This window comes from Lelliottia sp. GFLA7, from assembly GCF_056490165.1.
This window is the reverse complement of sequence record NZ_JBWLAQ010000006.1, coordinates 114,228-171,654: the sequence shown is the minus strand read 5'-3', so window position 1 is coordinate 171,654 and position 57,427 is coordinate 114,228. Positions and strand designations below refer to the sequence as shown.

Genomic DNA, 57,427 nt, shown 5'->3' with positions numbered 1-57,427 from the left:
TTTATCAGTAAGATATCCATATCCGTTTGTCCCTCCCGGCAATGGGCTACCCGCTAGCGTTAATTCGAGCACTGAACTCGTAGCGGACATACTTCCAGGGCAACTACAGTTGGCCTCCATTTCCATCCCTCCGCCGACGAGATGTTCTTGAATGTCCACATCGTGATTAACGGTATTTTCGCTGGCGTTTAACTCGCGGTCATAGTTGATGTTGTATTCTTGTGGCGCGCCAAAGCAGTCATGCAAGATGGTTACTGCTTGCGCTGAAGCCGAAAAGACGAGACTAAGCACCGCACCTATGAAGGCGCGAGAAAGGGTTTTCATATCAGTTAACATGTTTCATTTCCTGCTGACAAATTGCGCGGACGGAGCGAATGCCTGTTGGATTTATCGCATTTTTCGATGAATCCAATGACGCGTTGGCCGTGCATTGCTGGTTTGGGGAATTACCCCATTTAACATCGAGCTGCACGCTGTCCGATACGCCGGCAAGATAGAGTGTGCCTGTCTCGTCAACGATACCGCTGATAACCGGTGACCGTGCAGTGGCGATTGCGCCAAATGGAACTGTTTTGCCATCGTTGCGGGTTAAGGTAATCAACGTGCGGTAACCGACGTGAGCATCAAAACGGGCGACGACACCGGCATTGCGCGAAGGAATGACGGTGACCGCTGTATCTGAGGTATCAACATCCTCAGGCAGGCTGGTAGTATCAATGCGGATACGGTTTTCCTGATATGGGCTCAGCGAAGTAATGATGGCATTTCCCTGCCAGTCCGTCTGAATGCCACGCTGGTTCTGGAAACGGACACCAGATGCATGGTTCGCATTGACAATAGCGAATTGGCTTCCTAATGGCTGGGCAAGTGTCACCCCCAGAGGATGCGCCACCACTGCGCCGCTCACGCCATAGCTGAGTTGCTGGGAATTATCTGAAGAGTAGTAATAGCCTGCGTTGAGATTGGCATACTGCGAGCGATAACTGCCGTAAACACTGCTGGTATCATCCCCATCGTGGTTTGAGTGGCTCTGCTGAAGTGAATAGCTTAAGCGCTCGTCTTCAAGCAACGTGCCATTCACTCCCACATTTTGTCGTGTGTCACCATGTTTACTGTTGCTTATGTTATAGCTGCTCCAGGCGCGTGGGAGCCATTGACTAAGCGGCATACTGAGGCCGAAAGAAACCATCTGGTCACTTTCATTGTCGTTGGTTTCACTGTAGGTGTACGCCAGATGGTAACTGATGCTTCTTACAACGGTATTCAGTCCGGCAGAAATGCTGCGTTCAGTCTGCGAGGTTTGCCAGTAATCCTGTTGGTAGCCATTCAGATAGAGGCTGACGTCGTAAATTTTCTGACTGATACTCGCCTGGATGCGGTTACGCTTGTTATAGCGAAACAGGTCATCCTCTTCATGCTGATCATATTTTTGTGTGGCATCAGCAAAACTGTAGTAACCACTGGTTGAGTAGCGATAACTGGCCAGGGTGAAGTTAGTATCTGTGGCATCCACTTTGCCGGAGTAAAGCAGGCGATATGACTGGCCGGTGCTTTTCTCATCATTATCGAGCTTCGCTTTAGCGAGCGTGACATCTGCAGAAATTGACCCCAAAGTGCCGAGCGCGATACCACTACCGGCATTAGCCGCTTGATAATCCTGCGATGTGGTCACGCCACCGAAGACGGTGAAGTAGTTATTCACACCATAGATGAGACTGCCCTGAGCGAAGACCGGCTCATTTTGATCGCTGCCACTATCAGCACGGTAGCGTGCTGCGGTGAATTCATACTTCATTTGATGGGGGCGTTGCATAACGGCGACGCTGGAATAGGGTTGGGTGAAGCGATGTTCAGTACCGTCAGCTTCTTTTACTGTGACTTCGAGATCGCCGCTGTTGGTCGTAGAGTAAAGGTCATCAATGGCAAAGGCTCCCGGCGCGACATTTTGCTGGTAAATAAGATAGCCGTTCTGGCGCACCGAAACTTCTGCATTTGAACTCGCAATTCCGCGGATCGTGGGCGCATAGCCGCGCTGGCTATACGGCAGCATCTCTTCATCAGAAGCAATATTAATACCGCGATACTGCAGGCTGTCAAAAACCTCTCCGCGCGTACTGCTCTCACCGCCGGTAAACTGTGCTTTCCATGCGTCGATGTCATGTTGCAGATAGGTATTAATGGTATCCCAACTGTTGGCATCGTCAGTTTTGCTCCAGGTGGAATAGTTACGCACGCGCCAGCCTCCGAGATTCGCGCCGTTGCGTATATTCAGATACTGATTGGTTGTCCTACTGCGCGAGTTATCCTCACTTTGTGATCCGGAAAAGCTGTAGTCGACAAAGGCCACCGGTGCACCGTCGTCCCAACGTGAGGGATCGATGTAATCTTTGCCATGACTGCTTATCGCCGCTTGTGGAATGCTGAGGTTCAGCGTCATCACAGAAAAATCGAGCTTCGCTGCCGCCTGAGGAATGTAATCACCCAGTGATTTTTCCAGAGGGCTGGTGGCCGCCTGGGATGCAAGCGGGGGATATTTATCAACATCGACCCCCCATTTGCGCAGCATTTCAGGTGTCAGTTGTGGAACGAGAGCGCCACTTTTATCGCTGAGATAAGTGATGTCGACAGTATCTATTTGGCTGTCGTTAATTTTGACCTTTGAGGAGTAGACCCCAGGTAATTGAGCATTGGATTTTGAAAACAACGACAGATCGATATCCTGCTGCATCAGCATGTCGCCCTCCAGTGAAGAAGGGGAGAAACGATATTCTCTGGCATGAGTCACAGCCGAAGCCATCATCAAAAAACCGCCTAAATAACGGACAATCGGATTAAAGCGCAGGCGGCGCTGGCTAAGCGGGGAACAGAGTCCACGGGTCATTTTGTTTCGTCCTAAGCCAGTGTAAATGAGAATTGCGTTGAGGCATTACCGTAATCCGTGATGCAACGCCAACTGACGTTTGTTCCGGTAACACCTTCGGGAATAAGGATGCTGACGCTTGACTGAGGACTGACCTGATCGGCTTTATCAATCTTCGTGTTACCCACCTTGAGGTTATCGAAGATGCTGTAGTAATCGCCGTTATTCACTACGGTCAACATGTTGCCACTGCGCGTAAAACGAAGTTGTTTACAGGTATCACTGGGAGTGCCTTTCAGGCCAGCGGGGCGCCAGAAGAGTTTCAGTCGTGTTTTGTAAATTAAGCGCAGGACGTTTTTATCATCGTCTTCCTTTGCTGTTGCCGGGATGGTGCGAATGTTCATGTAGAATAGCGATTCTTTATTTTCAGGCAGCGCGGCACCGTTCCAGGCAATACGAAGGCTCTGCTCCTTTTCCGGGTCCAGACGAAATAAAGGGGGCGTGACAATGAAGGGACCACGTGTTTTTCCATCACCCGTATCAGTCCAGGATTGCACCAGCCATGGCAGCGAATGATCTTTATTCACAAGCGGGAGAGCGATCTCTTTTTTACCCGCTTCATAAATGATGCGCGTGCGCCCAATCTGTATACCTGCAGCATGACTTATAGTGCTCGTAATAACCGGAATGCATAATAATAAAAGCGACGAAATACGCATCAAAACTCCCTTTTAATGAATTTGTATCTCAAGGGAAACGATAGTCCGAATAAGCTTTCGGACTATCGACATAACTATCCCCTAAAGAAGTGCTACTAAAATGTATGTTTTATGAATAAGGGGAGGGTATTAACGATAAAGAATATTCACTGTCAGGTCACCATCGGCTGGGCCCGCAGTCACTTTTTCTGCGAATGATTTATATCGTGCATTAAAGTCAGATTTAATGGTGTCTCCTTTTATGGTCGGAAGATCAATGTAGACCTGTTCCTCTTTGCCATCCATAGAGATAAGCTGTGTGTCTTTACCATCAGGGCTGATAGCGATCCCAACTCCAGTCGCTGCAGTATCCCCTACAGTGGTGATTTTGCTCACATCTAATAACGTAGCTGAGCCAGTGAGCGCAGAAGGGCCATTAAATGTTAATTGAACTTTTGCTAAGCCATCACTAGTAAGTGGGCAATCTGCGAGAGTGATTGAAAAGGGTACCAATGTGGATTCGACACCGGTAGCGGTGAATAAGCTAGTGGTATAGGTTCCGAGAGGGACTGTGCTATCCGTGCCATCATCACCTTGAATAGTACAGCTTGGTTCTATAATTTGGCCGGTAAAATGGATAGTTCCGGCATTTGTTTCTGCCGCACAGGCGCTGCCGGAAATAATCGCCAGCATAGTGGCGGCAATGACATTTTTCCTTAAATTCATAAGCTGAAGCTCCGTGCGATTTATATCCAGTAGTTGAATGTGTTCGTTGGGATTTATATAAACTTATTTCACCCCAGACCTCAGTATACAACTTTGTTTATTTCTGGAAAGGGGGTGGTTAATAACTGGAAGTTTTAATGGGTTATTTAAAAGTGGTTGTAATATAACCTTTTAGGGCTTTGGCATTACTCTGTGTTATTAATTTTGCATGGGGCATAGTTAATAAGTATAAATCGAGAGGTTGTTTTTTTTATTTGTTGATTTAACTTAGGGGTGATGTTGCTTTAATGTTTAAAATCGTTAGTGAAACAGTTCATTTCTTTTATGCGTTCTAAGCAGTTAAAGGAAGTAATAATAACTATCGCTCCAAATTTGGAGTGTATAGATCGTTCCGACCGTCATCTTTGCTTCGTTAAACGGGACAAAAAGGACAAGTTATATGAGCTTTTCCCGCCATTGGTCAGCCGAGGCTCTGGCATGATAAGCCTGACGAAATGGGCAGCGAGCAAGACAGTGGCAGACGATAGCGACGACAAAACAGAAGCCCCTACACCCCACCGACTAGACAAAGCGCGTGAGGATGGGCAAGTCCCCCGATCCCGAGAGCTGACATCCCTGCTGATTTTAATCGTAGGAGTATGCATCATCTGGTTCGGCGGCGGCGCGTTTGCCAACCGGCTGGCGGGTATGCTCTCGGCCGGGCTACGCTTCGATCACAGTATCGTCAATGACCAAAATTTGATCCTCAGCCAGATAATCCTGTTGATTAAAAACGCGATGATAGCGTTGTTACCCTTGATCAGCGGAGTCGTGCTGGTGGCACTGGTATCGCCAATAATGCTGGGTGGTCTGATATTCAGCGGGAAATCGCTGCAACCCAAATTCTCCAAACTTAACCCGTTCCCGGGCATTGCAAAGATGTTTTCAGCGCAAACGGGTGCGGAGTTGCTTAAGGCGATCCTTAAGTCAACGCTGATGGGCAGCACTGCTGGGTTTTACCTTTGGCACCATTGGCCAGATATGATGCGCCTTCTCAGTGAATCCCCGCTAACCGCCATGCGTAATGCGATGGATTTAGTGGGTTTCTGCGCGGTACTGGTGGTACTCAGTATTATCCCCATGGTTGGATTTGATGTGTTCTTCCAGATCTATAGCCATATCAAAAAGCTGCGTATGTCACGCCAGGATTTGCGCGACGAATATAAACAGATGGAAGGCGATCCGCATGTTAAAGGGCGTATCCGCCAGATGCAGCGCGCCGCCGCGCGCCGCCGCATGATGGAAGATGTGCCGAAGGCTGACGTTATCGTCACTAACCCGACGCACTATTCTGTCGCTTTAAAATACGACGAAAACAAAATGAGCGCGCCAAAAGTGGTCGCGAAAGGGGCGGGGCTTATCGCGCTGCGCATCCGAGAAATTGGAAGTGAGAACCGCGTGCCGGTACTTGAAGCACCGCCTTTAGCGCGTGCGCTTTATCGTCACGCTGAAATTGGTCAGCAAATTCCGGGGCAGCTCTATGCTGCCGTAGCGGAAGTGCTGGCATGGGTATGGCAATTGAAACGCTGGCGTTTAGCAGGCGGTCAACGACCTGAAAAACCTGGCAATCTTCCGGTGCCTGCAGCACTGGATTTTTTGAACGAAAAGGACACTGATGGCTAATTTGGTGGCGATGTTGCGCCTGCCCAGCAACCTGAAATCGGTACAATGGCAGATCCTTGCCGGGCCGATTCTCATCCTGCTAATTCTGTCGATGATGGTGCTGCCGTTGCCAGCATTTATCCTCGATCTGCTTTTCACCTTCAACATTGCTCTGTCCATCATGGTGCTGTTGGTGGCGATGTTTACCCAGCGTACGCTGGAGTTTGCTGCGTTCCCAACCATTCTGCTGTTCACAACGTTACTGCGCCTTGCGCTGAACGTCGCGTCCACACGTATCATTCTGATGGATGGACATACCGGCGGTGCGGCAGCGGGTAAAGTGGTTGAAGCATTTGGCCACTTCCTCGTGGGCGGGAACTTTGCCATCGGTATCGTGGTGTTCGTGATCCTCGTTATCATCAACTTTATGGTTATTACCAAAGGTGCGGGACGTATCGCGGAAGTTGGCGCGCGTTTTGTACTGGACGGGATGCCAGGCAAACAGATGGCTATCGATGCCGATCTAAACGCCGGGTTGATTGGTGAAGATGAAGCGAAGAAACGCCGTTCTGATGTGACTCAGGAAGCTGACTTCTACGGTTCCATGGACGGTGCGAGTAAATTCGTTCGTGGTGATGCCATCGCCGGCATCCTGATCATGGTGATCAACGTGGTGGGCGGTTTGCTGGTCGGCGTGCTGCAACACGGTATGGATATGGGCCATGCAGCGGAAAGCTATACGCTGCTAACGATCGGTGACGGCCTTGTGGCGCAGATTCCGGCCCTCGTCATCTCCACTGCGGCAGGTGTTATTGTTACCCGCGTAAGCACCGATGAAGATGTCGGTCAGCAGATGGTGACGCAGTTGTTCAGCAACCCGAATGTGCTGATGCTCTCTGCTGCTGTGCTCGGCCTGCTGGGTATGGTGCCTGGCATGCCAAACTTCGTCTTCTTGCTTTTCACCGCAGCACTGCTAGGCCTGGCCTGGTGGTTACGTGGGCGTGAAAGCAAGCCTGCCGCCGAAGTCACTCCTGTCAAAATGCCGGAAAACACCCAGGCGGTTGAAGCAACCTGGAACGACGTCCAGCTTGAGGATTCCCTTGGGATGGAAGTGGGCTATCGTTTGATTCCGATGGTTGATTTCCAGCAGGACGGCGAACTGCTCGGGCGCATTCGCAGTATCCGTAAAAAATTCGCTCAGGATATGGGTTTCCTGCCGCCGGTGGTGCACATCCGTGACAACATGGATCTGCCGCCAGCACGCTACCGTATTCTGATGAAAGGTGTTGAAATTGGCAGCGGTGACGCCTATCCAGGGCGCTGGCTGGCCATCAACCCTGGCACTGCGGCAGGAACGCTGCCCGGTGAACAAACTATCGACCCGGCATTTGGCCTGGCGGCGATCTGGATTGAAAGTGCACTCAAAGAACAGGCGCAGATCCAGGGCTACACGGTTGTTGAAGCCAGCACCGTGGTTGCGACACACCTTAACCATCTTATTGGTCAGTTCTCGGCGGAACTCTTTGGACGCCAGGAAGCGCAACAGTTGCTCGACCGCGTCACGCAAGAGATGCCAAAACTGACTGAAGATTTGGTGCCTGGTGTGGTGACATTAACCACGCTGCACAAAGTGCTGCAAAACCTGCTGGAAGAAAAAGTCCCGATCCGCGATATGCGAACCATTCTGGAAACGCTGGCGGAGCATGCTCCACTGCAAAGCGATCCGCACGAACTGACCGCTGTAGTACGTGTCGCGTTAGGGCGCGCAATCACTCAGCAGTGGTTCCCGGGGACGGGAGAAGTGCAGGTTATCGGTCTTGATACACCGCTTGAGCGTTTGCTTCTGCAGGCATTGCAGGGCGGAGGTGGCCTCGAGCCTGGCCTTGCCGACCGACTGCTGGCCCAAACGCAGGAAGCGCTTTCGCGTCAGGAAATGCTCGGCGCACCGCCGGTACTGCTGGTGAACCACGCGCTTCGTCCGCTGCTTTCACGCTTCCTGCGCCGCAGTTTGACGCAACTGGTGGTGCTCTCGAATATGGAACTGTCGGATAACCGCCATATCCGTATGACGGCGACAATCGGAGGAAAATAATGCGCAAATGGCTTTTGATTTTACTTTTCCCGCTGGTGGCGCAGGCCGCCGGAGAGGGGTCATGGGAGGCGAGCAGCATTGGGATCACGCTCAGTAACCGTGGCGTCTCGGCATCATCGCGACCGCTTTCGGCACCGGAGCCGGTTTCAGGGCTGATGACGCTGGTGGCCTGGCGCTATCAACTTATTGGCCCCACTCCCGCAGGGCTTCAGGTTCGTTTATGTTCTCAGACGCGCTGCACTGAACTGGACGGAGAAAGTGGTACAACGCGCGGACTGGATGGCGTTCCCGCCATCGAACCGCTGCGTTTCGTCTGGGAAGTTCCGGGCGGGGGACGTTTGATTCCTGCACTCAAAGTTCAAAGTAACCAGGTGATCGTTAACTACCGCTAGTTGCCTGCCTTTTCACCAGCCGTTGGAAGAATCTGACGGCTGGCTCGCAAAAAATGACCCAACCTTTTGATGCAAAAGAAACGCTGTTTTATAAATCAGTGACACGCGTACTTAATCTCTTTGCATTATTGCCATTTGTTTCAGTGCGATGGCAGAAACAGAAAGGTATCCCCTTGGCGATACTTCTACTGTAGCCGTGTAAAAACTCCCGGATGAGGTTTGCTTCCCAGGGAGTCTCCCAAAACTGAAAGGGTTAACGGCAATGAAAACACGCAAAATAGGACTCTCAAATTATCTCGCTTATGGTTCAGGCGACTTTCTTGGCGCAGGCACGACCGCGCTGACGGCTGCCTGGCTTTTGTATTTTTACACGACCTTCTGTGGACTCTCGCCGATTGAGGCGACTTTCATCTTTGCTGCGGCAAGGGTTCTGGATGCCGTTGTCAGTCCGCTGATGGGCTTTTTGACGGATAACTTCGGTACCACCTGGCTCGGCAAACGGTTTGGTCGCCGCAAATTCTTTATCCTGCTGGGTATTCCCTGCGTATTTAGCTACTCACTGATGTGGGTAGGCGATATGGGATTCTGGTACTACCTGCTGACCTATCTGGTCTTTGATATCGTCTACACCATGATTCTGGTGCCATATGAAACACTGGTGCCGGAAATGACCGACGATTTCAAACAGAAGACCAAATTCTCTGGCGCACGTATCTCCATGGCGCAGATGTCGGCGATTCTGGCCTCTTTCCTGCCGGGTATTTTGCTGACGCATTTTGGCAAAGACAACGCCGTCTCTTTCTTCTACGCAAGCCTGGTGTTCTCCGTACTCTGCGCCGTCATGCTGACTTTCGTTTGGTTCTTTACCTGGGAACGTCCGCGAGAAGAGTGGTCTGAAGCGGCGCTCAGAGCGGAAGAAGAGAAGAAACAGCTCAACCTTGGGCAAAGCCTTAACCGTCTGTTTGTTGAGTTAAGCTCTACGCTGCGCGTGAAGATTTTCCGCCAGCATCTGGGCATGTATCTCGGTGGGTACATTGCGCAGGACGTGTTTAACGCGGTGTTCACCTATTACGTCGTTTTCGTGCTGATGCAGGAAGCGTCGATGGCGTCTAACCTGCTGGGCACAATGGCGATCTTCCAGTTCATCGCTGTTATCGCGATGATCCCGCTGTGCATCCGCTTTGGACCAGCGCCGTCATACCGCATGGTTGTGGTCCTGTTTGGTCTGGCGTCAATCTCCTACGCAGTGCTGTATTACGCAGGACTCAGCGATGTGTACGCACTGTTGCTGCTGGTCTCTGCCGTTGCGGGCCTGGGACGCGGCGGAATCAACTATGTTCCATGGAACGTGTACACCTACATCGCGGACGTCGATGAAGTGATCACCGGTCAGCGTCGCGAAGGGATTTTTGCCGGCATCATGACCCTGACGCGCAAAGCCTCGCAGGCGGGTGCCATCATGCTGGTCGGTATTGTGATGCAGATGTCTGGCTTTGTGAGCGGCCAGAAAACGCAGCCAGCAGAGGTCAGCCACACCATTCTGATGATTCTGAGTGTGGGCACCATTCTGGTCCTGATCTGCGGTTTCCTCGTTTCGTTGCGCTTCAAGCTCAACCTGCAAACGCACAGCACGCTGCGCGAAGAGACCGCCAAAATGCGGGAGTCCGGCCGGGCTATGCCTGAGACCGCCACGCCGCAGGCCCGCGCGACCGTCGAAATGCTGGCGGGAATGCCGTTCGAATCGCTGTGGGGTAACAACAATATCGGTTACCTGAATCGCAATAAACCTGCTGCAACTGCGCTGAAGGATCGCGCGGTACTGAACTCGACCTATCACAGAGGATAAGAAAATGAAGGTTTGGCCTGTCAAACATAGCCCGTTACTGCGTCAGCCTGAGCATTTTATTGCCAGGGATGAGCTGAAATCGCTGATTCAAAAGGTGACGCACAACCTGGTGAATATTAATGATAAAAACGGCGAGTTTTTACTGCGGCTGGACGATGGGCGCGTCATTGACACCAAAGGTTGGGCGGGGTGGGAGTGGACCCACGGCGTGGGGCTTTACGGAATCTGGCAGTATTACTGCCAGACCGGTGACGAGGAAATGCGTCAAATCATCGACACCTGGTTTGCCGATCGCTTTGCTGAAGGCGCCACCACCAAAAACGTCAACACGATGGCACCCTTTCTGACGCTGGCGTACCGTTACGAAGAAACGCAAAACCCAACGTATCTGCCGTGGCTGCAAACCTGGGCGGAATGGGCGATGAATGACATGCCGCGTACAGACCACGGAGGGATGCAACACATCACTCTGGCAGAAGAAAATCATCAGCAGATGTGGGATGACACGCTGATGATGACGGTGCTGCCGCTGGCGAAAATCGGCAAATTGTTGAATCGTCCCGATTACGTGGAAGAGTCGGTTTATCAGTTTTTGCTCCATGTCCAGAACCTAATGGACAGGGAAACCGGTCTGTGGTTTCACGGCTGGAACTACGACGGACAGCACAACTTTGCCAAGGCGCGCTGGGCGCGTGGGAACAGCTGGTTAACGATCGTGATTCCCGATTTCCTTGAGCTGGTTGATTTGCCGGAAAACAATGCCGTACGGCGTTATCTGGTACAGGTTTTAGATGCCCAAATTGCGGCGCTGGCGACGTGTCAGGATGACAGTGGGCTGTGGCACACCCTGCTCGACGATCCGAATTCGTATCTGGAGTCATCGGCGACGGCAGGCTTTGCGTACGGAATACTGAAAGCCGTGCGTAAGCGTTATGTGAGTGCGGAATACGCCAACGTGGCGGAAAGAGCGATTCGCGGGATAGTGAAAAACATCTCACCGGAGGGCGAGCTGCTACAAACGTCGTTTGGGACGGGGATGGGAAGCAATCTGGAGTTTTACCGTCAGATCCCGAGGACATCAATGCCTTATGGACAGGCGATGGCGATTCTGTGCCTTACGGAATATTTGCGAAAATATTTCTGATAATAAAAAACCCGGTATGTGCCGGGTTTTTTGTTTCTGCGTTACATACGCTCGACGGTTTCGATACCCAGGGTATCCAGGCCTAACTTCAGCGTTTTGGCCGTCAGCTGCGCCAGCTTGAGGCGGCTGTTGCGCGCTTCTTCATTATCGGCAGACAGGATAGGGCAGTGCTCGTAGAAGCCTGAGAACAGACCTGCGAGATCGTACAGATAAGAACACATCACGTGCGGGGTGCCTTCGCGGGCAACCACGGTCAGCGTTTCTTCGAACTGCAACAGGCGGGCAGCCAGCTGCGCTTCGCGATCTTCGGTGATGACGACGGCGGCGTTTGCCAGCGCGCTTTCATCGATATTGGCTTTACGGAAGACGGACAGCACGCGGGTGTAGGCATACTGCATGTACGGCGCAGTGTTGCCCTCGAAAGCCAGCATGTTATCCCAGTCGAAAATATAATCAGTGGTACGGTTCTTGGACAGATCCGCATATTTCACAGCGCCAATGCCCACTGCATTTGCCAGTTTTTCCAGCTCTTCGGCAGGCATGTCTGGGTTCTTCTCAGCCACCAGACGGCGTGCGCGTTCCAGCGCTTCGTCCAGCAGGTCGGACAGTTTTACCGTGCCACCCGCGCGGGTTTTGAACGGCTTGCCGTCTTTACCCAGCATCATGCCAAACATGTGGTGTTCCAGCGGAACGGATTCCGGCACATAACCGGCTTTACGCACGATAGTCCAGGCCTGCATCAGGTGCTGATGCTGACGGGAATCGATGTAATACAGCACGCGATCGGCATGCAGCGTTTCGTAACGGTATTTCGCACAGGCGATATCCGTGGTGGTGTACAGATAGCCGCCATCCTTTTTCTGGATGATCACGCCCATCGGTTCGCCTTCCTTGTTTTTATACTCATCAAGGAAAACAACCGTTGCCCCTTCGCTCTCTACCGCCAGTTTTTTGGCTTTCAGATCGGCCACGATACCCGGTAGCATTGGGTTATAAAGACTTTCACCCATCACGTCGTCACGGGTCAGCGTAACGTTCAGACGGTTATACGCGAGTTGGTTCTGGGACATGGTGATGTCAACCAGCTTGCGCCACATTTCGCGGAAGTATTCGTCGCCGCCCTGCAGTTTTACAACGTAGCTGCGCGCGCGTTCGGCGAAAGCTGCGTCTTCGTCGTAATGTTTTTTCGCTTCGCGGTAAAAACCTTCTAGGTCAGCCAGCGCCATTTCACCGGCATTTTCCTGCTGCTGTTTCTCAAGGAACGCGATCAGCATGCCGAACTGCGTTCCCCAGTCACCCACGTGGTTAGCACGAATCACTTTATGGCCGAGGAATTCCAGCGTACGGACAGCGGCATCACCGATAATAGTGGAACGAAGGTGACCGACGTGCATCTCTTTCGCCACGTTGGGGGCCGAGTAATCAACCACAATCGTTTCGGCCTTCGGCTGAGCAACGCCCAGACGTTCGGACTTCAGCGCAGCGTCAACGTGGCTTGCCAGGAAGGCAGGATCCAGGAAAATGTTGATGAAGCCAGGGCCTGCAATCTCAACCTTATTAGAGATGCCATTGAGATCCAGATGAGTCAGCACCAGCTCAGCGAGTTGTCGCGGCGGCATGCCCAGTTTTTTAGCCACTGCCATCACGCCATTGGCCTGATAGTCGCCAAACTGTACTTTTGCTGACTGACGAACCTGTGGTTCGCAATCCGCAGGCGCACCTGCGGCAATCAGTGCCTGACTGACTTTTTCGGAGAGAAGAGCCTGAATATTCACCTGGATACCTTACCTTTTTGAAGCGGATGAGCGACAACCCGCGCCAGTTTAAGAATTTAGGGCGGGAGTATACTGCAAATGGCACCTGGCGTCAGCATTGCACCGCCTCAAGAGCGTGCAGAAAACAGGCGATGAAAGAGTGCATAAGCATGCAACGGTAAAATCCTCAAAACTGCGGTTGGTTGACGGGAGCCAACAGAGTAAATTAGCGGCTTTGCGACACGATAAGAGACCTTCTGATGACGAACTGGCAATCCATTGATGAACTGCATGATATTTCCGCAGATCTTCCGCGTTTCACTCAAGCGTTCACAGAACTTGCCACTCAGCTTGGGCTGGATATTGCCCCCCTCGACGCGGATCACATTTCTCTTCGCTGCCATCAAAATGCGACGGCGGAGCGCTGGCGTCGTGGGTTTGAACAGTGCGGCGAACTGTTGTCTGAAACCGAAATTAACGGTCGTCCTATTTGTTTGTTTAAGCTTCGTGAACCCGTGTGCGTTGCGCACTGGCAGTTTAGCGTTGTGGAATTGCCGTGGCCGGGCGAAAAACGTTATCCGATTGAGGGCTGGGAGCATATTGAAATTGTGTTGCCGGGCGACCCCGACACTCTGAACGCCCGCGCTCTGGCCTTATTGTCAGATGAAGGTTTAAGCAAGCCGGGAATCTTTGTCAAAACCAGTTCACCGAAAGGGGCTCGCGAACGATTGCCTAATCCGACGCTGGCGGTGACGGACGGCAGGGTGACCGTGAAATTTCACCCGTGGACCCTCGAGCAAATCGTCGCGAGTGAGGCATAGCGCGCATAAGTTTGTGAACTCACGCGACGTCCGTCGTTTTGCGGCGTGGCATGATGGTACGTTAACGTCAATTTTAAGGAGGATGCCTTGGCGCTTTTGGAGATCTGTTGTTACAGCGCGGAATGCGCGGTAACGGCGCAACAGTACGGAGCCGATCGCATTGAATTATGTGCGGCGCCAAAAGAGGGCGGGTTAACGCCGTCATACGGCGTGCTGAAATCGGTTCGCCAGACCGTGACAATCCCGGTACACCCGATTATTCGCCCACGTGGCGGTGACTTTTTCTATTCAGCGGGTGAATTTGACGCCATGCTGGAAGACATCGCGATGGTTCGCGATCTGGGTTTCCCGGGGCTGGTGATTGGTCTGCTGGATGAAGATGGCAACGTCGATATGCCACGCATGCGTCAGGTTATGACGGCCGCGAAAGGGATGGCGGTGACATTTCATCGGGCGTTTGATATGTGCCGAAATCCGCTGCAAGCGTTTGATAAGTTGGCGGAATTAGGAGTGGCACGTATCCTGACATCGGGGCAGGAATCGTCTGCTGAGAAAGGAATAAAATTAATTACGGAACTTAAAGCACAATCAGGTGTTCCAATAATCATGGCAGGCGCGGGTGTCCGTGCCAGCAATCTGGAAATCTTTATCAACGCCGGGGTTGAGGAGCTTCACAGCTCAGCAGGCAAATGGACGCCTTCACCCATGCGTTATCGCAATACAGGATTGTCAATGTCGACGGATGCCGAAGCGGATGAGTATTCCCGCTATGGCGTAGAGGGAGAGTCGGTTGCGGTAATGAAATCGATAATTGAGCGTCATCACGTGTAGCAACGTACCGATTTTTACCGCGCATCATCTTGCCCAATATGATGCTTGCTTGTACCAGGCCCCTGCAATTTCAACAGGGGCCTTTTTTTATCGTTTGTTCCTCCAACCGATACTGTTTTTACGGCTTCGTGGCGATCAACACTGCGCGCATAGGCGCAGGATAGCCTTCGATCGTTTTTGTACTGTCGTTCGGATCGAGGAACTCTGCCAGGGATTCGGTTGTCAGCCATTCCGTGCGTCGCTGCTCTTCTGTCGATGTGACGCACACATCGGCGATACGCACATCCACAAAACCACACTTCTCCAGCCAGTTTTTCAACGCCAGGGCGGAAGGAATGAAATAGACATTGCGCATCTGCGCATAACGGTCGCCCGGTACCAGCACCGCATTTTCATCACCTTCAATCACCAGCGTTTCCAGCACCAGTTCGCCGCCGTTGAACAGTTGATCTTTCAATTGCCATAAATGCTCGAGCGGCGAGCGGCGGTGATAAAGCACGCCCATCGAAAAGACGGTGTCAAAGGCAGCCAGGGCAGGAAGCTGCTCGATGCCCAGCGGCAACAGATGCGCGCGCTGATCGTTACCCAGCAATTTACGCACGGCTTCAAACTGACACAGGAACAGCTGCATCGGGTCGATACCAACGGCCAGGTGCGCGCCAGCGCCGATCATACGCCACATGTGGTAACCGCTCCCGCAGCCCACGTCGAGAATCGTGCGCCCGGTCAAATCCGACAGATGAGGCAAGACGCGATCCCATTTCCAGTCGGAACGCCATTCGGTATCAATGTTCAGGCCATAAAGTGAAAACGGTCCTTTGCGCCAGGGCATGAGATTGCGCATTAATTTATCGAGGCGCAGCAGTTGCCCATCGCTCAGCGGTTCTTCGCTTTCAGCCGTTACGCTGTGCAACAGATCCAGTTTATACGGCGTCATTTCCGGTAAAAACTCGACGGCATTGCTCCACTGCTTAAACTGACCGTGCAGTTGTTCGCGCTGCCAGGCAGCAACCTGTGCGGGTAGTGTTTCGAGCCAGTGGGAGAGGTGGTTTTTAGCGATAAGCTGATAAAAATTGCTGAACTCAATCATGCCTGACCGCCTTTCAGTGCCACCAGAGAACCAAAGTTGAAGCACTGGAACCACAATTCGCTGTGTTCAAAACCGGCTTTATGTAAACGCGCTTTGTGGGCTTCGACGGAGTCGGTCAGCATCACATTTTCCAGCATGCTGCGCTTCTGGCTGATTTCCAGTTCGCTGTAGCCGTTAGCACGCTTAAAATCATGGTGCATGTTGAAAAGCAGTTCACCGACGCTGGCATCTTCGAAACTGAATTTTTCAGACAGGACCAGCGCGCCGCCGGGATTGAGCCCCTGGTAAATTTTGTCCAGCAACAACTGGCGATCGTCGGGTTCCAGAAACTGCAGGGTAAAATTCAGTACGACCATCGAGGCATTTTTGATCTCGATAGTGCGTATATCGCCTTCGATGACGTCGACCGGCGTGGGCGCTTTATAGGCGTCCAGGTGACGACGGCAGCGCTCAACCATGGCGGGAGAGTTATCGACAGCAATAATTTTGCAGCCTTGATGATGCACGTTACGACGAACGGACAACGTTGCCGCGCCCAGCGAGCAGCCCAGGTCATAGACCTGCGTGCCGGGTTGAACGAAACGCTCAGCCAGCATGCCGATCATAGAGATAATATTGGAGTAACCTGGAACAGAGCGCTGGATCATATCCGGGAAGACTTCGGCTACCCGTTCATCAAAGGTCCAGTCGCCCAGACTGGCGATAGGCGCGGAAAAAAGCGTGTCGCGATCGGTCATAACGTAAAAATCCGGGAAAAATAAAGTGGCGTATTGTGCGCTAATGAAACGAGAAAACCAACTCCCAAGGCATATACCACAGGTTTGCCAGCACCATCAGTAACAGTGAGCACCAGGTTGCGCTCATGCCGGAACGACGCCAGCGGAATAAGCGGTGATGAAAACCGTAGTAATGCATGATGCGCCCGGCGATCAACAGCAGACCGCAGACGTGAACCATCCAGGTTTCCGCGCCGTCCATTTCCATGAGCAGCAGCAGAATTAATGCAACAGGAATATATTCCACGGCATTGCCGTGAATGCGGATCGCGCTCTGTAATTCTGAAAATCCACCGTCACCGTAAGAGACACGGTATTGCATTCTCAGGCGCACAACATCGAACGAAAATTTAATCAGTAGTAATGCACCTAACACCGCGTACAGCGCGCTGACCATACAAACTCCCTGTTGTTTTGGCAGATGGCACTTCTATGATAGGGGCTGATTTCAGAAAAGAGAAGATTGTTGTGGGATGGCGGGGGCGGGGCCGAGAGACGGAGCGGCAGCCTGCAAGGCTTGCCAAAGAGCATCGACCAGTTCAGGGGCCTGAGCAATGTCCGGTGTATGCAAGAAAAGATACGGAGTGGTGGTCTGTTCCCATTTCGGCAACGTTTGTAGCCAGACGCCAAACATATCGCGATTTTGCTGCATGTTATCGCTGCCGATAAACCTGACCATCGGATTGTTGGCGGTGACAATCGCGTGAACCGGCACTTTCGGCTTTTTGCGCTGGGCCTCAATAATGGCTTCATTATGAGGAATAGCACTGTGCACTGGACGGCTATCCAAAATCACGCGATTGACGCCGCGTTCATGTAAGCCACGATTCAACGCTTTTTCAGCTTCGCCTTTCGCGAAAAACTCCGGGTGCCGAACTTCAACGCCATAGCTAAAGTCGCGGGGCAGGGCATCGAGAAATTGCCACAGCGCAGGTAAATCTCGCGGACTAAAGGTGGCGGGCAGTTGCAGCCAGTACTGTCCGATTCGATTTGCCAGCGGTGACATTCGTTCCAGGAATTCCTGCGTAAGATTACCGCAGTTTCGCAGCGCGGCGTTGTGAGAAATTGTCGCCGGAAATTTAAAGCAAAAGCGAAAATCATCGGTCGTTTGCTCGCGCCAGCGTTCAACAATTTCTGCTCGGGGAAGTGCGTACAGCGTGGTGTTGCCCTCGACGCAATTAAAGTGTCGGGCATACTCTTCGAGGCTAGTAATGCCAAGGCGCACCCATTTAGGGTGCGACCATTGCGGGAGGCCCAGATAAATCATAATGCGCTTAAAATCTCTTCCGTCGTGCGCACGCGACCGATACGCGGGAAGATATTTGTCATGCTGCCCATATGCTGGTCAGTCGCGGCTGCGCTGCAGGCGTCTTCGGCGATCACCAGATTAAAGCCCATCTCCCAGGCGTTTCGCGCGGTGGATTCCACACCGATGTTCGTGGCGATGCCGCACAGAATAATGGTGTCGATCCCGCGACGGCGTAGTTGCAGCTCTAGATCGGTGCCGTAGAACGCGCCCCACTGGCGCTTAGTGACTTCGATATCGCTATCTTGCTTGCCCAGCGCGAGCGGGTAATCCCACCAGTTGTCCGGCAGCGCCTGACCTGGGGTCTGCGCATCGACAGGTTGCTTCAGCGCTTCGGCAAAATCCGCAGACCAGCCCACACGCACCATCACCACGGGTGAACCGGTTTCGCGGCACTTCTCAGCGAGTCGCGCACTGCGGCTGACGACGTCCGCCGCCGCATGAGGGCCTCCGGCGAAGGGCAAAATGCCTTCCTGTAAATCAATCACCACAAGCGCGGTTTTGGTAGCATCCAGTGTGAACATGTTAACTCCAGTCAAATAATTAGCTTAGGTAACACCTTACGACGAGAAAGCCTGTTGAAGATCGGATAATTTTGTTAATTTTTGTGAGAATGCGCAATAAGAGTGCAGCAATCGCGCGTCTGGCGCGCTTCTCTCTTATCGTACGGCGGAATTTCCAGTATAATAGCCGCCTTTTTTCACCCATTAGTGACATACAGAAAGCTGCGACATAGTAGCCTGTCAAACAGGCGACATTTAGCCTGCGGCTAAATTAAGGGATATCTCATGCGTACAGAATATTGCGGGCAGTTACGTCAGTCCCACGTCGGACAGCAGGTGACCTTGTGTGGTTGGGTCAACCGTCGTCGTGACCTTGGTAGCCTAATCTTCATCGATTTACGCGATCGTGAAGGCATCGTTCAGGTGTTCTTCGATCCGGATCGTGCAGAGGCGTTAAAACTGGCCTCCGAACTGCGTAATGAGTTCTGCATCCAGGTTACCGGCACCGTGCGTGCGCGTGACGAAAAAAATATCAATGCGGACATGGCAACCGGTGAAATCGAAGTGCTCGCGTCCGATCTGACCATCATCAACCGTTCAGAATCGCTGCCGCTTGACTCCAACCACGTCAATACCGAAGAAGCGCGTCTGAAATTCCGTTATCTGGATCTGCGTCGTCCGGAAATGGCTCAACGCCTGAAAACGCGCGCCAAGATCACCAGCCTGGTGCGCCGCTTTATGGACGATCACGGTTTCCTGGATATCGAAACCCCGATGCTGACCAAAGCCACGCCAGAAGGTGCGCGCGACTATCTGGTCCCTTCACGCGTCCATAAAGGCAAATTCTACGCATTGCCACAGTCTCCTCAGCTGTTCAAACAGCTGCTGATGATGTCGGGCTTCGATCGCTACTATCAGATCGTAAAATGTTTCCGTGATGAAGACTTGCGCGCAGACCGTCAGCCTGAATTTACCCAGATCGACGTCGAAACCTCCTTCATGACCGCGCCGCAAGTGCGTGAGCTGATGGAAGCGCTGGTTCGCAGCCTGTGGCTTGATGTTAAAGGTGTGGATCTGGGCGATTTCCCGATCATGACCTTTGCTGAAGCGGAACGTCGTTACGGTTCTGATAAACCGGATCTGCGCAACCCGATGGAGCTGGTGGACGTTGCTGACCTGCTCAAAGCGGTTGAGTTTGCGGTCTTCTCCGGCCCGGCTAACGATGCGAAAGGCCGTGTGGCTGCACTGCGCGTTCCTGGCGGCGCAAGCTTGAGCCGTAAACAAATTGACGACTACGGCAATTTCGTGAAGATCTACGGCGCGAAAGGGCTGGCGTATATTAAAGTCACCGAACGTGCGAAAGGCATTGAGGGCATTACCAGCCCGGTTGCTAAATTCCTTAACGCAGAAATCGTTGAGTCCATTCTTGAGCGCACGGGCGCACAGGACGGCGATATGATCTTCTTCGGCGCGGATAACAAAAAAGTGGTTGCGGATGCACTCGGTGCGCTGCGTCTCAAACTGGGTAAAGACCTGAGCCTGACCGACGAAGCCAAATGGGCGCCGCTGTGGGTTATCGACTTCCCAATGTTTGAAGACGACGGTGAAGGCGGCTTGACCGCAATGCACCACCCGTTCACTTCCGCGAAAGACATGAATGCCGACGAGCTGAAAGCAGCGCCAGAAACTGCGATTGCTAACGCCTACGATATGGTTATTAACGGCTATGAAGTCGGCGGCGGTTCAGTGCGTATTCACAGCGGTGAAATGCAGCAGACTGTGTTCGGCATTCTGGGTATCAATGAGCAAGAGCAGCGCGAGAAGTTTGGCTTCCTGCTGGATGCGCTGAAGTACGGTACTCCACCACACGCGGGTCTGGCGTTTGGTTTGGATCGTCTGACGATGCTGCTGACCGGCACCGATAACATCCGTGACGTTATCGCCTTCCCGAAAACCACTGCCGCTGCGTGTCTGATGACCGAAGCGCCAAGTTTCGCTAACCCGGCATCTTTAGCTGAACTGGGTATCGACGTGGTGAAGAAGGAAGAGAAAAACTGATATGGCCTTTAAGCGTCCCGTTTCGGTGTTAGTCGTCATTTTTGCAGCCGACACCAGACGGGTGCTGATGTTGCAGCGGCGCGACGATCCTGATTTCTGGCAGTCGGTAACCGGCAGTCTGGAAGAGGGTGAAACCGCGCTGCAGGCCGCCGCGCGCGAAGTAAAGGAAGAGGTCCTGATTGATGTTGCCGACGAGCAACTGACCTTGATGAACTGCCAGCGCACGGTGGAGTTTGAAATTTTTAGCCATTTACGTCATCGCTATGCGCCGGGAATTCAGCGTAATACGGAATCATGGTTCTGTCTTGCGCTGCCCCACGAACGGGAAATTGTGTTCACGGAACATTTGACCTACCGCTGGGTTGATGCGACAGAGGCCGCAGCGCTCACCAAGTCGTGGAGCAATCGGCAGGCGATTGAAGAATTTGTAATTAATGTTAATTAATTTCCGAGCATTTTCGTTTCCGGCAAGGCGGTAAAGCCGTTAATCGCCAGGCGCTTACTTCAGTAAGTGACGGGCTTAAGCAGGCGCAGCCAACGCATCTGGAAGTTGAAAGGCGAAGGATAATTTTGGAGAACTTTTTATGGCAGGTCATAGTAAGTGGGCCAACACAAAGCACCGCAAAGCGGCACAGGATGCCAAGCGCGGTAAAATTTTCACAAAGATCATTCGTGAGCTGGTGACAGCAGCGCGTCTGGGCGGCGGTGATGCGGGTTCCAACCCACGTCTGCGCGCGGCTATCGACAAAGCGCTGGCGAACAACATGACGCGTGACACCCTGAACCGCGCCATCGCGCGTGGCGTGGGCGGCGATGACGACGCGAACATGGAAACCATCATTTATGAAGGTTACGGTCCTGGCGGAACAGCGGTTATGGTCGAGTGTCTGTCTGACAACCGTAACCGTACCGTTGCCGAAGTGCGTCATGCCTTCACCAAAACCGGTGGTAACCTGGGCACTGACGGTTCCGTAGCCTATCTGTTCAGCAAGAAAGGGGTTATCTCTTTCGATGCGGGCGATGAAGATGCGATTATGGAAGCCGCGCTTGAAGCCGGTGCTGAAGACGTTGTGACCTTTGATGACGGCGCGATTGATGTCTACACCGCGTGGGAAGAGATGGGCGCTGTGCGTGATGCACTGGCTGCAATGGGTCTGAAAGCGGATAACGCGGAAGTGTCCATGATTCCATCAACCAAAGCGGACATGGATGCGGAAACCGCGCCAAAACTGCTGCGTCTGATCGACATGCTCGAAGACTGTGATGACGTGCAGGAAGTTTACCATAACGGTGAAATTTCTGATGAGGTTGCAGCGACTCTCTGATGAGAGCCTCTGAACCCCTTACAGGAGATGCGTGATGTCGATTATCCTCGGGATTGACCCCGGCTCACGCATCACCGGTTATGGCGTTATTCGCCAGGTCGGGCGTCAGTTAACCTATCTTGGCAGCGGGTGCATTCGCACCAAAGTTGATGATTTACCCTCGCGTCTCAAGTTGATTTACGCGGGCGTGTCGGAAATCATCACCCAGTTTCAGCCCGACTTCTTCGCCATCGAGCAGGTGTTTATGGCGAAAAATGCCGATTCAGCACTGAAATTGGGCCAGGCTCGCGGGGTCGCGATCGTTGCGGCAGTCAACCAGGACTTGCCCGTGTTCGAATATGCGGCGCGTCAGGTCAAGCAGACCGTGGTAGGTACTGGCGGTGCTGATAAAAGCCAGGTGCAGCACATGGTGCGTACCTTGCTTAAACTCCCGGCGAATCCGCAAGCGGATGCCGCGGATGCGCTGGCCATTGCGATAACGCACTGTCACGTAACCCAAAACTCCATGCAAATGAGTGAGTCTCGGCTCAGTCTGGCGCGAGGTCGGTTACGATAATCACAAATCAGGCTGGATAAACATCCAGCCTTTTTTTATGATGGCGGTAAATCTTTAGCCCTTTACGCAGGAGCGTCATGTGATTGGCAGACTCAGAGGCATTATTCTTGAAAAACAACCCCCGTTGGTCCTGCTTGAAACAGGAGGCGTGGGGTATGAAGTCCATATGCCGATGACCTGTTTCTATGAACTTCCGGACGCAGGCAAAGAAGCCATCATCTTCACCCAATTTGTGGTGCGTGAAGATGCGCAGCTGCTGTATGGTTTCAACAATAAGCAGGAACGCATGCTGTTCCGTGAGCTGATTAAAACCAACGGCGTTGGACCGAAACTCGCGCTGGCCATTTTGTCCGGCATGTCTGCGCACCAGTTTGTGAATGCCGTTGAGCGTGAAGATCCCGCTGCATTGATTAAACTGCCAGGCATTGGCAAAAAAACCGCCGAGCGACTGATTGTCGAAATGAAAGACCGATTTAAAGGCTTGCATGGCGATCTGTTCACGCCAGCCGCCGATCTGGTGTTGACGTCTCCGAACGGCCCAACGTCAGACGATGCGGAGCAAGAAGCGGTGGCTGCGCTGGTTGCATTGGGCTATAAGCCTCAGGAAGCCAGCCGTATGGTGAGTAAAATCGCCAAACCCGACGCTAACAGCGAAACCCTGATTCGTGAAGCGCTCCGCGCTGCATTGTGAGGTAAAGGATGATTGAAGCAGACCGCCTGATATCGGCAGCCAGCAACCAGCCAGAAGATGTGGTGGATCGCGCCATACGCCCTAAGCTTCTGGAGGAGTACATCGGCCAGCCGCAGGTACGCTCGCAAATGGAAATCTTTATCCAGGCGGCGAAGCTTCGTGGTGAAGCACTCGATCATCTGCTGATTTTTGGCCCGCCAGGACTGGGGAAAACCACGTTAGCGAATATTGTCGCTAACGAGATGGGCGTTAATTTGCGTACCACGTCAGGCCCGGTGCTGGAAAAGGCAGGGGATTTGGCGGCAATGCTCACTAACCTTGAGCCGCACGATGTTCTGTTTATCGACGAGATCCACCGCCTCTCGCCAGTGGTCGAAGAAGTGCTGTATCCGGCAATGGAAGACTATCAGCTGGATATCATGATTGGCGAAGGGCCTGCGGCGCGCTCTATTAAAATCGACCTGCCGCCGTTTACCCTCATCGGCGCGACGACGCGGGCAGGTTCCTTGACCTCACCGCTTCGCGATCGTTTCGGTATTGTGCAGCGTCTTGAATTTTATCAGGTGCCCGATCTGCAATATATCGTGGGTCGCAGCGCCCGGTTTATGGGCCTGGAACTCAGCGATGAGGGCGCATTTGAAGTGGCGAAGCGCTCTCGTGGTACGCCACGTATCGCCAACCGTCTGCTGCGGCGCGTGCGCGATTTTGCTGAAGTGAAACACGATGGGACGATCTCCCTGGACGTCGCGGCTCAGGCGCTGGATATGCTTAACGTTGATGCCGAAGGTTTTGATTATATGGACCGCAAGCTGTTGCTGGCGATTCTGGATAAATTCTTTGGTGGGCCGGTCGGGCTGGATAACCTGGCGGCGGCGATTGGTGAAGAGCGCGAAACGATTGAGGACGTTCTGGAACCCTATCTGATTCAGCAGGGCTTTTTGCAGCGCACCCCGCGTGGACGTATGGCGACGGTGCGTGCGTGGAACCACTTTGGCATCACCCCTCCGGAAATGCCTTAACGTTTTTTTACCCTCTCCGTTGGGAGAGGGTATTCACGTCAACTTGCGGGCTTTTTCATCATGCTGAAGATAAACATCAGCGCGGCGCAGAGCACCACCGACGGGCCAGCAGGCGTATCGTAAAACGCCGAGAAGGTTAATCCACCCGTTACCGCAATCATGCCGATAACCACGGCGACTCCCGCCATTTGCTCAGGTGTGCGAGCAAAACGACGTGCCGTCGCGGCCGGAATAATCAGTAATGACGTGATAATCAGTGCGCCGACAAATTTCATTGCGACGCCAATTGTCAGCGCGGTCACCAGCATCAGCAACAGCTTCACGCGCTGAAGCTTAACGCCATCGACAAAGGCCAAATCCTCACTCACGGTCATGGCGAGCAAATTGCGCCACTGCCACAGCAAAATCCCCAGCACAATCACAACGCCAATCGCGATAAAGATCAGATCTTCTGGTGTCACCGCCAACAAATCGCCAAACAGATAAGCCATCAAATCGACACGAATGTTCGACATCAGGCTCACCACCACCAGGCCAAGAGACAACGCGCTGTGCGCCATAATACCCAACAGGGTATCGACTGCGAGGTGAGGGCGTTTTTCGAGCCACACCAGACCCGCGGCCAGCATCAACGTGACGGCAATGACCGCATAGAATGGATTCACATCTAGCAGTAAACCAAATGCCACGCCTAACAGTGAAGCATGTGCCAGCGTATCGCCGAAATAGGACATTCGACGCCAGACGACAAATGAACCCAGCGGTCCCGCCGCGCAGGCGAGCATAATCCCGGCAAGCCAGCCGGGTAATAACAATTCAATCATGAGTGTCCATTTCCCCGACGCAGGACAATCCGTCCCTGTAAATCATGGCGATGATTATGGTTGTGGCGATAAATCCCCAGCTGTTCGGCACCGCGCGAGCCAAACATCGAAATAAACTCCGGGTGCATGGATACCACTTCAGGCGTACCTGAACAGCAGATGTGATGGTTCAGGCAGAGCACTTCGTCGGTTTTTGCCATCACCAAATGCAGATCGTGCGAAACCATCAGCACGGCGCAATCCAGCTCGCGACGGAGTTGGTCAATTAAGTCGTACAGCGCAACCTGGCCGTTAACATCCACGCCTTGAGTCGGTTCATCGAGCACCAGAAGCTGCGGTTGGCTTAGCAACGCTCGCGCCAGTAATACGCGCTGCGTCTCGCCACCCGAGAGTTTCTGCAAGGGGGCTTCAATCAGATGGCCTGCCTGAACGCGCTTTAGCGCAGGGAGAATATCGGCTTTACGCGTACCGGGGCGCAGTCGCAGAAAACGACTCACGGTCAGCGGCAGGGTAGAGTCCAGGTGTAACTTTTGCGGGACGTAGCCAATTCGCAGTTTTTCGTCGCGCTTGATGACGCCCGTGTCAGGTGCTACCAGACCAAGAACCACGCGAACCAGCGTCGATTTACCTGCACCATTGGGGCCGAGCAACGTCAGTATTTTGCCCGGTTTCAGATTCAGGGACACGTCAGAAAGGACGCGGCGCTGACCGAATGAGACCGAGATATTTTCGAGAGAAACTAAATTCATCATGTCAATTTAAGCTTGCAGAAGTCATCGAATGTTATAATATCACACCCAACTCATTCATTACGATCATAAGTTGCATTATGTTACATAAAAATACGCTTCTTTTCGCAGCATTATCCGCTGCCCTTTTGGGCTCCACAGCACAAGATGTTAACGCCGCCGTTGTCGCTTCGCTTAAACCGCTGGGATTCATCGCTTCTGCCATCGCCGATGGCGTCACTGAAACGCAAGTATTGCTGCCTGACGGTGCGTCTGAACATGACTATTCACTGCGTCCATCTGATGCAAAACGCTTACAGAACGCGGACTTAGTGGTGTGGATTGGTCCAGAGATGGAAGCGTTCATGCAGAAATCCGCAAGCCAGACACCTGCGCAGAAAAAGGTCACTATCGCTGAACTTGCCGGTGTGAAACCACTGCTCATGAAAGGGTCAGATGACGACGATCATGACGAAGGGCACGACCACGGCCAGGGTGAAAAAGGTGACGACCATCACCATCATGGCGAGTACAACATGCATCTTTGGCTCTCTCCAGAGATAGCGCGGCTCTCAGCGGTTGCAATCCACGATAAATTAGTGGAACTTATGCCGCAAAGTCGAGCCAAACTAGACGCCAACCTGAAGGATTTTGAGGCACAATTAGCCGCAACCGATAAGCAGGTAGGTAACGAGCTCGCACCATTGAAAGGAAAAGGGTATTTCGTTTTTCATGATGCTTATGGCTACTATGAAAAACACTACGGTCTGACCCCGCTGGGGCATTTCACCGTCAACCCGGAAATCCAGCCTGGTGCGCAGCGTTTACATGAAATAAGAACACAGTTGGTTGAGCAAAAAGCGACATGCGTTTTTGCTGAGCCACAGTTCAGGCCAGCGGTCGTTGAAGCCGTGGCCAGGGGAACTTCCGTGCGCATGGGAACCCTGGACCCGCTTGGAACCAATATTACGTTGAGCAAAACGAGCTACTCGCAGTTTCTCAGCCAATTGGCGAACCAGTATTCAAGCTGCCTGAAAGGAGATTAACGAGGAAGTGAATACGTGCAACAGATAGCCCGCTCTGTCGCCCTGGCATTTAACAATCTGCCTAGACCCCACCGCGTCATGCTGGGGTCTCTTACAGTTCTCACTTTAGCGGTCGCCGTCTGGCGGCCCTATGTGTACCACCCGCATTCAGCCCCTATCGTCAAAACCATCGAGCTGGAAAAGAATGAAATCCGTTCGTTGCTACCTGAAGCCAGTGAGCCAATCGATCAAGCTCCGCAGGAAGATGAAGCTATCCCTCAGGATGAACTGGATGACAAAACTGCAAATGAAGCCGGTATCCACGAATACGTCGTTTCGACAGGGGATACACTCAGCAGCGTATTGAATCAGTACGGCATTGAGATGGGCGATATCAGCCAGCTTGCTGCCTCCGATAAAGAATTACGTAACCTGAAAATTGGTCAACAGCTTTCCTGGACGCTGACTAACGACGGTGATTTACAGCGCCTGACCTGGGAAGTCTCCCGTCGCGAAACCCGAACCTACGATCGTGCTGGAAACGGTTTCAAAATGACCAGCGAAATGCAGCAGGGCGACTGGGTTAATAACGTGCTGAAAGGCACCGTTGGCGGCAGTTTTGTGGCCAGCGCTCGTGACGCCGGTTTAACTAGCGGTGAAATCAGCTCCGTCATCAAAGCGATGCAGTGGCAGATGGATTTCCGTAAGCTGAAAAAAGGCGACGAGTTTTCTATTTTGATGTCCCGCGAAATGCTGGACGGCAAGCGCGAGCAGAGCCAACTGATGGGCGTGCGTTTACGATCTGAAGGTAAAGATTATTACGCGATTCGCGCAGAAGACGGCAAATTCTACGACCGTAACGGGACCGGGCTGGCGAAAGGCTTCCTGCGTTTCCCAACGTCAAAGCAGTTCCGTATTTCCTCCAACTTTAATCCACGTCGTCTGAACCCGGTAACCGGGCGCGTCGCGCCACACCGTGGTGTTGACTTCGCGATGCCGCAAGGTACGCCAGTGCTTTCGGTCGGTGATGGTGAAGTGGTGATCGCAAAACGCAGCGGCGCTGCAGGGTATTACGTTGCCGTTCGTCACGGTCGCACCTACACCACCCGCTATATGCACCTGCGTAAACTGCTGGTTCAGCCGGGTCAGAAGGTGAAACGTGGTGACCGCATCGCGCTTTCAGGCAACACCGGGCGCTCAACGGGGCCACATCTGCACTACGAAGTGTGGATAAACCAGCAGGCGGTTAACCCGTTGACGGCTAAATTGCCGCGCACCGAAGGGCTGACCGGTAAAGATCGCAGCGATTACCTGGCGCAGGTGAAAGAAGTAATGCCGCAGCTGCGTTTCGACTAGTTCTCTTGCATTTAGAAAGCCGGTGCGAACATGCGCCGGCTTTTTCTTTTGTGCCTTTGAGCCTGCCTCGCTAAACTACCTCATTATAATTTTGTGCGTCACCAGACCCTGGAACCAGCATGGAAACCCAAAAAAACAATATTGAATACATTCCCGAGTTTGAGAAATCGTTTCGCCATCCGCGCCACTGGGGTGCCTGGCTTGGTGTTTATGCCTTTGCAGGTATAGCCTTACTTCCCGCCGCTGTACGTGACCCTATGCTCGGTAAAATGGGTTTACTTGCTGGTCGATTCGGTAAAAGTGCCCGTCGCCGGGCGCAAATTAACCTTTACTACTGTTTTCCGGAAAAAACCGACGCCGAACGCGAAGCGATTATCGATGACATGTTCACGACCGCACCGCAGGCGATGGCGATGATGGGTGAACTGGCGTTACGTGGACCCGAAAAAGTGATGAATCGGGTCGACTGGAAAGGACTGGAAATCATCGACGAGATGCGTCGCAACGATGAGAAAGTGATTTTTCTGGTGCCGCACGGTTGGGGCGTAGATATTCCCGCCATGTTAATGGCATCGCAGGGCCAGAAAATGGCGGCGATGTTCCATAATCAGGGCAACAAGATTTTCGATTACGTCTGGAACACCGTTCGTCGCCGCTTTGGTGGGCGCTTGCATGCACGTAACGATGGCATTAAACCCTTTATCAAATCTATTCGTCAGGGGTATTGGGGTTACTATTTGCCGGACCAGGATCATGGCCCTGAACATAGCGAGTTTGTTGATTTCTTTGCTACCTACAAAGCGACGCTGCCCGCGATAGGCCGTTTGATGAAAGTGTGTGGCGCACGCGTCGTACCGCTGTTCCCTATCTACAACGGGAAAACCCATCGATTGACTATTGAAGTCCGCCCACCTATGGATGATTTGCTCACCGCAGATGATCACACGATTGCGCGTCGCATGAATGAAGAGGTCGAGATTCTGGTGGGGCCGCATCCAGAACAGTACACCTGGATCCTCAAACTCCTGAAAACGCGTAAGCCGGGCGAAAAAGAACCTTACCGGCGTAAAGAGTTATATCCGAAGAAATAAAAAATCCCCCGGAAACGGGGGATTTTTTTATGCACGACAGCTAACGCATTTACTCGACAGTCATTACACGCGTGGTGTTCGTTGAGCCGATGGTGCTCATCACGTCGCCCTGGGTCACGATAACGATATCGCCAGACACCAGATAGCCTTTGTCTCGCAGCAAGTTAACAGCATCGTTAGCCGCCGCAACGCCATCACTTGTGCTGTCGAAGTACACTGGCGTGACGCCACGGTACAGCGTCGTCAGGTTCAGCGTGCGCTCATGGCGGGACATGGCGAAGATTGGCAGACCAGAGCTGATACGTGACGTCATCAGCGCCGTACGGCCTGATTCCGTCATGGTAATGATGGCGGTTACGCCTTTCAGATGGTTTGCCGCGTACATCGCGGACATGGAAATCGCTTCTTCCACATTGTCGAACTGAATATCCAGGCGGTGCTTAGAGACGTTAATGCTTGGGATCTTCTCAGCGCCCAGGCACACGCGCGCCATAGCAGCAACGGTTTCAGCAGGGTATTGACCCGCTGCTGTTTCCGCCGACAGCATGACGGCATCGGTCCCATCCAGCACGGCGTTTGCCACGTCCATGACTTCTGCACGCGTTGGCATCGGATTGGTAATCATTGACTCCATCATCTGAGTCGCGGTGATCACCGAGCGGTTAAGCTGACGCGCGCGGCGAATAAGCGCTTTCTGAATACCTACCAGTTCTGGATCGCCAATTTCGACACCCAGATCGCCACGAGCCACCATTACCACGTCGGAGGCCAGAATCACATCGTCCATGGCGTCCTGGCTGCAAACGGCTTCTGCACGTTCGACTTTCGCGACGATTTTTGCATCGCAGCCTGCATCGCGCGCCAGACGACGAGCATAATTCAGATCTTCGCCGCAGCGCGGGAAGGAGACGGCCAGATAGTCGACGCCGATCTGCGCGGCAGTGATGATATCGGCTTTATCTTTTTCGGTCAGCGCTTCTGCAGACAGACCGCCGCCCAGTTTGTTGATGCCTTTATTGTTCGACAGCGGGCCACCCACGGTGACTTCGGTGAACACTTTCATGCCCTGAACTTCCAGCACTTTCAGCTGTACGCGACCATCATCAAGCAGCAGGATATCGCCTGGCACAACGTCAGCGGGCAGACCTTTATAGTCAATGCCGACTCTCTCTTTATCGCCTTCACCTTTACCCAGGTTGGCATCTAAGAGGAATTTGTCGCCGATATTGAGGAAAACTTTGCCTTCTTTAAAGGTCGACACGCGGATCTTCGGACCCTGCAGGTCGCCGAGGATAGCCACGTGACGCCCCAGTTTAGCCGCGATCTCACGGACTTTGTCTGCACGTAATTTGTGGTCTTCAGGTGTACCGTGAGAGAAGTTCATGCGTACCACGTTGGCGCCTGCGGCAATAATTTTCTCGAGATTATTATCGCGGTCGGTAGCCGGACCTAAGGTGGTAACGATCTTGGTTCTGCGAAGCCTTCTGGACATGTAATACTCCGTTGACTGAAACAACTTTGGTGTTGCGTGAACATTGATTCGGCGCTGTGTAGAAACTTACCGAATACCGAAAAAAGTAACAACCTTATAACATCATTTAGGGTACATCGCCCTTAATGAGCAACTCTTTATCAAAACGCGATTCCTTAAGCGCTTCTTTGACCCGCTTCAAGTTATCTCGGAATTTTGCTCCACGACGCAGCGTAAAACCGGTTGCCAGTACATCAATGACGGTTAACTGCGCCAGCCTAGACACCATAGGCATGTAGACGTCCGTATCTTCGGGTACGTCAAGCGTAATGGCTAAGGTGGCTTCTCGCGCCAGTGGAGTGCCAGCGGTGGTGATTGCGATGACCATGGCATCGTTTTCACGCGCTAGCTGCGCCAGTTCGACCAGACTTTTGGTCCGCCCTGTGTGCGAGATTAGCACGACCACATCATCTTCATCGCAATTCATACAGCTCATGCGTTGCAGCACGATGTCATCGGAATAGATAACCGGTACGTTAAAACGGAAAAATTTGTTCATCGCATCATGCGCGACCGCGGCGGATGAGCCAAGACCAAAGAAGGCAATCTTTTTCGCCTGGGTGAGCAAATCCACGGCGCGATTGATTGACGTTCTGTCCAGCGACTGGCGAACGTGATCGAGCGTTGCCATCGCCGATTCGAAAATTTTACCGGTGTAGGCTTCAACGCTGTCATCTTCATCGACATTGCGATTTACATAAGGCGTGCCGTTTGCCAGACTTTGCGCCAGATGCAGTTTAAAATCGGGAAAACCGCGTGTTTCCAGACTGCGGCAAAAGCGGTTAACGGTGGGCTCGCTCACACCGGATTCTTGTGCCAGCGTAGCGATGCTTGAATGAATGGCCTGAGCAGGGGAGGCGAGAATCACTTCAGCCACTTTTCGCTCGGATTTGCTAAGGTGTTCCAGTTGAAACTGGATTTTTTCCAGCATGTTCATTATGACAAGGCGCTCACGTGTGGAAGCGATTTCATTAATAGAAGAAATCGTGATTCTAATGAGGAAGAATATACCCCTCCGGCCTTGTCGAGGGCTAATGAACGACATTAAAAGTTGTTGTTTTTTTTCATTACTTGATCGCTGTCGAGTTTTGGCAAAAATCAGGTCGAACAAAGATTCAACGGTTTCATCGTGATTCCCCTAACTGAAACGGATAAACAGCGAAAAAACGCGTTATCGCACGTGAGGATAAGCGCAAATGGTTTCGGGAATGACGTAAAAGCAGTACAGTGCATTGTAATAAAATTACAACGATATCCTGGCATAAGCACCAGGGGATCCAACTGAGGAGAATGACATGGCGGTAACGCAAACAGCCCAGGCATGTGACCTGGTCATTTTCGGCGCGAAAGGCGATCTTGCACGCCGAAAATTGCTGCCTTCCCTGTATCAACTGGAAAAAGCAGGCCAGATCCACCCGGAAACTCGCATCCTGGGTGTGGGTCGCGCCGACTGGGATAAAGACGCCTACACCAAAGTGGTGCGTGAAGCGCTCGAAACGTTCATGAAAGAGAAAATCGATGAAAGTTTATGGGATGCGCTGAGCAAACGTCTTGATTTCTGCAACCTGGATGTCAACGATACCACCGCGTTCGGACGCCTCGGTAAGATGCTTGACCAGGAAAACCGCGTAACCATCAACTACTTCGCCATGCCGCCAAGCACGTTTGGCGCGATCTGCAAAGGCCTGGGGGAAGCGAAACTGAACGCAAAACCTGCGCGCGTCGTGATGGAAAAACCGCTGGGTACCTCGCTGGCGACTTCACGCGAAATCAACGATCAGGTGGGCGAATATTTCGAAGAGTGTCAGGTCTATCGTATCGACCACTATCTCGGTAAAGAGACGGTGCTGAACCTGCTGGCGCTGCGTTTTGCGAACTCCCTGTTTGCCAATAACTGGGATAACCGCACTATCGATCACGTCGAAATCACCGTGGCCGAAGAAGTGGGCATCGAAGGGCGCTGGGGCTATTTCGACCAGGCCGGCCAGATGCGCGATATGATCCAGAACCACCTTCTGCAAATCCTGTGCATGATTGCAATGTCGCCGCCGTCGGACCTGTCAGCGGATAACATTCGTGACGAGAAAGTGAAAGTTCTGAAGTCTCTGCGCCGTATCGATCGCACGAATGTCCGTGAGAAAACCGTCCGTGGCCAGTACACAGCGGGCTTTGCGCAGGGCAAAAAAGTACCGGGCTATCTGGAAGAAGAGGGCGCGAATAAGTCCAGCAACACCGAGACCTTTGTCGCTATCCGTGTGGATATTGATAACTGGCGCTGGGCGGGTGTTCCGTTCTATCTGCGCACCGGGAAACGCCTGCCGACGAAATGTTCCGAAGTCGTGGTGTATTTCAAAAATCCAGAGCTGAATTTGTTCAAAGAGTCCTGGCAAGAACTGCCGCAGAACAAACTGACCATTCGGCTGCAGCCTGACGAAGGTGTCGATATTCAGGTTCTGAACAAAGTGCCAGGTCTGGATCACAAGCACAACCTGCAGACCACCAAACTGGATCTGAGCTACTCCGAAACCTTCAACGAAACGCACCTTGCTGATGCTTACGAACGTCTGCTGCTGGAAACCATGCGCGGTATACAGGCGCTGTTTGTGCGTCGCGATGAAGTGGAAGAAGCCTGGAAATGGGTCGACTCCATCACAGAAGCGTGGGCTGCCGATCAGGATGCGCCTAAACCGTATCAGGCAGGCACCTGGGGACCCGTTGCGTCTGTCGCGATGATCACCCGTGATGGCCGCTCCTGGAACGAGTTTGAGTAGATCTGGCTGATAATCCTAAGGGGTTATTTTACCGGTAACATGATCTAACACAGCTTGTGGCACAATTTTTAAGCATTTAAGCTCCGTGTGGATTCACCCGCGGAGCTTTTTTTATTACACTGCCCTCAGAGATTTTGCCCCTGAGCTCCTGACCACAAGCGTTTCAGCCTTGTTAATGCATGCGCGTCACCTTGTTAACCACGAGCACGGACAGATAAATTTGAGGAGCCTTTATGAATCCAGTAATGTTACGGGTAACGCAACGTATTATTGAACGTTCGGAAAAGACACGTTCTGCCTATCTCGCCCGCATCCAGCAGGCCAAAACCGACACCGTCCATCGCTCCCAGCTGGCCTGCGGTAATCTGGCCCACGGGTTTGCCGCCTGTCAGCCAGAAGATAAAGCGTCGCTGAAAAGCATGCTGCGTAACAATATTGCGATTATCACCTCCTACAACGACATGTTGTCCGCGCATCAACCCTACGAACACTATCCAGAAATCATCCGCAAAGCGCTGCACAGCGCCAACGCGGTCGGGCAAGTCGCAGGCGGTGTTCCGGCGATGTGCGATGGTGTAACGCAGGGGCAGGACGGCATGGAGTTGTCACTGCTGAGCCGCGAAATTATCGCCATGTCAGCAGCGGTCGGTTTATCCCACAACATGTTTGATGGCGCGTTATACCTTGGCGTCTGCGATAAAATCGTCCCGGGCCTGGCAATGGCTGCGCTCTCGTTCGGTCATTTACCCGCTATTTTTGTCCCCTCAGGCCCAATGGCGAGCGGCCTGCCGAATAAAGAAAAAGTGCGCATTCGTCAGCTTTATGCCGAGGGCAAAGCCGATCGTAGTGCCCTACTTGAAGCAGAAGCGGCCTCTTATCACGCACCGGGTACCTGTACGTTCTATGGTACAGCCAACACCAATCAGATGGTCGTTGAATTTATGGGCATGCAGTTGCCGGGTTCGTCGTTCATTCAACCGGATGCTCCGCTGCGCCAGGCGTTGACTGAAGCAGCAGCGCGTCAGGTCACACGCTTGACCGGCAATGGAAACGAGTGGATGCCGCTCGGCAAAATGGTTGACGAAAAAGTGGTGGTAAACGGTATTGTCGCGTTGCTGGCGACGGGCGGATCAACGAACCACACTATGCACCTGGTGGCGATGGCACGTGCCGCGGGCATTCTGATTAACTGGGATGACTTCTCTGAACTTTCCGATGTGGTTCCGCTGATGGCACGTCTCTACCCGAACGGCCCGGCTGACATCAACCATTTCCAGGCGGCAGGCGGCGTACCGGTTCTGATCCGCGAATTGCTGAAAGGCGGTCTGCTGCACGAAGACGTTAACACCGTAGCGGGCTTTGGCCTGCAGCGCTACACCATGGAACCGTGGCTGAAAAACGGCGAACTGGACTGGCGCGACGGTGCGCGTGAGCCTCTTGATGAAACCGTTATTGCGACGTTTGACAAACCGTTCTCCCGTCATGGCGGCACCAAAGTGCTGAGCGGGAACCTCGGCCGCGCGGTCATGAAAACCTCTGCAGTGCCGGTTGAAAACCAGGTGGTTGAAGCGCCGGCCATTATTTTCGAAAGTCAGCATGACGTATTACCGGCTTTCGAAGCCGGACTGTTAAACAAAGACTGCGTGGTGGTGGTGCGTCATCAGGGACCAAAAGCGAACGGCATGCCAGAATTACATAAACTTATGCCGCCACTTGGTGTATTATTGGACCGCTGTTTCAAAATTGCGTTGGTCACCGATGGACGACTCTCTGGCGCATCAGGTAAAGTGCCATCAGCGATTCACGTCACTCCCGAAGCCTATGATGGCGGGTTGCTGGCGAAAGTCCGCGATGGCGACATCATCCGCGTCAATGGCCAGACAGGCGAATTGACCCTGCTGGTGGATGAAGCCGAACTTGAAGCCCGTAAGCCGCATATTCCTGACCTGAGCGCGTCGCGTGTGGGAACAGGGCGCGAAATGTTCAGTGCGCTGCGCGAGAAACTTTCCGGCGCTGAACAGGGTGCGACCTGTATTACGTTTTAAGACGACAAGAATTATCGATCTGGCGAGAGAAAAACACTGATGAAAAACTGGAAAACAAGTGCGGAAGCAATCCTGACAACGGGCCCTGTAGTGCCGGTTATCGTGGTGAATAAACTGGAGCACGCCGTTCCGATGGCGAAAGCGCTGGTTGCAGGTGGGGTTCGTGTTCTGGAAGTGACGCTGCGTACGCCATGTGCGATGGATGCAATCCGTGCCATTGCGAAGGAAGTACCTGATGCCATTATCGGTGCTGGTACCGTTCTGAATCCGCAGCAATTGGCTGAAGTGACTGAAGCAGGCGCACAGTTTGCCATCAGCCCTGGCCTGACTGAGCCACTGCTGAAAGCGGCAACCGAAGGTTCTATCCCGTTGATTCCAGGGATCAGCACGGTTTCCGAACTGATGCTGGGTATGGACTACGGTCTGAAAGAGTTCAAGTTCTTCCCGGCTGAAGCGAACGGCGGCACTAAAGCGCTGCAAGCGATTGCAGGCCCGTTCTCTCAGGTGCGTTTCTGCCCAACTGGCGGTATCTCCCCGGCAAACTACCGCGACTACCTCGCGCTGAAAAGCGTGCTGTGTATCGGTGGTTCCTGGCTGGTTCCGGCGGATGCACTGGAAGCGGGCGACTGGGATCGCATCACCAAACTGGCGCGCGAAGCCGTCGAAGGCGCGAAACAGTAAGACCATCAAAAACGGGCCAAAAGGCCCGTTTTGTTTATCCTCTGACGTTCACACTCGCACTGGCTTTTTTCGCTCTCGTCACGGCCTCTTCCACGCTATCCGCTACCGCTAACGTCACACCCAGACGACGCGAACCGTCGATTTTCGGTTTCCCAAACAAACGCACTTGCAGACCCGCCCCAACAGCTGATTCTACGCGATCAAACATCACATTTTGACTGGTGAGTTTCGGGAGGATCACGGCGGACGCCGCAGGGCCATACTGACGAATTCCGCCCACAGGCAAGCCCAAGAATGCGCGCACATGCAGGGCAAACTCTGAAAGATCCTGAGATATCAGCGTGACCATGCCGGTATCGTGCGGGCGAGGGGACACTTCGCTGAAAATGACGTCGTCGCCACACACAAACAGTTCAACGCCAAACAGGCCGAAACCGCCCAGGGCGATGACCACTTTACGGGCGATCTCCTGTGCGCGCTCAAGCGCCAGAGCGCTCATTTTTTGCGGCTGCCAGGATTCGCGGTAATCGCCGTCTTCCTGACGATGCCCAATCGGGTCGCAGAAATGCACGCCATCGACCGCGCTCACTGTGAGCAGGGTGATTTCAAAATCAAATTTCACCACGCCCTCAACGATGACGCGTCCGGCACCCGCACGGCCACCCTGTTGGGCATAGTCCCAGGCTTTATCCAGCGCGCTTTCATCGCGAATAAAGCTCTGTCCTTTACCCGAAGAACTCATTACCGGCTTAATGATGCACGGGTAACCAATCTCTTCAACGGCCAGCAGGAAATCGGCTTTGCCATCGGCGAAACGGTAGCTTGACGTCGGGATTGCCAACTCTTCCGCCGCGAGACGACGTATGCCTTCACGGTTCATGGTCAGCTTCGCGGCGCGCGCGCAAGGCACAACGCGCTGGCCTTCCGCTTCCAGTGACAGCAAGGTATCGGTCGCGATGGCTTCGATTTCCGGCACGACATAGTCAGGATTTTCGCGTTCGATCAGTGTGCGAAGGGCATCGCCATCCAGCATATTGATAACGTACGACCGGTGTGCAACGCGCATGGCCGGGGCATCGGCATAACGATCTACAGCGATCACTTCGATGCCCAGACGCTGGCATTCAATCGCCACTTCTTTTCCCAGTTCGCCCGAACCTAACAGCATGACGCGCGTGGCTGCCGGACGCAGCGCAGTTCCTAAACAAGTCATAAAATCCCCCTGAAAAAGTTGCGCGCAGTATATACGAAAACGTTTGCGTGTGTCTTCACCTGGGAAAGGGAATGATGCTGGGTCGGGAAATTTGCGCTTCTTTAGCACGGACAGACATTTCCTGACATCACCTCGCTTAGGCTGTGATAATTGTGAACGGATAAGTGGGGAAGAATATGTCAGGCTGGTTAAATCAATTGCAGTCGATGTTAGGTCAAAAGGCGTCATCTTCCGGCGAGCAGGGGCTGAGCAAGTTGCTGGTGCCGGGGGCGCTGGGCGGTCTGGCTGGCTTATTGGTGGCGAATAAATCCTCGCGAAAGCTGTTGGCCAAGTACGGCACGGGCGCGCTGTTAGCCGGTGGAGGAGCCATCGCCGGAACGGTGCTCTGGAATAAGTACAAGGATAAAGTCCGAACGGCTCATCAAGGCGAACCCCAGTTTGGGCAACACACTTCGCCAATTGATGTGCGCACCGAGCGGTTAATTCTGGCGCTGGTCTTTGCTGCTAAAAGCGACGGACACATTGACGACCAGGAGCGCACCGCCATTGAACAGCAGATGCAGGAAGCGGGCGTGGAGGAGCAGGGCAGAGCGTTGGTAGCCCAGGCGATTGAACAGCCGCTGGATCCCGCGCGTCTGGCGCAGAGTGTCAAGAATGAAGAAGAAGCGCTTGAGCTGTACTTCCTCAGCTGTGCGGCCATCGACATCGATCATTTTATGGAACGCAGCTATCTGAATGCGCTGGGCGACGCGCTCAAAATTCCGCACGATGTTCGCGAAGGCATTGAAAAGGATATTCAGGCGCAAAAACAGGCATTACCGGGGTAAATTTCGTCTGCGGCTGTCACGTTTCGCTTGCATCATGCGTGTGTTTTGCCACCCTTATAGGGTGTAAAACATAAAAGAAAGACTGACATGCTGCCAAAAGCCCGACGCATTCCAAAAGCGCTCACCGCACACGGTGACACGCGCATCGATAATTACTACTGGCTGCGGGATGATTCACGCTCGCAGCCAGAGGTTCTCGACTACCTTCACCAGGAAAATGACTATGGCCGTCAGGTCATGTCTTCTCAGCAGGCGTTGCAGCATCAACTGTTGGCCGAAATGGTCGCACGCGAACCGCAGCGCGATATCTCCGCGCCCTGGACCCGAAACGGTTACCGCTATCGCCACATCTACGAACCGGGCAACGAATACCCTATCTATCAACGCCAGCCGGTATTGAGCGCTGAGTGGGACGACTGGGAAATACTGCTTGATGCCAACCAGCGTGCCGCACACAGCGAATTCTACACGCTCGGCGGGATGGGCATTTCGCCTGACAACACCATTATGGCGCTGGCGGAGGATTATCTTTCGCGGCGACAATATGGTCTGCGATTTCGCAATCTTGAGACCGGAAACTGGTATCCAGAGATGCTGGATAACGTCTCTTCAGCTTTCGTTTGGGCGAATGATTCAGAAACGGTCTATTACGTCAAAAAACATGCGTTGACGTTGCTGCCTTATCAGGTGTGGCGCCACACGGTGGGCACTTCTTCGGATAACGACGAGCTGGTGTATGAAGAAAAAGACGAGACGTTTTACGTCAGCCTGCATAAAACCACCTCGAAACACTATGTGATTATCTCGCTGGGCAGTGCGACCACTACGGAAGTGCTGCTGCTGGATGCCGAACTGCCCGATGCCCAGCCGCTCTGTTTTTTGCCGCGTCGTAAAGACCATGAATACAGTCTCGATCACTTCCAGCACTCTTTTTATCTGCGCTCTAACCGTGAAGGCAAAAACTTCGGCCTGTATAAAACCAAAGTCCGTGATGAACGCAAATGGGAAGTGCTGATCCCGGCTCGCGATCAGGTCATGCTGGAAGGGTTTACCCTGTTCACCGACTGGCTGGTGGTTGAAGAGCGCCAGCGCGGGCTGACCAGTATTCGTCAAATTAACCGTAAAACACGCGAAGTAGTGGGTATTGCCTTTGACGATCCGGCCTACGTAACGTGGATTGGTCATAATCCCGAACCGGAGTCTTCGCGGCTACGCTACGGCTATTCCTCAATGACGACGCCGGACACACTGTTTGAACTGGACATGGATACTGGACAGCGGAAGGTGATCAAACAGGCGGAAGTCACCGGGTTTGACGCCAGCCATTACCGCAGCGAACACCTGTGGGTGACGGCTCGCGACGGCGTAGAAGTGCCGGTATCATTGGTGTATCACAAAGATCATTTCCGCAAAGGCAAAAATCCGCTGCTGGTTTACGGCTACGGCTCGTACGGGTCCAGTATGGATGCGGATTTCAGTAGCAGCCGACTGAGCCTGCTCGACCGGGGATTTGTGTATGCGATTGCGCACATCCGCGGCGGCGGGGAGTTGGGACATTACTGGTATGAAGACGGCAAGTTCCTGAAGAAGAAAAATACCTTTAACGACTATCTCGACGTTTGCGACGATTTGATTGCGAAAGGCTACGGCGATCCTGACCTGTGCTTTGGTATGGGCGGCAGTGCGGGCGGAATGCTCATGGGAACAGTCATCAACCAGCGCCCGGAACGATTCAAGGGCATTGTTGCGCAGGTGCCTTTCGTCGACGTGGTGACCACCATGCTGGATGAATCGATCCCCTTAACTACCGGTGAATTTGAGGAATGGGGTAATCCGCAGGATGAAACCTATTATCGCTACATGAAGGAATACAGCCCGTACGATAACGTGGAGCCCAAAGCCTATCCTCATATGCTGGTGACGACAGGCCTGCATGATTCTCAGGTGCAATACTGGGAGCCAGCAAAATGGGTGGCGAAACTGCGTGAATTGAAAACGGACGATAATTTACTGCTGCTTTGCACGGATATGGACTCCGGGCACGGCGGTAAATCTGGCCGCTTTAAATCGTATGAAGGGGTGGCGCTGGAATTTGCCTTTATCATTGGCCTTGCACAGGGGACGCTGCAAGGCCATTCAGCCGATCAGGCCTCGTCCAGATAATGGCGCAACGTCAGGCGCAGCTCCGGGCTCATGCGGTCGAGGTTGTTGTATAACCAGCGCAAATAACCCGGATCGCGCTCGGCCACTTCAGACACCGCTTTCCCGCGATATTTACCAAAGGTAAAGGTCGTCAACAGCGCAGGGCGGCCGGTGATGATCGCCATATCATCCGGCGTCCATCCCGAGTTATTCATGATATCAATGAGCAACGCTGCCGTAATATAGCAATCATACAGCGCGCGGTGGTGATGGAGACCTTCCGGCGTTTTGACGCTCAGTTTGCGGGATTTATACAACGCCATATTGCTGTATTTAATCCCCGGCCATAAGCGCCGCGCCAGCTTCATCGTGCAGATCCATTCTCCGGGCATTTCAGGCAATACGCGGCGGTCAAAACTCGCGTTATGCGCGACATACCATGTACTACCGTAGTAGTTCGGGATCACCTCTTCAATCCACGGTTTATCGGCCACCATCGATTCTGTGATACGGTGAATTGCCATCGCCTGAGGGCTGATAGGGCGATCGGGACGAACCAGATGGCTCATCGGGTTAACTATCTGTCCGTTGATGACGTCAACAGACGCGACCTCGACAATCCCGCCCTGCAGATCGCAGGTTTCAGTATCGATGACACGCAGCATGGCTCGCTCCTGGCCTTAAAACGTTTAGCGTAATGGAATGATATCACCTTGCCAACCCTGCTTACCCCAGGAACCCGTTAATAAGAGTTCGCCTTTATCCGCGCGAACAATTAATTGCCCACTTGCATCCCACAGCGCGCTGTTCCCGTGAGCATTCGCCATCAGGACGGCGATAGCGTATCTATGGGCGAAACGCTGCAGGCGGCTAATCGAATCGCGGCAACGCGTCTCACTGATGGCCTGACTGCTGGTGAATAATGCAGCCAGGGGATCGATGGCGGGGAGTTCTTTTTTGCTGTCGACGATGAGCAGGTGCGGATCGTCTGCAGACAGGCACGCACCGGTGCCCTGTCGATAGCACAGCGGCCTGGCCATTTTAGGGGAAAACAGCGCAAGCCCTTTCTGGCGAGATCCCTTGATATCGAGCGTTAACCCGGCGATCACCGTAATGTTGAGAGTGTGAGCGGCGCGAACGACGGGAGCCAAATCGTGCTCACTGGGCGGGGCGGCCAAAATACCGCTGTCATTTGCCGGGCCCGTCAATGAGAGTTCCGGGAAAACCAGTAAATGGCACTTTTGACGGGCGGCTGCGTCGATAAAACGCAGGTGGTCTTGAACGTGGGCGTCGATACCCTGTTGGCCTGGGTCGTACTGGGCGGCGGCAACATTCCATGGAGACATCGTGATTTCCTTATGCACTTCGTCGCAAAGATTCGATAATACACCTGAATAATTCAGGGTTTTCTTATCCTGCCACAATCCCTGTAAGGAAATGTCACCAGATGCAGCGTTTACTTAACTTTAGGTTCGTAAGGTAAGCGCGACAGCGTCACAGAGGTAAGGCGATGCGCAATCAGTCGTTCGCGAAACCAGTCGCGCAGATGAGCGGGCTGTTCGCGCTCAACGACTTCGGCAATGATAGGCATGTTATAGCGTTCTTTAAAGGCCACACCCGCAGCCGCCAGATCGACGTTTACTTTATCCATCTCGTCCTGAGGAAGGGTCGCCAGATTAATCTTCATTCTCTTCTCCTGTTTTTGCGGCGCCAACGTTACCGCGGTTGCATGCCGTTGACAAGCCGCCGGAGGATGATCCTCGACTCAGATATTATACAGCGTTATCCTCTGTCAGATAGACATAACCAAAAGGAATGATTGAAATGGTATTTACCTCATCCCGCGCGGCTTGTGCACTGACTTTTTTCCTCTCCGTTGTGGCGGCTCCCGCAGCGCTGGCGCACGCGCATCTGAAACACCAATATCCTGCCGCTGACGCGCAAGTCGCCGCCGCGCCACAGGCGCTGACGTTGAATTTTTCGGAAGGCATCGAGCCAAAATTTAGCGGCATTACGATCACCGACGATAAGCAGCAAATTGTAAAAGTCGGTGCGGTAAAACGGGCTGAAAATGATAAAACTCAGCTTATCGCGCCGCTTGAGCAAGCATTAACGCCGGGGACCTATCAGGTGGATTGGCATGTGGTGTCCGTTGACGGCCACAAAACCAAAGGCAGCTATCACTTCAGTGTGAAATAACATGCTGGCATTCAGCTACGTCGCCCTGCGCTTTGTGCACTTTGCCGCGCTGATAGTTATTTTCGGTAACGCGTTGTACAGCGCGTGGCTGGCCCCTTCCTCGTTGCAACGCCTGATGACGCGCCGCTTTCAGCGACAGCAAAAAATCGCTGCCATCTTGAGCCTGGGATCCGCGGTGCTGATGCTGGCGACGCAGGGCGGTTTAATGGGCGAGGGCTGGGCTGACGTTTTGCGTCCTGAAGTGTGGATGGCGGTTGCCAGCACCCAGTTTGGCAGCGTCTGGCTGTGGCAGATTGTTTTTGCAGTGCTGACCGCATGTGCGGCGTGGATCGCCCCAACCAAAAGTGCGCGGCTGATATTAATGTTGGCAGCCAGTCAGTTCGTTCTTCTGGCAGGTGTCGGACATGCGGCGATGCGTGATGGCGCCGAGGGTGCGTTACAACGCGTCAATCATGCGATTCATCTGCTTTGTGCTGCAATATGGGTTGGCGCGCTGCTGCCGCTCATTTTTTGTCTGCGCCTGACTAAGGGGCGCTGGCGCAACGCAGCCATTTATACCATGATGCGTTTTTCTCGAGTGGGTCACTATGCGGTGGCGGGTGTGATTTTATCCGGCATCGCTAACATGCTATTGATCATCGGGATAACTGTGCCATGGCGTACGGAATATGGGCAGATGCTTTTGTTCAAATGTGCGCTGGTGGCGCTAATGGTAGCCATTGCGCTGGTGAATCGGTATGTTCTGGTGCCACGATTCCGCCCTGATGCCGGGCGTGAGCAACAATTTTTTATCTGGATGACACAGGCTGAGGTTGTATTAGGGGCGCTGGTGCTGGCAGTTGTCAGTCTTTTCGCCACCTGGGAGCCTTTCTGACAAGGTTTAACGCTATGAAAAAAACAGTGCTTTCTCTTTTATTGCTGGCTTGCGCCGGTTCCGCGTTTGCTGCCCCACAGGTGATTACCGTGAGTCGCTTCGAGGTGGGTAAAGAAAAATGGGCTTTCAATCGGGAAGAGGTCATGCTCACCTGCCGTCCGGGACACGCCCTGTATGCGATTAATCCCAGCACGCTGGTGCAATATCCACTGAACGATGTGGCAGAAAAGCAGGTCGCTAACGGTCAAAGCAAGGGACAGCCGATCAGCGTTATTCAGATTGATGACCCGGCAAACCCGAGCCAGAAGATGAGTCTTGCGCCCTTTATCGAGCGCGCCGATAAGCTCTGTTAGGCCCACACGTTTCCAATAAAAAAACCGCAGGCTTCTTTCGAAAGCATTGCGGTTTTTTTGTTTTGGGATGATCTCACGCTTTTTTTCTGACCACTTTAGTTGCGGACTGGAAAACCTGGCGTCGTCATCTATTCTTAGAGTGTCAGGCGTAGTTAGCCTGCATTAATGCCAACTTTTAGCGCACGGCTCTATCCCAAGAGCCATTTCCCTGGACCGAATACAGGAATCGTATTCGGTCTCTTTTTATCTGCATGATAATGAACTCATTTCCCGTTTTGAGTCTCTGCAGATGAAGAACGTCCTGTGCTTCTCTTTTAACCATACCACAATCGGGCAGGCGAAAGTCCAGCGCTTTTTGGCGGTTTTGTTAAATTTATGTATGACAGTGGCGAAGCTGCCATCCGGTTAAAACCGTGCTTTAACGGACTCCGCGATCTCATCCAGTAAGCCAAAGCGACGGCGGTATTCCGCGCGCTTTTTGCTGGCGATACTTTCAAGCGATTTACGCTCCATTGCTAACGGCAACGCCCAGCGGAACGATGAGATTTTGTTACCGTCGATAGAAGCCCAGAATTCATCATAGCTGGCATGGAAGTGTCGGCCTTTGCTCAGGCGATAGCGCAGGGCGCGGAATACGTGGCCTTCATCACTGACGCCGTAAATAGCTTTAATATCACTTTGAGCTACGAGATTAAAAATGACTTCCATCAGCACGCGTTTCGGGAACAGGCCGTGGCAAGCTCGGGTGGCTTTTTTGATCGCGTCACGCGTCACGCCTCTGCGCGGTCCCTGAAGTCCACCGATAACCAGTGCTGAATGATCGCCTTCAGGCACAACGCTGAATGTCAGGCTCGCCAGCAGAGTGTCTTCATTGTCGCGCAGCCAAAGCGTGCTCTCGCCTTCGCGCTCCGCTTTGCTTGCGGTTGACGCAAATACGGTATAGCCAACGTCATCTTTTGCCTGAAAGTGCACAACGGGCTGCGCAATTTGATGGGTAAGGGCGTTTTTCAAGTTGGCATCAGGTAAAGCATCCAGCCATTCATAGTGGTGAATGACCGCCTCGGCACGCTGTTTAGCGCCGATTCCTCGTGTCAGATACTGCCGATGCGTTTTACTCGGCAACGTGATCTGTGCAGCCAGCAGCTTGTCAAAATCAGCCCGTCGCGACAGCGCAGTCAACATGTGGTTAGTCGAAGACCAGAACAGCAATGAGCGCAGGAAGAACTTTAGACGATAGTCACGCTTGCGCCAGATTGCGCCAGGGATAAGCTGGCCATTGATCAGCGATGAAATAATATTAACGGGTTGTGCTTCAGGCACATCGATTTGCAGGCTGGTGTTTGACACGATGGAGACCTCATTAGAATTCTCAGTCTATTCTAAGGTCCTGAACAGGATGATTTAAGAGTTGCTAAACCTTTATTTGGGCTTCGTTTAACCATGATTGATATTGGCAACAAAATCCGGCGATCTTTTTAAATGAAATGGCAAGCTATACTTTTAAAGGAGGCGCTATGTATCAATCATTCGATGGCAAAAAATGGCGGCATATCTGGGTGGTAAGCGACATTCACGGTTGCTACCAGTGGCTGATTGATGAATTAAAACAGCGCGGTTTTAATCCGAGTAAGGATTTGCTTATTTCCGTAGGTGACCTTATCGATCGCGGGCCGGATAGCGTCAAATGCCTGCAACTGACACATGAAAAATGGTTCCATGCGGTGCGGGGCAATCATGAACAAATGGCGCTGGATGCCCTCGAAAATAATGATTTTGCACTCTGGACGATAAATGGAGGTATATGGTTTTCTCGCCTGACGTCTTCGCAAAAATTAAAAGTAATAATATTACTCAAGGCGTGCCGGGAATTACCGCATATTATTGAAATAACCTGTGAAAGTGGCCGAAATGTTATTGCTCATGCCGATTACCCCTCTTCTGCTTACCTTCGCGATAAACCTGTCAATCTCCATCGCGTGTTGTGGAATCGAGAGCGGTTGACCCGTTTACTGAACGGAGAGGGGGAAGGGATTTCTGGCGCTGACCATTTCTGGTTTGGCCATACTCCACTCGACAAACGCAGCGACTTTCACAACCTGCACTATATCGATACGGGCGCTGTGTTCGGTGGAGCGTTGACGCTGGCTCAATTACAGTAATTAAAAGTCGCTGTATTCCTGTGCGGGTGACCAGAATCCGTCAATAAAATCTTCGACAGGGTAGCAACCGCCATGGCGGATTCGCTGTTCTTTCTTCGACGCCACGCACTGCCATTCGGTGTTGTAAACATCGATAACGATGTCATCACAGCCGCCGTCCAGGTAACAAACAAAAAGTACCAGTGCAAACATCTCATCCTCTGATCTGGCTTCCAGACTATGAGTGTAGGGGATGATTTATCGCAGGGGAAATTTGAGGGGATAAATAACCCGCCTTCGGGCGGGTTCTTTTTGAATCAGGCAAGACGCATGACCCAGGCATCGGACTGTTGATCGTAGTGCTCACGGTAAAGGACGGAATGTTCGCCATCAAGGATTGCTGGGACACTGGTGTCCGCATCCCAGGCATCAAGCTGCATACATAAATCCGGATCGGATTTACACGGAATGGTTAACGTTCGATCGCCTTGGTTATCGCCTTGCAACTCGGCATCGTCGATTTCAAATGCGCCGATACGCACGTTGGTTTTCGTCATAATGCTCTCCGCAGTTTTGCTTAAAATCTGGTTCGACCAGTGTGATCGTCCATTTTTTAGCGTAGTGCAGGAGAGCAAAAGTGCCAGTGAAAATGTGCGGTTTTTTAATTGGCGCTGTCGTGGCCGGTAAACAAACGACCGTCGCGAACGAGTTCTCGCGGATAGCTGTTTTTCAGCCTGGAACCAATTTTCTTCGCCAGGCCTAAGGGAAAGCCCTGATAAGTGACGACCACTTCGTCACTCGTGGGCGCGAGCTCAGGATAAACATCGCGTCCGCGATACCACTCTTCTGCTTCAGTGTGGGTCAGAGCAAAGGTGTTCGCGTCATTGGCCAGGGCGATGACCGCCTCATGCTGCCAACGGTAGCCTTTATTATGCACTTCGGCTAATCGCATGCCGATACGGGAGAAACGCACTTTGCCGATCATCGTTTCGACTTCCACCGGGAAGAGCCAGATCTCTTTATCGCGTTGCCAGAGACGTAAATTCTCATCCCACTGAAGCCCTGCTTTTTGCGCCGCAGCGACAATCTGTGCCGTCTCGCGCCCTTTGAGTGGGGCAAACGGGAAATTGCCGACTTTGTATTTCGGCGCAGGCAATGGCTCAATGACCGCCGTTTTACGTATACGTGCAACGAAGAAACCCTCGCAATCGAATATCTGCGGGAAAACGTGCAGGAACCCTTCAGGCGTCAGTGCCTCTGTTGCGGAGGGGAAAAGCGAATCTAGCGGCAGAAACTCTACCGCCTGGGGGTATTGTTCTTTGAGCCACAGGCATACCGATTCGTTTTCGTCACGGTTCAACGTGCAGGTAGAGTAAACCAGCGTTCCACCGGGGCGCAGCGCATGAAACGCGCTATCGATAAGTTCGCGTTGGGTGGCGGCAATCTCGAGATTACTGGCAACAGACCAGTTTTTAAGCGCGTCGGGATCTTTACGGACCACGCCTTCACCTGAACACGGTGCATCCAGCAGAATGGCATCGAAGGATTCCGGCAACGCGGCACCAAAAACGCGTCCGTCAAAGTGGGTCAGGGCGACGTTGCTGATCCCGCAGCGACTGATGTTGGCGTGTAACACTTTGACCCGGCTTGCTGAAAATTCATTCGCCAGAATGACACCGCGATTACCCATTCGCGCGGCGATTTGGGTGGTTTTTGAACCCGGTGCCGCCGCAACATCCATCACCCGTTCTGGTTGATTATCCTCTGCAAACAACGCAGTGACCGGAAGCATCGAGCTGGCTTCCTGAATATAAAACAGCCCGCTTAAATGTTCGGCCGTGCTCCCGAGCGGCAGTGCATCCTCATCTTCGCGTTCAATCCAGAAACCTTCTGCGCACCATGGCACGGGCGTCAACTGCCAGCGATACGGAGAAACCAGCGCCAGGAAATCTTCTACGCTGATTTTGAGTGTATTGACGCGAATGCTGCGGCGTAAAGGGCGCTGGCAGGCTGCGATAAACGCATCAAAAGAGAGATGAGCGGGAAGCGCCTCGCGCATTTGCGCCAGGAATTCGTCAGGAAAAAATACGGAGTTTTGAGCCACGGACACACCACTGGGAATAGTTCAGGCGCGCAGTGTAACATAAAGGCTCCGGCGCGTTGACACCGGAGCCTGTGGGATTAACGTGGCAGTGCGGTTCCCCATTCACGCCACTCTTTCGGTTCACTCTCGAGCAACAAGAAATGTTTACCCGTCTGCGCTTTCGGCGCGAGCGGAGTACCCGGTGGGGTGGCGAAGGCGATACCGCCGCGAATGAACTGGTTAAACGTCCCGGTTTTTACAACGCCGCCGGTCAGACCGAAGTCCAGCGAATATCCCGACGCCATCCAGAAGACTGAGTTGTTGCGAACCAGATGCTGGAAGCGTTCGCTGATGCGCAGCCCAACCATCACGCGATCTGACAGAGTGCCCAGCGTCAAGCCAGTGACGGTCCCGACCTCGATACCGCGGAACAGCACTGGCGTACCGATGCTCATGGAGCCCGCTTCCGGCACTTCGACCACAATGCTCAATCCGTCAAGATAACGGGAGTCGGTGATCGTCGCTTCCTGGAGTTCAAAGTCGCGACGCGCCTTACCGCTGCCCGGTTCAACGTTGATATAAGGCTGCAGAATGGTGTCCAGATGCTCGACCCCCGCCGCAGAAATCTGCGGGGTAACGACCGAGAAGCGTGTTCCCATGCGAGCAAAGTTCTGCACGTATTCCGGATAAAGGACCGCTGTAGCCTGCACTTCATTGCGTGCGGTAATCAGCGTCAGTTTCTGGATCTGCCCGATATCAATCCCTAAATAGCGAATCGGCATTCCCTCGGCGAGTTTGCCCGCGTCAAAGGCGTGCAGCGTAATCTGGCCGCCGACCGCACGCGCGGCGGTTTCGGACGGATACAGAATACGTTTGTCGCCTTTGCGCTGGTTGGCACCCGCACCACTTAAGTTATCGAAGCTGATCGCACCACGCAGCGCACGGGAGAGGGGAGCCGCTTGTACGGTCAACCCGCTGCCATTGAGCTGCACTTTTGCGCCGCCTTCTGCCCAGAACACGCTGTTGGCAGTCAGTAAGTTACGATATTCCGGTTTGATATGCAGTTCGATATCAAAGGCATTGGCACGCGGTCGCACGGTGATGATTTCGCCCACCTGGAACTTGCGATATAAAACGACTGAACCCGCCTGAACGTCAGGCAGCGTGTCAGCGCTGAGCGTCAACGTGGTGGTTGGCAAGTCGCTCATGCTGTTTTCAATTGCTTTATCCAGATTGGCATACAGCGGATAGGCTTCGCGCATTTCCCCTTTCTGACCCGGCAGGATACGGACGCCGCCGCTGAGCCATTCGCCAGCGCTTGCGCCAAGGAACTCAACCCCGTCGAAACCCACTTTGACATCTACGCGGCTGTTAACCACGAATTTGCTGTCGCCATGTACTAAATCACGGTATTGCGGATCGACCGCCACGGAGAAAATCACCCCGTCTTCCGTCAATTTACGTTCCAGGACCTGGCCCACCTGCACGCCATGTAAGAGTAACGGCTGGCCCGCTTCGATACCGTAGCTTTCTGGTGCATTGAGGGTCAGCGTCATCACACCGGGCTTTTGCAGCAGGGCTTTATCCGCTGGGGCAATGACAAAATTATTGTTAGGTTTGCCATCACCGGGAATCAGCTCAAAGGTGCTGCCTGTCAGCAGACTGCTGATGTTGGCGTCGCTGAGTGAGAGTTTTGGATTGCGAAGCTCAAGCCGTGTTCTCTCGCGAAGCAGATCGACCACGCTTGGATCAACGGTCATTTCGCCAGTCACTGAACCACCCGGATTCAGTGTCAGTTTGGTGAGCTGACCCACTTGCAAGCCTTGATACATCAGTGGTGTAGAGCCGGCTTTCAAACCTTGTGCGTTCGGCAAGGCCAGTTTCACGATTACGCCGCGCTGGCTGTGCGCCAAATCGGCATACAGCCCGAAATTGTCATCGACCTCAGCGGGTTTAGACCCTTCTGGTGAGTCAAAGGCGATAGCACCATTCACCAGTGCTGCCAGGCTTTCGAGCTTCACTTTTGCGCCGCTCAAGCTGACATCAGCATCCACGCCCGATACGTTCCAGAAACGGCTGCCTTTTTTGACCAGCGAAGTGAATCGACGCTCGATCAGCACATCAATCGTCACACCCTGTTTATTCGGGTTAATGGCGTAGTCATAGACGCGCCCGACCGGGATTTTGCGGAAATAAACCAGCGACCCGCTGTTGAGCGAGCCCAAATCCGGCGAGTGAAGCTGAATCATCAGATCGCCGTTGTTCAGCCGGTATTTTGGTTGTGTATCCAGCGCGGTAAAGTGTTCCTGAGGCTCACCTTTACCTGGCATCATACCGATATAGTTCCCGCCCACCAGCGCATCCAGCCCAGAAACGCCCGCCAGAGACGCTTTTGGCGTAACCAACCAGAACTGCGTTTCACTGCGCAGTGCATCCTGCATATCCGCTTTTATGCTGGCACGAACCTCGATTTTATTCAGCTCCTTACCGAGCCGGATATCCTGGACAGTGCCCACTTCAACGCCCTGGAAGCGAACGGGTGTTCGCCCAGCGACAATGCCGTCGGCGGTCTGGAAATCAATGGTCACGGTATTACCGCGATCTTCGTAACTCGTCCAGATAAGCCAACCCGCTATCATCAATGCGATAACAGGCAGTAGCCAGAAGGGCGAAATACGGCGTTTTGTTTTAATTCTCGCTTCAGTCGGCGAAGCGGGCGTTTCCTGACTCATGTGCATCCCAAAGTAAGCGGCTATCCAGCCATTCCACTGCAAGAATAGTCAATATCACCGCAGAGCCGAAATAAAAAGCCGCGGGTCCCATAGTAAAAGCAAGTAACTGATCGCGATTGATCAGCGACATCATCAACGAAATAACGAACAAATCCAACATCGACCAGCGACCAATCCACGTAACAAAACGCAAAAGCAAGATACGTGCCCGTAGCCCTTGTTCACACTTAAACTGAATGCTAATGAGCAAGGTAAACATGACAATCACTTTGGTAAACGGCACCAAAATACTGGCAATAAACACCACGCCAGCCACCGCGAAGTTACTGTGCGCCAGGGAGACGATGCCAGACATAATGGTGTCTTCCTGCCGTCCGCCGTTAAGATAAATAACGGAGATTGGCAGGAGATTTGCCGGGAGTAGGAACACAATCGAAGCGATCAGTGCGGCCCAGCATTTTTGCAAACTGTGTTTACGGCGCAGGCGCAATGGAATGTGACAGCGAGGACAGCGGCCCCGCGCGTCAGGCAATCCCGTAAAATGGCAGCCCAGACAGGCCCTGAGATTAGGATCGGGACGTGTTGCAGGGCGCTGAGGATAGAAGCGTTCCCACAGCTGTTCCACATTCAGGTGAATCAGCGTCAGGATGCTCAGCAGCACAAGGGCGATGAAGGCAAACAACCCAATACCTGGCTGCAAAAAGGCGTAATCCTGCACTTTAATGGACGTCACCCCGATGCCCACCAGATAGATATCCAGCATCACCCACTCTTTAAGCTTCTCAAGCATCAGCAGGACCGGGCGCAGATTCATGCCTAAAATATTGCCGAACCAGAGATAGGCAATAGCAACCACCAGCACTACGGGTGCGCCGACGGTGCAAAACAGCACCATCGCTCCCGTCAGCGGATCGCCTTGCTGAGTCATCTGCCATATGCCCTGCAGCAGGTTTGCGTCGATCCGCACGCCAAGCAGATAGAGCTTGAGCAGCGGTTCACCCCATGCGAAAGGCATCAGCAAAAGCATCGTGACAGCTATGGCGGCCAGTCGCGTCAACGACCAGTCGCGTCCATCGCGGATTTTGGCGTCACACCGAGGGCAATAGGCACTCTGGTGCGATTTCATCTTCGGCAACATAAAAAGCGTATCGCACTGCGGACAACGCTGATAATGTGCACGCGGTAGCGCATCACTGACCGAGTGGACAGTGATCTTTCTTGCCGGCGTAATTTTCGGATTATTGAGAGCCATTAGTCGCGCATAAAAGGATTAATTAACGTTATATTAACTCATCTTGGGATTCATCTTGAGAATGAAAGCATTTAATGTTTAGTTAAAAAGGCTATGCACACATTTTGTAGACAACCAAGTGATTGATTAATGAACAAAACAGAATTCTACGCGGATCTTAACCGTGATTTCCAGGCATTGATGACAGGGGAGACCAGTTTTTTAGCGACTCTGGCTAACACCAGCGCGTTGCTGTTTGAACGTCTGTCGGATGTGAACTGGGCGGGTTTTTACCTTCTGGAAGGAAATACGCTGGTACTTGGACCGTTCCAGGGCAAGCTGGCGTGCGTGCGAATCCCTGTAGGTCGGGGCGTATGCGGTACGGCGGTTGCACAAAATCAGGTCCAGCGCGTTGAAGATGTACATGCCTTCGACGGACATATTGCGTGCGATTCGGCGAGCAATGCCGAAATCGTTCTGCCGCTCAGCGTAAACAATCAGATTATTGGCGTTCTGGATATCGACAGTACCGCGTTTGGCCGCTTCACTGATGAAGATGAGCAGGGCCTTCGTGAGTTAGTCGCAAATCTTGAAAACGTATTAAACGCGACCGATTATCAAAAATTCTTTGCGAGCGTCGCAGGATAATCAACGGATAACGTAGCATTTACGGATGGCGTCATTATAATGTCGCCTGTTCATGCCTGCGGCTTATTGGCAACGTCCGTTGTAATCAGGAAATTTCATGGAAAATCAACCTAAGTTGAATAGTAGCAAAGAAGTTATCGCCTTTCTGGCAGAGCGTTTCCCACAGTGTTTCAGTGCTGAAGGCGAAGCTCGCCCCCTGAAAATTGGTATTTTTCAGGATCTGGTAGCGCGCGTTGAGGGTGAGATGAGTCTCAGTAAAACCCAACTTCGCTCTGCCTTACGTCTTTATACTTCAAGCTGGCGTTACCTTTACGGTATCAAGCTGGGCGCGACGCGTGTCGATCTCGACGGCAACCCTTGTGGTGAGCTGGACGAACAGCACGTCGAGCATGCCCGTAAACAGCTTGAAGAAGCGAAAGCGCGTGTTCAGGCACAGCGTGCTGAACAGCAGGCGAAAAAACGCGAAGCTGCCGCGGCGAATGGTGAAGAAGCGCCTCGTCGTGAACGCAAACCGCGTCCTGCTCCGCGTCGTAACGAAAATAGCGAGCGCAAACCGCGTGCTGAGAAGCCAGCGGCTAAAGCACAACCTGCGCCTCGTGAAGAACAACGCCACACTCCGGTTTCTGACATCACCGCGCTTAGCGTTGGTCAGTCTCTCAAGGTGAAAGCGGGTAACAATGCGATGGATGCCACAGTACTCGAAATCACCAAAGATGGCGTTCGTGTGCAGCTGACTTCTGGCATGTCAATGATTGTACGCGCAGAACACCTGGTGTTCTGAAACGGAGGCCAAGCCTGGCATGAACACTCTTTTTAAGATCACCGCACTGGCAGGCCTGTTAGCAATAACAGGCCATGCTTTCGCTGTGGACGATATTACGCGGGCCGATCAAATTCCGGTATTAAAGGAAGAGACTCAGCACGCAACGGTGAGTGAGCGCGTGACGTCGCGTTTCACCCGTTCGCACTATCGTCAGTTCGATCTCGATCAGGCCTTTTCGGCCAAAATCTTTGATCGCTACCTGAACCTGCTTGATTACAGCCATAACGTGCTGCTGGCAAGCGATATTGAACAGTTCGCAAAACGTAAAACCGACGTCGGCGATGAGCTGCGCAGCGGTAAACTCGATCTGTTCTACGATCTGTATAACCAATCTCAGAAGCGTCGTTTTGAACGTTATCAATACGCGTTAAAAGTGCTGGAACGTCCAATGGACTTTACCGGCAACGACAACTTTAATCTCGATCGCAGCAAAGCCCCGTGGCCTAAAACGGAAGCTGAGCTGAATGCGCTGTGGGACGGTAAGGTTAAGTTCGATGAATTGAGCCTGAAACTCACGGGGAAAGACGAGAAAGAGATCCGTGAAACGCTGACGCGCCGCTACAAATCGGCGATTCGCCGTTTGGCGCAAACCAACAGTGAAGATGTATTCTCACTGGCGATGACCGCGTTTGCTCACGAAATCGATCCGCATACCAATTATCTTTCCCCGCGTAACACCGAACAGTTCAATACTGAAATGAGCCTGTCTCTGGAAGGTATTGGTGCCGTGCTGCAAATGGACGAAGATTACACGGTAATCAACTCCATGGTTGCCGGCGGTCCAGCGGCGAAGAGCAAATCCATTGGCGTGGGTGACCGAATTGTTGGTGTTGGCCAGACGGGTCAGGGCATGGTCGATGTGATCGGCTGGCGCCTTGATGATGTGGTTGCGCTCATCAAAGGTCCGAAAGGAAGCAAGGTCCGCCTTGAGATCCTGCCTGCTGGTAAAGGTACGAAGACCAAAATTGTCACATTGACTCGCGAACGTATTCGTCTTGAAGACCGCGCGGTGAAAATGTCGGTGAAAACCGTTGGCAAAGAAAAAGTCGGCGTTCTTGATATTCCTGGTTTCTACGTCGGTCTTACAGACGATGTGAAAGTGCAGCTGCAGAAGCTTGAAAAGCAGAACGTCAGTAGCGTGATCATCGACCTTCGGACCAACGGAGGTGGAGCGCTGACAGAAGCCGTTTCACTTTCTGGCCTGTTTATCCCGTCTGGGCCTGTTGTTCAGGTGCGTGATAACAATGGCAAAGTACGTGAAGATGCTGATACCGACGGTGTCGTGTATTACAAAGGCCCGCTGGTGGTGCTGGTTGACCGCTTCAGCGCGTCCGCATCTGAAATCTTTGCCGCTGCGATGCAGGATTATGGTCGCGCGTTGATTGTCGGCGAACCGACTTTCGGTAAAGGTACGGTACAACAATACCGCTCCCTGAATCGCATTTACGACCAAATGCTGCGCCCAGAATGGCCGGCACTCGGTTCAGTACAGTACACCATTCAGAAGTTCTATCGCGTGAATGGCGGAAGTACACAGCGTAAAGGCGTTACGCCGGATATTATGATGCCGACAGGGACGGAAGAGACTGAAACGGGCGAGAAGTTTGAAGATAACGCGTTGCCGTGGGACAGCATCAATGCTGCCACCTTCGTGAAATCTGGCGACATGACCCAGTTTGGTCCTGAGTTGCTGAAAGCGCACAATGACCGTATCGCAAAAGATCCGGAATTCCAGTACATCATGAAGGACATTGCGCGTTTCAATGCTCTGAAAGAAAAACGGAATATTGTGTCTCTTAATTATGCTCAGCGTGAGAAAGAGAATACGGAAGACGATGCAACGCGTCTGGCACGCATCAATGACCGTTTCAAACGCGAAGGCAAACCGCTGCTGAAAAAACTGGACGATCTGCCGAAGGATTATCAGGAGCCAGATCCGTACCTGGACGAGACGGTGCACATCGCGCTCGACCTGGCGAAGCAGGAAAAAGACAAACCTGCGGTTCAGCCCGCTCAAGTCAAATAAAGACCCGACAGGCACATGAAATTGTGCCTGTTTTTTTTAGTTCTGCAACCTCCCGTCAGTAAGCCAATAAACAATGTAAAGTTGTGTCTTTCTGGTAACTTACACCGCTCGAATCCTTGAAAATAGCCACAATACCCATACGATGTGGGTAATCGCATAGTGCGTTTTGTTAAACAGAGGTTAAAAGAAAATTATGATGCGAATCGCGCTCTTCCTGCTCACCAACCTGGCGGTTATGGTGGTCTTCGGGCTTGTGCTAAGCCTGACGGGAATTCAGTCGAGCAGCGTTCAGGGTCTGTTGATTATGGCGCTGCTGTTTGGTTTTGGTGGCTCTTTCATTTCGTTGTTGATGTCGAAATGGATGGCGCTGAAATCGGTGGGTGGTGAGGTTATCGAACAACCGCGCAATGACATGGAACATTGGCTGATGAACACGGTTGCTCAACAGTCGCGCCAGGCCGGTATCAAAATGCCACAGGTGGCGATTTATCACGCTCCAGACATTAACGCGTTTGCCACCGGCGCACGCCGCGATGCATCGCTGGTCGCCGTGAGCACCGGGCTTTTGCAAAACATGAGTCGTGACGAGGCCGAAGCGGTTATTGCGCATGAAATCAGCCACATCGCCAATGGTGATATGGTTACCATGACCCTGATTCAGGGGGTAGTGAACACGTTTGTTATTTTCATCTCCCGTATTCTGGCGCAAATTGCTGCCGGATTTATGGGCGGTAATCGTGATGAAGGTGAAGGGAACAACGGCAACCCGTTGATTTATTTCGCCGTTGCGATGGTGCTGGAACTGGTCTTCGGTATTCTCGCGAGCATCATTACGATGTGGTTCTCGCGTCACCGCGAATTCCATGCTGATGCAGGATCCGCAAAGCTTGTAGGTCGGGAGAAAATGATTGCAGCGTTGCAGCGTTTAAAAACCAGCTACGAGCCGCAGGAAGCGACCAGCATGATGGCATTTTGCATCAACGGTAAATCAAAATCGCTGAGTGAAATGTTTATGACTCACCCGCCGCTGGATAAACGCATCGAAGCGCTGCGCCGTGGGCAGTACATCAAATAAAATTTGTTTTAGATAACAAAGCAGGCCGGGAGATGCGAAAATATCTCCCGGCTTTTTTATGCCTCTGTGCGAGGTTGAATCACGCGCAGACCGCTGATAATAGCGGCAATCGTTGCCAATGTCCCAGCGGTAAACAGCGCGATATGAGTCCCACTTTGTCCGGCCAGGTTGAACATGAGTGCGACCAGCGCTGCGCCGATGCTTTGCCCTAACAAACGCGCGGTACCGAGCATTCCACTGGCACCTCCGCTACGATGGCGCGGGGCCGCGGACATAATCGTGTGATTATTGGGTGACTGGAATAAACCGAATCCGGCGCCGCAAAGGATCATTCTCCAGATAATATCTGCATCCGTCGGCGAGGCGGGTAACATCGCGAGAGCGAAAAGACCTGTTGCCATCACCACCAGACCCAATGCCCCCAACAATCCTGCATGCACGCGTTCAATCAGATAGCCTGCGAGCGGTGCCATAACCATGGTAGCGAGCGGCCACGGCGTAAGTAGAAGCCCCGTTTCGACCTCTGTACGCCCCACGATGTTTTGCAAAAAGAAGGGGAGCGATACAAGCGCCAGCATCTGCGCGCAGAACGAGCAAATGGATGTCCCGATCGACAGCGAAAAAAGCGGAATACGTAACAGGTCTACGGGCAGCAGAGGCACCGGCAATGCCAGCTGACGGCGAACGAAAAAGAACCCAACGATCAGCATGGCGATAATTTCTGCGGCGATAAGCCTAAGGGATTGCCCCTGCGCAAAACCGCTAAGCGCAGTGATGAGTAGGCCGAACGTCAGCGCGTTCATCACGGCGCTGGGGAGGTCAAAGCGTGGCATCGCGCTTTTTGCTCCGTTTGCCGGGAGATAACGCAGTGCAAAGAGCAGG

At 52.9% G+C, this 57,427-nt stretch carries 54 protein-coding genes (2 of these 54 only partly in view); 29 read left to right on the top strand and 25 right to left on the bottom strand.

Going from position 1 to position 57,427, the window contains the following annotated elements:
- The 4 genes from AC07RN_RS16715 to AC07RN_RS16700 all read right to left on the bottom strand — a co-directional run.
- Positions 1-336 carry the start of a fimbrial protein gene (locus tag AC07RN_RS16715; RefSeq protein ID WP_478336866.1) on the bottom strand. 819 nt of this gene lie to the left of the window's left edge, so only the first 336 of its 1,155 coding nucleotides appear in the window; it begins with the start codon at positions 334-336; its stop codon lies beyond the left edge, outside the window.
- On the bottom strand, positions 326-2,881 hold the full coding sequence (locus tag AC07RN_RS16710; protein WP_478336865.1) for a fimbria/pilus outer membrane usher protein: 2,556 nt from the start codon (positions 2,879-2,881) through the stop codon (positions 326-328). Before AC07RN_RS16710 ends, AC07RN_RS16715 begins: the two co-directional genes overlap by 11 nt.
- An 11-nt stretch (positions 2,882-2,892) precedes the next feature.
- Positions 2,893-3,579, bottom strand: coding sequence for a fimbrial biogenesis chaperone (locus AC07RN_RS16705; protein WP_478336864.1), 687 nt, complete (start codon positions 3,577-3,579; stop codon positions 2,893-2,895).
- Positions 3,580-3,708: 129 nt separating this feature from the next.
- On the bottom strand, positions 3,709-4,284 hold the full coding sequence (locus AC07RN_RS16700; protein ID WP_478336863.1) for a fimbrial protein: 576 nt from the start codon (positions 4,282-4,284) through the stop codon (positions 3,709-3,711).
- 513 nt (positions 4,285-4,797) lie between these two features.
- On the opposite strand from AC07RN_RS16700, the gene flhB reads away from it, so the two are divergent.
- The 5 genes from flhB to bglB all read left to right on the top strand — a co-directional run bounded on the left by flhB (position 4,798) and on the right by bglB (position 11,399).
- The gene (flhB, locus tag AC07RN_RS16695) at positions 4,798-5,946 is read left to right on the top strand and encodes a flagellar biosynthesis protein FlhB (protein ID WP_015959449.1); all 1,149 of its coding nucleotides are present in this window, start codon (positions 4,798-4,800) and stop codon (positions 5,944-5,946) included.
- Positions 5,939-8,017 (top strand): flagellar biosynthesis protein FlhA, encoded by a 2,079-nt coding sequence (gene flhA, locus AC07RN_RS16690; RefSeq protein WP_478336862.1) that lies wholly within the window; start codon positions 5,939-5,941, stop codon positions 8,015-8,017. The genes flhB and flhA overlap by 8 nt, the downstream gene beginning before the upstream one ends.
- The gene (gene flhE, locus AC07RN_RS16685; protein WP_407439975.1) at positions 8,017-8,409 is read left to right on the top strand and encodes a flagellar protein FlhE; all 393 of its coding nucleotides are present in this window, start codon (positions 8,017-8,019) and stop codon (positions 8,407-8,409) included. The genes flhA and flhE overlap by 1 nt, the downstream gene beginning before the upstream one ends.
- Positions 8,410-8,671: 262 nt before the next feature.
- The gene (locus AC07RN_RS16680; protein ID WP_478336861.1) at positions 8,672-10,255 is read left to right on the top strand and encodes an MFS transporter; all 1,584 of its coding nucleotides are present in this window, start codon (positions 8,672-8,674) and stop codon (positions 10,253-10,255) included.
- A 4-nt stretch (positions 10,256-10,259) separates the two neighbouring features.
- On the top strand, positions 10,260-11,399 hold the full coding sequence (gene bglB, locus AC07RN_RS16675) for a beta-galactosidase BglB (RefSeq protein WP_478336860.1): 1,140 nt from the start codon (positions 10,260-10,262) through the stop codon (positions 11,397-11,399).
- A gap of 41 nt (positions 11,400-11,440) precedes the next feature.
- Here bglB and argS read toward each other — a convergent pair whose 3' ends face one another.
- Positions 11,441-13,174: an arginine--tRNA ligase gene (gene argS, locus AC07RN_RS16670; RefSeq protein WP_478336859.1), complete on the bottom strand. Its 1,734-nt coding sequence runs from the start codon at positions 13,172-13,174 to the stop codon at positions 11,441-11,443.
- 239 nt (positions 13,175-13,413) lie between these two features.
- On the opposite strand from argS, the gene AC07RN_RS16665 reads away from it, so the two are divergent.
- Positions 13,414-13,974, top strand: a complete 561-nt coding sequence (locus tag AC07RN_RS16665) for a VOC family protein (protein ID WP_015959443.1) — start codon at positions 13,414-13,416, stop codon at positions 13,972-13,974.
- Between the two features lie 87 nt (positions 13,975-14,061).
- Positions 14,062-14,805: a copper homeostasis protein CutC gene (gene cutC, locus AC07RN_RS16660; protein ID WP_478336858.1), complete on the top strand. Its 744-nt coding sequence runs from the start codon at positions 14,062-14,064 to the stop codon at positions 14,803-14,805.
- A 118-nt stretch (positions 14,806-14,923) separates the two neighbouring features.
- Here cutC and cmoB read toward each other — a convergent pair whose 3' ends face one another.
- Genes cmoB through AC07RN_RS16635 form a run of 5 tightly spaced genes read right to left on the bottom strand, consistent with a single transcriptional unit; the run spans position 14,924 to position 18,501 of the window.
- Positions 14,924-15,895 carry a tRNA 5-methoxyuridine(34)/uridine 5-oxyacetic acid(34) synthase CmoB gene (gene cmoB, locus AC07RN_RS16655; RefSeq protein ID WP_478336857.1) on the bottom strand — a complete coding sequence of 324 codons (972 nt, stop codon included), beginning with the start codon at positions 15,893-15,895 and terminating at the stop codon, positions 14,924-14,926.
- On the bottom strand, positions 15,892-16,632 hold the full coding sequence (cmoA, locus tag AC07RN_RS16650) for a carboxy-S-adenosyl-L-methionine synthase CmoA (RefSeq protein WP_449554154.1): 741 nt from the start codon (positions 16,630-16,632) through the stop codon (positions 15,892-15,894). Before cmoA ends, cmoB begins: the two co-directional genes overlap by 4 nt.
- A 40-nt stretch (positions 16,633-16,672) precedes the next feature.
- A complete protein-coding gene (locus AC07RN_RS16645) occupies positions 16,673-17,068 on the bottom strand; it encodes an MAPEG family protein (protein ID WP_015959439.1) in 396 nt (131 codons plus the stop codon).
- 51 nt (positions 17,069-17,119) lie between these two features.
- Complete coding sequence (locus AC07RN_RS16640; protein ID WP_478336856.1) at positions 17,120-17,938, bottom strand: DUF72 domain-containing protein; 819 nt, start codon at positions 17,936-17,938, stop codon at positions 17,120-17,122.
- The gene (locus AC07RN_RS16635) at positions 17,935-18,501 is read right to left on the bottom strand and encodes a hydrolase (RefSeq protein ID WP_449554152.1); all 567 of its coding nucleotides are present in this window, start codon (positions 18,499-18,501) and stop codon (positions 17,935-17,937) included. The genes AC07RN_RS16640 and AC07RN_RS16635 overlap by 4 nt, the downstream gene beginning before the upstream one ends.
- 264 nt (positions 18,502-18,765) lie before the next feature.
- Here AC07RN_RS16635 and aspS point away from each other — a divergent pair, with 264 nt between their 5' ends.
- From aspS to ruvB, 6 genes are all read left to right on the top strand, one after another.
- Complete coding sequence (aspS, locus tag AC07RN_RS16630; protein WP_015959436.1) at positions 18,766-20,538, top strand: aspartate--tRNA ligase; 1,773 nt, start codon at positions 18,766-18,768, stop codon at positions 20,536-20,538.
- A gap of 1 nt (position 20,539) precedes the next feature.
- Positions 20,540-20,983, top strand: coding sequence for a dihydroneopterin triphosphate diphosphatase (gene nudB / locus AC07RN_RS16625; protein WP_015959435.1), 444 nt, complete (start codon positions 20,540-20,542; stop codon positions 20,981-20,983).
- A gap of 139 nt (positions 20,984-21,122) precedes the next feature.
- Positions 21,123-21,863, top strand: coding sequence for a YebC/PmpR family DNA-binding transcriptional regulator (locus AC07RN_RS16620; protein WP_015959434.1), 741 nt, complete (start codon positions 21,123-21,125; stop codon positions 21,861-21,863).
- A gap of 34 nt (positions 21,864-21,897) precedes the next feature.
- A complete protein-coding gene (gene ruvC, locus AC07RN_RS16615) occupies positions 21,898-22,419 on the top strand; it encodes a crossover junction endodeoxyribonuclease RuvC (protein ID WP_059179706.1) in 522 nt (173 codons plus the stop codon).
- Between the two features lie 79 nt (positions 22,420-22,498).
- Entirely contained in the window at positions 22,499-23,110 is a 612-nt protein-coding gene (gene ruvA, locus AC07RN_RS16610; protein WP_015959432.1) for a Holliday junction branch migration protein RuvA, read from the top strand.
- Positions 23,111-23,118: 8 nt separating this feature from the next.
- Entirely contained in the window at positions 23,119-24,129 is a 1,011-nt protein-coding gene (ruvB, locus tag AC07RN_RS16605; protein WP_015959431.1) for a Holliday junction branch migration DNA helicase RuvB, read from the top strand.
- Between the two features lie 38 nt (positions 24,130-24,167).
- Here the strand turns inward: ruvB and znuB are convergent, their stop codons facing one another.
- Together znuB and znuC are read right to left on the bottom strand one after the other, a co-directional pair.
- Complete coding sequence (gene znuB / locus AC07RN_RS16600; protein ID WP_015959430.1) at positions 24,168-24,953, bottom strand: zinc ABC transporter permease subunit ZnuB; 786 nt, start codon at positions 24,951-24,953, stop codon at positions 24,168-24,170.
- Complete coding sequence (gene znuC / locus AC07RN_RS16595) at positions 24,950-25,705, bottom strand: zinc ABC transporter ATP-binding protein ZnuC (RefSeq protein ID WP_015959429.1); 756 nt, start codon at positions 25,703-25,705, stop codon at positions 24,950-24,952. Before znuC ends, znuB begins: the two co-directional genes overlap by 4 nt.
- 77 nt (positions 25,706-25,782) lie before the next feature.
- On the opposite strand from znuC, the gene znuA reads away from it, so the two are divergent.
- The 3 genes from znuA (at position 25,783) to lpxM (ending at position 29,153) form a co-directional block, all read left to right on the top strand.
- Positions 25,783-26,727: a zinc ABC transporter substrate-binding protein ZnuA gene (gene znuA / locus AC07RN_RS16590; RefSeq protein WP_015959428.1), complete on the top strand. Its 945-nt coding sequence runs from the start codon at positions 25,783-25,785 to the stop codon at positions 26,725-26,727.
- A gap of 15 nt (positions 26,728-26,742) precedes the next feature.
- Positions 26,743-28,062: a murein DD-endopeptidase MepM gene (gene mepM, locus AC07RN_RS16585; protein ID WP_015959427.1), complete on the top strand. Its 1,320-nt coding sequence runs from the start codon at positions 26,743-26,745 to the stop codon at positions 28,060-28,062.
- Positions 28,063-28,181: 119 nt separating this feature from the next.
- On the top strand, positions 28,182-29,153 hold the full coding sequence (lpxM, locus tag AC07RN_RS16580) for a lauroyl-Kdo(2)-lipid IV(A) myristoyltransferase (protein WP_478336855.1): 972 nt from the start codon (positions 28,182-28,184) through the stop codon (positions 29,151-29,153).
- 49 nt (positions 29,154-29,202) lie between these two features.
- Here the strand turns inward: lpxM and pyk are convergent, their stop codons facing one another.
- Both pyk and AC07RN_RS16570 read right to left on the bottom strand, forming a co-directional pair.
- Positions 29,203-30,645, bottom strand: a complete 1,443-nt coding sequence (gene pyk, locus AC07RN_RS16575; protein ID WP_059179714.1) for a pyruvate kinase — start codon at positions 30,643-30,645, stop codon at positions 29,203-29,205.
- Positions 30,646-30,751: 106 nt separating this feature from the next.
- On the bottom strand, positions 30,752-31,621 hold the full coding sequence (locus AC07RN_RS16570; RefSeq protein ID WP_235133515.1) for a MurR/RpiR family transcriptional regulator: 870 nt from the start codon (positions 31,619-31,621) through the stop codon (positions 30,752-30,754).
- Between the two features lie 358 nt (positions 31,622-31,979).
- Between AC07RN_RS16570 and zwf the strand changes: the two genes are divergently transcribed.
- The 3 genes from zwf to kdgA all read left to right on the top strand — a co-directional run bounded on the left by zwf (position 31,980) and on the right by kdgA (position 36,181).
- A complete protein-coding gene (gene zwf, locus AC07RN_RS16565; protein ID WP_235133514.1) occupies positions 31,980-33,455 on the top strand; it encodes a glucose-6-phosphate dehydrogenase in 1,476 nt (491 codons plus the stop codon).
- Between the two features lie 233 nt (positions 33,456-33,688).
- Positions 33,689-35,500, top strand: coding sequence for a phosphogluconate dehydratase (edd, locus tag AC07RN_RS16560; RefSeq protein WP_478336854.1), 1,812 nt, complete (start codon positions 33,689-33,691; stop codon positions 35,498-35,500).
- A 39-nt stretch (positions 35,501-35,539) separates the two neighbouring features.
- The gene (kdgA, locus tag AC07RN_RS16555) at positions 35,540-36,181 is read left to right on the top strand and encodes a bifunctional 4-hydroxy-2-oxoglutarate aldolase/2-dehydro-3-deoxy-phosphogluconate aldolase (RefSeq protein WP_015959421.1); all 642 of its coding nucleotides are present in this window, start codon (positions 35,540-35,542) and stop codon (positions 36,179-36,181) included.
- Between the two features lie 34 nt (positions 36,182-36,215).
- Here the strand turns inward: kdgA and purT are convergent, their stop codons facing one another.
- Positions 36,216-37,394, bottom strand: coding sequence for a formate-dependent phosphoribosylglycinamide formyltransferase (gene purT, locus AC07RN_RS16550; RefSeq protein WP_478336853.1), 1,179 nt, complete (start codon positions 37,392-37,394; stop codon positions 36,216-36,218).
- Positions 37,395-37,570: 176 nt separating this feature from the next.
- On the opposite strand from purT, the gene AC07RN_RS16545 reads away from it, so the two are divergent.
- Both AC07RN_RS16545 and ptrB read left to right on the top strand, forming a co-directional pair.
- Positions 37,571-38,221, top strand: a complete 651-nt coding sequence (locus AC07RN_RS16545) for a tellurite resistance TerB family protein (protein WP_407439939.1) — start codon at positions 37,571-37,573, stop codon at positions 38,219-38,221.
- Positions 38,222-38,308: 87 nt separating this feature from the next.
- Positions 38,309-40,384, top strand: coding sequence for an oligopeptidase B (gene ptrB, locus AC07RN_RS16540; protein WP_478336852.1), 2,076 nt, complete (start codon positions 38,309-38,311; stop codon positions 40,382-40,384).
- On the opposite strand, the gene exoX is transcribed toward ptrB, so the two are convergent.
- The 3 genes from exoX to AC07RN_RS16525 form a co-directional block, all read right to left on the bottom strand.
- Positions 40,366-41,028: an exodeoxyribonuclease X gene (exoX, locus tag AC07RN_RS16535; RefSeq protein WP_478336851.1), complete on the bottom strand. Its 663-nt coding sequence runs from the start codon at positions 41,026-41,028 to the stop codon at positions 40,366-40,368. The two genes, ptrB and exoX, sit on opposite strands and share 19 nt — an antisense overlap.
- Before the next feature lie 24 nt (positions 41,029-41,052).
- Entirely contained in the window at positions 41,053-41,709 is a 657-nt protein-coding gene (locus tag AC07RN_RS16530) for a nitrilase-related carbon-nitrogen hydrolase (RefSeq protein ID WP_478336850.1), read from the bottom strand.
- Positions 41,710-41,819: 110 nt separating this feature from the next.
- On the bottom strand, positions 41,820-42,050 hold the full coding sequence (locus AC07RN_RS16525) for a DNA polymerase III subunit theta (protein ID WP_015959415.1): 231 nt from the start codon (positions 42,048-42,050) through the stop codon (positions 41,820-41,822).
- Between the two features lie 137 nt (positions 42,051-42,187).
- Here AC07RN_RS16525 and yobA point away from each other — a divergent pair, with 137 nt between their 5' ends.
- From yobA to AC07RN_RS16510, 3 genes are read left to right on the top strand one after another with little or no spacing between them, the layout of a single operon-like run.
- A complete protein-coding gene (gene yobA / locus AC07RN_RS16520) occupies positions 42,188-42,562 on the top strand; it encodes a CopC domain-containing protein YobA (RefSeq protein ID WP_478336849.1) in 375 nt (124 codons plus the stop codon).
- Between the two features lies 1 nt (position 42,563).
- Positions 42,564-43,436, top strand: coding sequence for a copper homeostasis membrane protein CopD (copD, locus tag AC07RN_RS16515; RefSeq protein ID WP_478336848.1), 873 nt, complete (start codon positions 42,564-42,566; stop codon positions 43,434-43,436).
- Between the two features lie 14 nt (positions 43,437-43,450).
- Positions 43,451-43,789: a YebY family protein gene (locus tag AC07RN_RS16510; RefSeq protein ID WP_235133507.1), complete on the top strand. Its 339-nt coding sequence runs from the start codon at positions 43,451-43,453 to the stop codon at positions 43,787-43,789.
- A 405-nt stretch (positions 43,790-44,194) separates the two neighbouring features.
- Here AC07RN_RS16510 and AC07RN_RS16505 read toward each other — a convergent pair whose 3' ends face one another.
- The gene (locus AC07RN_RS16505) at positions 44,195-45,136 is read right to left on the bottom strand and encodes a VirK/YbjX family protein (protein ID WP_015959411.1); all 942 of its coding nucleotides are present in this window, start codon (positions 45,134-45,136) and stop codon (positions 44,195-44,197) included.
- 167 nt (positions 45,137-45,303) lie between these two features.
- Here AC07RN_RS16505 and pphA point away from each other — a divergent pair, with 167 nt between their 5' ends.
- Positions 45,304-45,948, top strand: a complete 645-nt coding sequence (gene pphA, locus AC07RN_RS16500; protein WP_478336847.1) for a protein-serine/threonine phosphatase — start codon at positions 45,304-45,306, stop codon at positions 45,946-45,948.
- Here pphA and AC07RN_RS16495 read toward each other — a convergent pair whose 3' ends face one another.
- The 5 genes from AC07RN_RS16495 to yebS form a co-directional block, all read right to left on the bottom strand.
- Positions 45,949-46,140: a YdfD/YebW family protein gene (locus AC07RN_RS16495; protein ID WP_015959409.1), complete on the bottom strand. Its 192-nt coding sequence runs from the start codon at positions 46,138-46,140 to the stop codon at positions 45,949-45,951. It lies immediately after the preceding gene.
- A gap of 104 nt (positions 46,141-46,244) precedes the next feature.
- Positions 46,245-46,484, bottom strand: a complete 240-nt coding sequence (locus AC07RN_RS16490; protein ID WP_015959408.1) for a YebV family protein — start codon at positions 46,482-46,484, stop codon at positions 46,245-46,247.
- A gap of 104 nt (positions 46,485-46,588) precedes the next feature.
- Positions 46,589-48,031 (bottom strand): 16S rRNA (cytosine(1407)-C(5))-methyltransferase RsmF, encoded by a 1,443-nt coding sequence (gene rsmF / locus AC07RN_RS16485; protein ID WP_478336846.1) that lies wholly within the window; start codon positions 48,029-48,031, stop codon positions 46,589-46,591.
- Between the two features lie 77 nt (positions 48,032-48,108).
- A complete protein-coding gene (locus AC07RN_RS16480; protein WP_478336845.1) occupies positions 48,109-50,742 on the bottom strand; it encodes a PqiB family protein in 2,634 nt (877 codons plus the stop codon).
- Positions 50,711-51,994, bottom strand: a complete 1,284-nt coding sequence (yebS, locus tag AC07RN_RS16475; RefSeq protein WP_478336844.1) for a membrane integrity lipid transport subunit YebS — start codon at positions 51,992-51,994, stop codon at positions 50,711-50,713. The genes AC07RN_RS16480 and yebS overlap by 32 nt, the downstream gene beginning before the upstream one ends.
- A gap of 129 nt (positions 51,995-52,123) precedes the next feature.
- Between yebS and AC07RN_RS16470 the strand changes: the two genes are divergently transcribed.
- The 4 genes from AC07RN_RS16470 to htpX all read left to right on the top strand — a co-directional run bounded on the left by AC07RN_RS16470 (position 52,124) and on the right by htpX (position 56,545).
- Positions 52,124-52,621 (top strand): GAF domain-containing protein, encoded by a 498-nt coding sequence (locus AC07RN_RS16470; protein ID WP_015959404.1) that lies wholly within the window; start codon positions 52,124-52,126, stop codon positions 52,619-52,621.
- A gap of 97 nt (positions 52,622-52,718) precedes the next feature.
- A complete protein-coding gene (gene proQ, locus AC07RN_RS16465) occupies positions 52,719-53,402 on the top strand; it encodes an RNA chaperone ProQ (protein WP_015959403.1) in 684 nt (227 codons plus the stop codon).
- 19 nt (positions 53,403-53,421) lie between these two features.
- Positions 53,422-55,470 (top strand): carboxy terminal-processing peptidase, encoded by a 2,049-nt coding sequence (prc, locus tag AC07RN_RS16460; RefSeq protein WP_478336843.1) that lies wholly within the window; start codon positions 53,422-53,424, stop codon positions 55,468-55,470.
- A 193-nt stretch (positions 55,471-55,663) separates the two neighbouring features.
- Positions 55,664-56,545: a protease HtpX gene (gene htpX / locus AC07RN_RS16455; RefSeq protein WP_478336842.1), complete on the top strand. Its 882-nt coding sequence runs from the start codon at positions 55,664-55,666 to the stop codon at positions 56,543-56,545.
- A 56-nt stretch (positions 56,546-56,601) separates the two neighbouring features.
- Here htpX and AC07RN_RS16450 read toward each other — a convergent pair whose 3' ends face one another.
- Positions 56,602-57,427, bottom strand: partial view of an MFS transporter gene (locus AC07RN_RS16450; protein ID WP_478336841.1) — the 3' portion only. The gene runs 548 nt beyond the window's last position; only the last 826 of its 1,374 coding nucleotides appear in the window; the start codon falls outside the window, past its right edge; it ends in the stop codon at positions 56,602-56,604.

What these genes read in the sequence shown, in the direction of transcription:
- nudB (WP_015959435.1), top strand. Translation starts at nt 20,540, where the DNA reads ATGGCCTTTAAGCGTCCCGTTTCGGTGTTAGTCGTCATTTTTGCAGCC.
- AC07RN_RS16510 (WP_235133507.1), top strand. Translation starts at nt 43,451, where the DNA reads ATGAAAAAAACAGTGCTTTCTCTTTTATTGCTGGCTTGCGCCGGTTCC.
- AC07RN_RS16705 (WP_478336864.1), bottom strand. Translation starts at nt 3,579, where the DNA reads ATGCGTATTTCGTCGCTTTTATTATTATGCATTCCGGTTATTACGAGC.
- copD (WP_478336848.1), top strand. Translation starts at nt 42,564, where the DNA reads ATGCTGGCATTCAGCTACGTCGCCCTGCGCTTTGTGCACTTTGCCGCG.
- AC07RN_RS16570 (WP_235133515.1), bottom strand. Translation starts at nt 31,621, where the DNA reads ATGAACATGCTGGAAAAAATCCAGTTTCAACTGGAACACCTTAGCAAA.
- aspS (WP_015959436.1), top strand. Translation starts at nt 18,766, where the DNA reads ATGCGTACAGAATATTGCGGGCAGTTACGTCAGTCCCACGTCGGACAG.
- znuA (WP_015959428.1), top strand. Translation starts at nt 25,783, where the DNA reads ATGTTACATAAAAATACGCTTCTTTTCGCAGCATTATCCGCTGCCCTT.
- pphA (WP_478336847.1), top strand. Translation starts at nt 45,304, where the DNA reads ATGTATCAATCATTCGATGGCAAAAAATGGCGGCATATCTGGGTGGTA.
- AC07RN_RS16470 (WP_015959404.1), top strand. Translation starts at nt 52,124, where the DNA reads ATGAACAAAACAGAATTCTACGCGGATCTTAACCGTGATTTCCAGGCA.
- cmoA (WP_449554154.1), bottom strand. Translation starts at nt 16,632, where the DNA reads ATGACCGATCGCGACACGCTTTTTTCCGCGCCTATCGCCAGTCTGGGC.
- edd (WP_478336854.1), top strand. Translation starts at nt 33,689, where the DNA reads ATGAATCCAGTAATGTTACGGGTAACGCAACGTATTATTGAACGTTCG.
- AC07RN_RS16665 (WP_015959443.1), top strand. Translation starts at nt 13,414, where the DNA reads ATGACGAACTGGCAATCCATTGATGAACTGCATGATATTTCCGCAGAT.
- ruvC (WP_059179706.1), top strand. Translation starts at nt 21,898, where the DNA reads ATGTCGATTATCCTCGGGATTGACCCCGGCTCACGCATCACCGGTTAT.
- AC07RN_RS16545 (WP_407439939.1), top strand. Translation starts at nt 37,571, where the DNA reads ATGTCAGGCTGGTTAAATCAATTGCAGTCGATGTTAGGTCAAAAGGCG.
- AC07RN_RS16640 (WP_478336856.1), bottom strand. Translation starts at nt 17,938, where the DNA reads ATGATTTATCTGGGCCTCCCGCAATGGTCGCACCCTAAATGGGTGCGC.
- AC07RN_RS16495 (WP_015959409.1), bottom strand. Translation starts at nt 46,140, where the DNA reads ATGTTTGCACTGGTACTTTTTGTTTGTTACCTGGACGGCGGCTGTGAT.
- AC07RN_RS16490 (WP_015959408.1), bottom strand. Translation starts at nt 46,484, where the DNA reads ATGACGAAAACCAACGTGCGTATCGGCGCATTTGAAATCGACGATGCC.
- ruvB (WP_015959431.1), top strand. Translation starts at nt 23,119, where the DNA reads ATGATTGAAGCAGACCGCCTGATATCGGCAGCCAGCAACCAGCCAGAA.
- AC07RN_RS16635 (WP_449554152.1), bottom strand. Translation starts at nt 18,501, where the DNA reads ATGTTCACACTGGATGCTACCAAAACCGCGCTTGTGGTGATTGATTTA.
- AC07RN_RS16710 (WP_478336865.1), bottom strand. Translation starts at nt 2,881, where the DNA reads ATGACCCGTGGACTCTGTTCCCCGCTTAGCCAGCGCCGCCTGCGCTTT.
- bglB (WP_478336860.1), top strand. Translation starts at nt 10,260, where the DNA reads ATGAAGGTTTGGCCTGTCAAACATAGCCCGTTACTGCGTCAGCCTGAG.
- flhE (WP_407439975.1), top strand. Translation starts at nt 8,017, where the DNA reads ATGCGCAAATGGCTTTTGATTTTACTTTTCCCGCTGGTGGCGCAGGCC.
- AC07RN_RS16525 (WP_015959415.1), bottom strand. Translation starts at nt 42,050, where the DNA reads ATGAAGATTAATCTGGCGACCCTTCCTCAGGACGAGATGGATAAAGTA.
- znuC (WP_015959429.1), bottom strand. Translation starts at nt 25,705, where the DNA reads ATGATGAATTTAGTTTCTCTCGAAAATATCTCGGTCTCATTCGGTCAG.
- purT (WP_478336853.1), bottom strand. Translation starts at nt 37,394, where the DNA reads ATGACTTGTTTAGGAACTGCGCTGCGTCCGGCAGCCACGCGCGTCATG.
- proQ (WP_015959403.1), top strand. Translation starts at nt 52,719, where the DNA reads ATGGAAAATCAACCTAAGTTGAATAGTAGCAAAGAAGTTATCGCCTTT.
- znuB (WP_015959430.1), bottom strand. Translation starts at nt 24,953, where the DNA reads ATGATTGAATTGTTATTACCCGGCTGGCTTGCCGGGATTATGCTCGCC.
- zwf (WP_235133514.1), top strand. Translation starts at nt 31,980, where the DNA reads ATGGCGGTAACGCAAACAGCCCAGGCATGTGACCTGGTCATTTTCGGC.
- AC07RN_RS16530 (WP_478336850.1), bottom strand. Translation starts at nt 41,709, where the DNA reads ATGTCTCCATGGAATGTTGCCGCCGCCCAGTACGACCCAGGCCAACAG.
- lpxM (WP_478336855.1), top strand. Translation starts at nt 28,182, where the DNA reads ATGGAAACCCAAAAAAACAATATTGAATACATTCCCGAGTTTGAGAAA.
- AC07RN_RS16480 (WP_478336845.1), bottom strand. Translation starts at nt 50,742, where the DNA reads ATGAGTCAGGAAACGCCCGCTTCGCCGACTGAAGCGAGAATTAAAACA.
- AC07RN_RS16700 (WP_478336863.1), bottom strand. Translation starts at nt 4,284, where the DNA reads ATGAATTTAAGGAAAAATGTCATTGCCGCCACTATGCTGGCGATTATT.
- yebS (WP_478336844.1), bottom strand. Translation starts at nt 51,994, where the DNA reads ATGGCTCTCAATAATCCGAAAATTACGCCGGCAAGAAAGATCACTGTC.
- cmoB (WP_478336857.1), bottom strand. Translation starts at nt 15,895, where the DNA reads ATGATTGAGTTCAGCAATTTTTATCAGCTTATCGCTAAAAACCACCTC.
- kdgA (WP_015959421.1), top strand. Translation starts at nt 35,540, where the DNA reads ATGAAAAACTGGAAAACAAGTGCGGAAGCAATCCTGACAACGGGCCCT.
- htpX (WP_478336842.1), top strand. Translation starts at nt 55,664, where the DNA reads ATGATGCGAATCGCGCTCTTCCTGCTCACCAACCTGGCGGTTATGGTG.
- AC07RN_RS16680 (WP_478336861.1), top strand. Translation starts at nt 8,672, where the DNA reads ATGAAAACACGCAAAATAGGACTCTCAAATTATCTCGCTTATGGTTCA.
- exoX (WP_478336851.1), bottom strand. Translation starts at nt 41,028, where the DNA reads ATGCTGCGTGTCATCGATACTGAAACCTGCGATCTGCAGGGCGGGATT.
- AC07RN_RS16620 (WP_015959434.1), top strand. Translation starts at nt 21,123, where the DNA reads ATGGCAGGTCATAGTAAGTGGGCCAACACAAAGCACCGCAAAGCGGCA.
- pyk (WP_059179714.1), bottom strand. Translation starts at nt 30,645, where the DNA reads ATGTCCAGAAGGCTTCGCAGAACCAAGATCGTTACCACCTTAGGTCCG.
- flhA (WP_478336862.1), top strand. Translation starts at nt 5,939, where the DNA reads ATGGCTAATTTGGTGGCGATGTTGCGCCTGCCCAGCAACCTGAAATCG.
- yobA (WP_478336849.1), top strand. Translation starts at nt 42,188, where the DNA reads ATGGTATTTACCTCATCCCGCGCGGCTTGTGCACTGACTTTTTTCCTC.
- AC07RN_RS16645 (WP_015959439.1), bottom strand. Translation starts at nt 17,068, where the DNA reads ATGGTCAGCGCGCTGTACGCGGTGTTAGGTGCATTACTACTGATTAAA.
- prc (WP_478336843.1), top strand. Translation starts at nt 53,422, where the DNA reads ATGAACACTCTTTTTAAGATCACCGCACTGGCAGGCCTGTTAGCAATA.
- ptrB (WP_478336852.1), top strand. Translation starts at nt 38,309, where the DNA reads ATGCTGCCAAAAGCCCGACGCATTCCAAAAGCGCTCACCGCACACGGT.